The following is a 57,671-nucleotide window of genomic DNA, read 5'->3' as shown; positions in this document are numbered from 1 at the left end:
CGGCAATTGCTGCGGCACGATTGTGGCTGTGGCGGCGCGGTTAGAAAGCTTCTATAAGCCCGGAACTACTTGATGCAGCAACTCAACCTGCCCCTGCAAGCGACCCAGCCTGCTACGCTGACGGTGTTAAAATACCCTGCCGGGTATAACTAACAATTGGGATTTCCTACATGACCTCGCTCGACAGCTTCAAATGCAAAAAGACCCTCAAGGTCGGCGCCAAGACCTATGTCTATTACAGCCTGCCCACGGCCGAGAAGAATGGTCTGAAGGGAATCTCCAAGCTTCCCTATTCAATGAAGGTCCTGCTTGAGAACCTCCTGCGCAACGAGGACGGCCGCTCGGTCAAGAAGGAAGACATCGTCGCGGTGTCGAAGTGGCTGCGCAAGAAGTCGCTGGAGCATGAGATCGCCTTCCGCCCGGCCCGCGTGCTGATGCAGGACTTCACCGGCGTGCCGGCGGTGGTCGACCTCGCCGCGATGCGCAACGCGATGCAGAAGCTCGGCGGCGACGCCGAGAAGATCAATCCGCTGGTGCCGGTCGACCTCGTCATCGACCATTCCGTGATCGTGAACTTCTTCGGCGACAACAAGGCCTTCGGCAAGAACGTCACTGAAGAATACAAGCAGAACCAGGAGCGCTACGAGTTCCTGAAGTGGGGCCAGAAGGCGTTCTCGAACTTCTCCGTCGTGCCGCCCGGCACCGGCATCTGCCACCAGGTCAATCTCGAATATCTCTCCCAGACGGTCTGGACCAAGAAGGAGAAGATGACGGTCGGCAAGAAGACCGGCACCTTCGAGGTCGCATACCCTGACTCGCTGGTCGGCACCGACTCGCACACCACCATGGTCAACGGTCTCGCCGTGCTCGGCTGGGGCGTCGGCGGCATCGAGGCGGAAGCCTGCATGCTTGGCCAGCCGCTGTCGATGCTGCTGCCCAACGTCGTCGGCTTCAAGCTGAAGGGCGCAATGAAGGAAGGCGTCACCGCGACCGACCTCGTTCTGACCGTAACGCAGATGCTGCGCAAGCTCGGCGTCGTCGGCAAGTTCGTCGAGTTCTTCGGCCCCGGCCTCGACAACCTGTCCGTCGCCGACAAGGCGACCATCGCCAACATGGCGCCGGAATACGGCGCGACCTGCGGCTTCTTCCCGGTCGACGCCGCCGCGATCGACTACCTCAAGACCTCCGGCCGCGCCGCGCCGCGCGTCGCGCTGGTGCAGGCCTATGCCAAGGCGCAGGGCCTGTTCCGCACCGCCAAGTCGGCCGATCCGGTGTTCACGGAAACGCTGACGCTCGACCTCGCCGACGTCGTGCCCTCGATGGCCGGCCCGAAGCGTCCCGAGGGTCGCATCGCGCTGCCGTCGGTCGCCGAAGGTTTCTCGGTTGCGCTCAGCAGCGAGTACAAGAAGGCCGAGGAGCCGACCAAGCGCTTCGCCGTCGAAGGCAAGAATTTCGAGATCGGCCATGGCGACGTCGTGATCGCGGCGATCACCTCCTGCACCAACACCTCGAACCCGAGCGTGCTGATCGGTGCCGGCCTGCTGGCGCGCAATGCCGCTGCGAAGGGCCTGAAGGCAAAACCGTGGGTGAAGACCTCGCTCGCCCCGGGCAGCCAGGTGGTCGCGGGCTATCTCGCCGATTCCGGTCTGCAGAAAGATCTCGACAAGGTCGGCTTCAACCTGGTCGGCTTCGGCTGCACCACCTGCATCGGCAATTCCGGTCCGCTGCCGGAGGAGATCTCGAAGTCGATCAACGACAACGGCATCGTCGCCGCCGCCGTGCTCTCCGGTAACCGCAACTTCGAAGGCCGCGTCTCGCCGGACGTGCAGGCGAACTATCTGGCGTCGCCGCCGCTCGTCGTCGCCCACGCGCTCGCGGGCAGCGTGACGAAGAACCTCGCCGTCGAGCCGCTCGGCGAGGGCAAGGACGGCAAGCCGGTGTACCTCAAGGACATCTGGCCGACCACCAAGGAGATCAACGCCTTCATGAAGAAGTTCGTGACCGCGTCGATCTTCAAGAAGAAGTATGCCGACGTGTTCAAGGGCGACACCAACTGGCGCAAGATCAAGACCACCGAAAGCGAGACCTATCGCTGGAACATGTCTTCGACCTATGTGCAGAACCCGCCCTACTTCGAAGGCATGAAGAAGGAACCGGAGCCGGTCACCGACATCGTCGAGGCGCGCATCCTCGCCATGTTCGGCGACAAGATCACCACCGACCACATCTCGCCGGCCGGTTCGATCAAGCTCACCTCGCCCGCCGGAAAATATCTCAGCGAGCATCAGGTGCGCCCCGCCGACTTCAACCAGTACGGCACGCGTCGCGGCAACCACGAAGTGATGATGCGCGGCACCTTCGCCAACATCCGCATCAAGAACTTCATGCTCAAGGGCGCGGATGGAAACATCCCCGAGGGCGGTCTTACCAAGCACTGGCCCGACGGCGAGCAGATGTCGATCTACGACGCCGCGATGAAGTACCAGCAGGAGCAGGTGCCGCTGGTGGTGTTCGCCGGCGCCGAATACGGCAACGGCTCCTCGCGCGACTGGGCCGCGAAGGGCACGCGTCTGCTCGGCGTGCGCGCCGTGATCTGCCAGAGCTTCGAGCGCATCCATCGCTCCAACCTGGTCGGTATGGGCGTGCTGCCGCTGACCTTCGAGGAAGGCACCTCCTGGTCCTCGCTCGGCCTGAAGGGCGACGAGAAGGTCACGCTGCGCGGCCTCGTCGGCGACCTCAAGCCGCGCCAGAAGCTGACCGCGGAGATCGTCTCCGGCGACGGTTCGTTGCAGCGCGTTTCGCTGCTCTGCCGCATCGATACGCTGGACGAGCTCGACTACTACCGTAACGGCGGCATTCTGCACTACGTGCTGCGCAAGCTCGCGGCCTAAGCGCGAATTTGTGAACGGTGGCTCACCGCGACGTGAGTAGAAGGTTAAACGAAGGCGGCCTATCAAAAGGCCGCCTTCGCGCGTTTGCGGCATGCTTTGGGTGGGCCCATCCGGCGGAAAATCGGCTTGGCACGGTTTCCTGGATGGTTGAGCGTGCTGCGCCCCGTAAGACTACGGTGACCATCAATCGATAAGATTCCCTCTTCCACGAGCTTTGGTGTGCGGCGTTCGACATGACAACAATGACGGCTTCTCATCTGATTTCACGTTGGTCCGGTGCCCTCTGGTCGGGAGCCCTCGGCATCTGTGCGATCGTCGCCGTCATCCGTCCCGCCCATGCCGATCCTCGCGCCGTTGTCGAATTGTTTACCTCACAGGGCTGCTCGTCCTGCCCGCCCGCCGACAAGGTCATCGGCGATCTCTCCAGCGATCCCTCGATCATCGCGCTGAGCATGCCGATCGATTATTGGGACTACCTCGGCTGGAAGGATACGCTGGCGGATTCGCGTTTCTCGGCACGGCAGCGTGCCTACTCACGCATGCGCGGTGACCGCGAGGTCTACACGCCACAGGTTGTCGTCAACGGCTCCACGCATGTCATCGGCAGCGATCGCGCCGGCATCGAAAGCGCGATCGGCAAGTCCGACAAGGGCACCGGCGTGATGAGCGTGCCGGTGACGATGTCGCTCTCGGGCAAGCAGATCAACGTGTCGGTCGCCGCGAGCAACGAGCCGGCGGTCTCGCATGGCGAGGTCTGGATCTGTTCGATCGCCAAGTCGGTGCCGATCGCGATCGCCAAGGGCGAAAATCGCGGGCAGCAGATCACCTATCACAACGTGGTGCGCAATTTGCTCAAGGTCGGTGACTGGACCGGCCGTCCGGAAAGCTGGACCGTGCCGATCGAGAACCTCACGCGCGACGGCGTCGACGGCGCGGTGGTCTACGTCCAGGACGGCAGCCGCGAGAAGCCGGGCCCGATGCTGGGCGCGGCGTACACGTCACTGCACTGAGCGCGCTTAGATCGTCTCCGCAAAATCGTCTTCGTCATTCCGGGGCGCGCCTCTTGGCGCGAACCCGGAATCCATCGATCCACTATCCGAACTGAGAAATGGATTCCGGGCTCGCGCTTCGCGCGCCCCGGAATGACAGCGAATTCGGAAACATCCCGACACAAACAAAAAAGGACCAACTCGCGTTGGCCCTCCTTGTCGCGCGTACAGACCCGATCCTGTTCGACCCCGGGGGGCTGGGGGCTGAGGAATCCGGAACCGAAAGGACCGGGTCAACGCACATAACTCTTTTCGCAGTGCAGGGCGGCAGGCGCTGGGCGGAAAAGCGGCGAGACTAAGATTCTTGAGCACGATCCCGTGACGGTTCGTCGCGACAGAGTTCCACCCCTGCGTGTATTCCGATTCGCACCGGATTCCATCGGTTGAGTCCCTGGGGGCTCTGGGCTTCTTCCCCCGGGTTCCATCGAGGGCCCTTGCGAAGGACAGCGGTTGGCGCAATCATGCAATTGTCATGATCCGCGGTTCCGGGGACGTTTTCGCGGACGCGGTCATGTTGTGCGACGAGGAGGCGCTTCCCATGAGCCTGATGCCGGAGGATGCCGATCCGAGCGGGCAGCGCGCGGCGGCGCGCCCCGCCGCTGCGAACGCGCAGTCGAACCGGGTGACCTTCAGCCGGCTCGAGCTGCACCGTATTCTCAATCTTTATGGCCGCATGGTTGCCGACGGCGAATGGCGCGACTACGCCATCGACTTCCTGAAGGAGCGTGCGGTGTTCTCGGTCTATCGCCGCGCCTCGGAAGTGCCGATCTATCGCATCGAGAAGGATCCGCGCCTCGCACGCAAGCAGGGCATGTACAGCGTGATCTCGGCGACGGGTTTGATCCTGCGCCGCGGCCATGAGCTCGAGCGCGTGCTGCTGGTGATCGATCGCAAGCTGGCGGCGGTGTGACGACCTTCGGTCGTCATTCCGGGGCGCGACGAAGTCGCGAGCCCGGAATCCATTCGTCCACCGTCTGTGCCGTTCAATGGATTCCGGGCTCGCGCTGCGCGCGCCCCGGAATGACGAGTGAGCCCTACTTCGCCGGCACGCTCCGCGCGCCCTCGCCGAGGTCGCGCTGCATCATCACCGTATCGAGCCAGCGGCCGAATTTCAGCCCGACACTGGGATGCGTGCCGATCATCTTGAAGCCGCCTCTGGTGTGCACGCCGATCGAGCCGGCATTGGCGGAATCGCCGATCACAGCGATCATCTGGCGGAAGCCGCGCGCCTCGCACTCGGTGATCAGCCGCGCCAGCAGCTTTGAGCCGACACCGCGGCGGTGGAAGGACGGATCGAGATAGATCGAGTTCTCCACCGTGAAGCGGTAGGCCGGCCGCGGCCGGTAGGCGCCGGCATAGGCGTATCCGGCCACGCGCCCGTCGAGGATGGCGACGAAATAGGGATAGCCGCCGTCGACCAGCGCGCGGTAGCGGCGCTTCATCTCGGCAAGGTCGGGCGGGTCCAGCTCGAACGTCGCCGTGCCCTCGCGGACGGCCTGCTGGTAGATGGCGGTGATGGCGGGAAGGTCGGCCTCGGTTGCGGGCCTGATTTCAGGTGCGGACATGAGGGCGAGACTAGAGCGTTCCCGCGAGCGCTGGAAGGGGCCTGGGCGCATCCCACATCCTCCGTCATTGCGAGGAGGGTCGCCTCCATTTTCCTCCGCTGTCATGCCCCGCCACCGGGTCTCGCCTCCGGCGAGCCCGATGACAGGCTCCGGCGGGGCATCCAGTACGCCGCGGCTTCTCGATAAATCACTGACGTCTCCGGCGTACTGGATCGCCCGGTCAAGCCGGGCGATGACAAGCGGTGGGTGTTGCAACACCCACCCCCAAACAAAAACCCCGGCCGAGAGGCCGGGGTTCGTGTCCGGTTCTCTCGGGTCTATCGCCTAGTCGCGCTGGCCGAGGAGCTGCAGGAGCAGCGTGAACAGGTTGATGAAGTTCAGGTACAGCGACAGCGCGCCGGTGATGGCCGCACGCTCTGCGATGTCACCGCCGGCCGAAGCGTAGCCGTAGATGTAGTCGTTCTTCAGCCGCTGCGTATCCCAGGCGGTGAGACCTGCGAACACCAGCACGCCGACCACCGACACGATGAACTGCAGCATCGAGCTCGCCAGGAACAGGTTCACCAGGCTTGCGATGATGATGCCGATCAGGCCCATGAACAGGAACGAGCCCATGCCGGTCATGTCACGCTTGGTGGTGTAGCCGTAGAGGCTCAGCGCGCCGAAGGTCGCTGCGGTGATGAAGAACACCCGCACGATCGAGGTGTGGGTGAACACCAGGAAGATCGACGACAGCGAGATGCCCATCAGCGCCGAGAACACCCAGAACAGGATCTGGGCGGTCGAGGGGGCGAGGCGGTTGATGCCCGCCGAGATCACGAACACCATCGCGAGCGGCGCGAGCATGAACAGCCACTTCAGGGGGCTGACGAACATCGCGTAGCCGAACGGCGTCAGGAACAGCTTGCCGACGCGGACGGCGTCCGCCGTCGGAACGTCGGTCACGGCGGCCATGTAGACGCCGAGCGCGGCCAAGCCCGTGATGGCGAGGCCAATGCTCATGTAGTTGTAGATGCGCAGCATGTATGCGCGCAGGCCGGCATCGACCGTCGCGGCGTCAACACGCCCGGCGGCCCTGCCGAAAGGAGAAGCGTAGTTACGGTCTAGGTCCGACATGGTCGAATTCCCGTTGGTTGGCCGGTCCGGCATGAGGGTCGCCATGCCGCCGGTTCGTCAAATTCTATCTCGGATACCGCTGCCTGCCGACTAAATTTTGGCTAACAATCGGGGCTCCGAACCCATTCGATATGTGGGAAACTAACACATTCGCTGCAACCGTCCACGCGCGGCTGAATGTCGCCCTCACCCACAATCCAGACGGGCGGACGTGGTTAATCGCAGGAATCGTGCGATTTCGCTCCCGCGCGGCCGGCCGCTACCATTTGTCACAAATTCCGCAACACCGTGGCGGGCTTTTTGTTCAACGCCAGCAGCGTGCCGGCGAGCCCGAGCCCGACCGTGACGATCAGGGCGGCCACCACCACGCCGGCCGCGCTGCCGGCCTGCCAGACGAAGCTGAGCGTCATCAGCCGCGTCACGATCATCCAGGCCGCGATGCTGCCGGCGATCACGCCGAACACGGCAGTGGCAAGCCCGATCAGGAGGTATTCGAGCGCATAGGCGCCGAGCAGCCGCAGCCGCGTCGCGCCCAGGGTCTTCAGGATCACCGCATCGTAGACCCGGTGACGGTGGCCGGCGGCGAGCGCCCCGCCCAGCACCAGGATCGCCGAAATCAGGGTCACGGCGCTGGCGCCGCGGATCGCCAGTGCCAGATTGGTCACGACCGAGCCGACCGTCTCCATCACCTCGCGCACGCGCACGCTCGTCACCATGGGGTAGGCGTCGGCCACCTGCTTGATGATCCTGCCGTCACCCGCGGCATCGCCGCCCGCTTCCGTCAGGGTCGCGATATGGGTGTGGGGTGCGCCCTTGAAGGCGTTGGGCGAGAACACCAGGACGAAGTTGATGCCCATCCCCTGCCAGTCGATGTTGCGCAGATTGCTGATCTTCGCCGGGATGTCGCGGCCGAGCACGTTGACCACCACCTCGTCGCCGAGCTTGAGGCCGAGCCCGTCGGCGATCTTCTTCTCCATCGAGACCAGCGGCGGGCCGGAATAGTCCGCGCTCCACCACTCGCCCTCGACCACCTTCGAGCCCTTCGGCAGCTCGGCCGTATAGGTCAGGCCGCGGTCGCTCTGCAGCACCCATTCGGAATCCGTGCTGGGCTTGAGCTCCTCGGCGCGCACCCCGCGTGCGGCGACGATACGGCCGCGCAGCATCGGCACGTCCTCGACTTTCGCGCCCGGTGCGATCTGCCGCAGATAGAAGTCGAACTGCTCGGCCTGCGTGCTCGGGATGTCGATGAAGAAGAACGACGGTGCGCGGTCGGGCAGGGCCGCGAGGAACTGCCGGCGCAGATTGCCGTCGATCTGGGTGATGGTGACGAGCACGGCGAGCCCGAGGCCCAGCGACAGCACCACCGACGGCGTCAGCGCGCCCGGCCGGTGGATGTTGGCGATCGCAAGCCGCAGCATCGGCAGCCGCGTCCGCGGCAGCCGCCGCGCGATGGTCATCAACAGGGCGGCGATGCCGCGGAGCAGGGCGAACACGACGACGGAGGAGGCCACGAACACCGCGGCGATGCGCTTGTCGAACGAGAGACCGATCACGACCGCGACGAGCAGGGCGATCACGACGCCCATGAGGACGAGATAGCTCAGGCGCGGCCGGTGCCATTCGGAGCTGATGGTGTCGCGGAATAGCGCCGCCACCGGCACGTCATGCACGCGCCCGAGCGGCCACAGGCCGAAGGCGAGCGCGGTCAGCAGGCCGTAGACGAAGGACAGCGCGAGCTCGTCGGCATGCACGGCCGGCACCACCGGCAGCGGCAGCAGCTTGCCGAACAGCCCGACGATGGCGAACGGCATCGCGGCGCCGAGCGCTAGGCCAATCACGGACCCGATCGCGGCCAGCAGGATCACTTGCGCCAGATAAATCCCGAACACGTCGCGTCCGGTAGCGCCGACGGCCTTGAAGGCTGCGATCACCTCGAGCTTGCGGTCGATATGGCTCTTGACGGCGTTGGCGACGCCGACGCCGCCGACCAGCAGCGCGGCGAGGCCGACCAGCGTCAGGAACTGCGTGAAGCGGCTGATGTTGCGCTCCAGCTGCGGCGAGGCATTGGACCGGCTGCGGATCTCCCAGCCGGCCTGCGGCGCGGCGCTCCGCGCATCCGCGATGAAGGCCTCGGTGGCGCGCTCGTTGTTGGCGGTGTCGGGCAGCTTCACCCGGTAGACCCAGCGCACCAGGCTGCCGGGTTGGATCAGGCCGGTGGCGCGCAAGGCCTCCTCGCTGATCAGGAAGCGCGGGCCGAAGCCGATGCCGCCGGCGAGCTTGTCGGGCTCGGCCTCGACGGTCGAGCGGATCTGGAAGGTCGCAGATCCGATGGTGACGCGGTCGCCGGTCTTCAGTGACAGTCGTGCCAGCAGCGTCGGATCGGCGGCGGCGCCGAACGCGCCGTCACGCTCGGCGAGCAGATCGGTCATCGGCAGTGGCGGTGCCAGCGTCAGCTGTCCCAGCATCGGATAGGTGTCGTCGACCGCCTTCATCTCGACCAGCGCGAGCTTGCCCTCGGTCGAGCGCGCCATGCCGCGCAGGGTCGCAGCGGTCGAGACGGTGCCGCGCGAACGCAGGAACGCGACCTCCTCCGGCTTGGCCTCGCGCTGGAACAGCACGAAGGAGACGTCGCCGCCGAGCAGTGTGCGGCCCTCGCGGGCGAGTCCGTCGGAAAGACTGGCCGAGACTGAGCCGACACCGGCGATCGCCATCACGCCGAGCGCGATGCAGGCGATGAAGACATAGAAGCCGCGCAGGCCGCCGCGCAGTTCGCGCAGCGCATAGCGCAGCGACAGCGCGACGGCGTTGGGCTTCGCGAACGGTTCGGCCACGGCGCTCATGCCGGCGCAGTCTGGGTATCGATGCGGCCCGAGCGCAAGCGGATGACACGATCGCAGCGATGCGCCAGCGAGGAATCGTGCGTGACCAGCACCAGCGTCATGCCGCGCTCGGCATGCTTGGTGAAGAGCAGGTCGACGATCTGCTTTCCGGTGGCTTCGTCGAGATTGCCGGTCGGCTCGTCCGCGACGAGGATGGCGGGATCGGGCGCCAGCGCACGGGCCAGCGCAACGCGTTGCTGCTCGCCGCCGGAGAGCTGCGTCGGGTAGTGATGCAGGCGGTCGCCGAGGCCGACCGATTGCAGCTCCTCTGCCGCGCGCTTGGCGGCGTCGGGATTGCCGGCAAGCTCGAGCGGCACGGCGACGTTCTCCAGCGCCGTCATGGTCGGGATCAGATGGAAGGACTGGAAGACGATGCCGACCTGGCGGCCGCGGAAGCGCGCCAACGCGTCCTCGTCGAGGGCATTGAAAGCCGTGCCTGATACCACCACCTCTCCGCTATCAGGACGCTCCAGCCCCGCCATCACCATCAGCAGCGTGGATTTGCCCGAGCCTGACGGGCCGATCAGGCCGATCGTCTCGCCCGAGGCGACGCGCAGGCTGATGTCCTTGAGGATGTGAACGCGTGCCGCGCCCGTGCCCAATGAGAGATTGACGTTGGAGATGGCGATGGTGTCCATCGCGGTCGTGGCGAGCGAAGAGGGATAAATGCGAGTGTCCATGGTCCGGTCATATGGCAACTCCGATAGCGCGGTCGAGAGGCGTTACGGATTGTTCATGCACATAGCCGTGTTGATGCTCGCCTTCATGACAATTGCGAACCCGGCTTGGGCGGACGCGACAAAGACGGTCAAGCTTGTGGTCCTCGGCGATTCCTTGAGCGCCGGCCTCGGTCTCCCGGCCCAGGAGGCGTTCCCCCAGAAGCTTCAAAAAGCCTTGCATGCCAAAGGCATAGCGGTCGACATGACCAATGCCGGCGTGTCCGGCGATACCACCTCCGGCGGCCGCGACCGGCTCGACTGGTCCGTGCCTGACGGAACCGATGGCGTCATCGTCGAGCTCGGCGCCAACGACGCGCTGCGCGGCATCGACCCTGCCCTGACGCGCGCGGCGCTGACCGACATCGTGCAGCGGCTCAAGGCGCGCAAGATTTCAGTCATGCTCTGCGGTATGCTGGCGCCGCCGAATTACGGCGCCGAATACGCGGCGCGCTTCAATTCGATTTATCCGGATCTGGCGAAACAATCGGGCGTGCTGCTCTATCCGTTCTTCCTCGAGGGCGTTGCGGCCGACGCCAAGCTCAACCAGGCCGACGGCATCCATCCGACCGCGGCGGGCGTCGACATCATCGTCGGCAACATCATGCCCACGGTGGAGGCATTCCTCGGCACGATAACCGAGCAACGGCGTTGAAAAGCAGGCAGCGCTAACCCTAATTCCCAGGGTTTTCACGGGGTGGCCCGCACGATGCTTCGCAGAGTCACACAACTGCGATAGGAATCAGGGTACCGGTGATTCGTCGCCGGCTCTAATTTGGATATGGTTCTCGCCTCGAGGGCTGTACCGAAGCATCGGGAGTGCGAAACGATGCCGCGTTTGTTCACTGGTCTGGAAATTCCGGCCGACATCGGCCAGTCGCTTTCCAACTTGCGGGGCGGCCTTCCCGGCGCCCGATGGATCGATCCCGAAAATTATCACGTCACCCTGCGCTTCATCGGCGACATCGACGGCGTCTCCGCCAACGAGATCGCCTCGATGCTGTTTCGCGTCGACCGCAAGCCGTTCGAGGTCAAGGTGCAGGGGCTCACCAGCTTCGGCGGCCGCAAGCCGCGCGCGGTGGTCGCAACGATCGCGCCGAGCAAGCCGCTGATGGAATTGCAGGCCGAGCTCGAACGCATGATGCAGCGGATTGGCCTCGATCCGGAGGGCCGCAAGTTCATCCCGCATGTGACGCTGGCGCGGCTGCACGACGCCTCCGACCGCGACGTCGCCGACTACCTGTCGCTGCGCGGCTACTTCCCGAGCAAGGCGTTCATGGCCGAACGCTTCGTGCTGTTCTCCTCGCGCGCCTCCACCGGCGGCGGGCCTTACATCGTCGAGGACGCCTACGAGCTGTGTGCGTAGGTCTTCACCTCTCCCCGCTTGCGGGGAGAGGTCGAATTCGATCGCAGATCGAATTCGGGTGAGGGGGTACAGGTCTCTCGATGGATCTCATACGCGGATAGACCCCTCACCCCAACCCTCTCAGGGCGAACGAAGTTCGTCCCGCCCCCGTAAGAACGGGGCGAGGGAGAAGAAACGCGCATACCTCCGACCTCAATTCACGGCTTGCAATTTCCCTCCGTCTCTGGCGGTAAGGGACCATGCTCTCCACTCCCAGTTCCCCATTCCGCGAGGCATACCAGGCCGAGATCGCGGCCGGCGCGATCGAGCCGGATGCTGCGCAGGCCGAGGTCGCCGAGGCCTATGCGGCGCTCGACCAGCGGCTCGCAAGTTACAAGCCCGCGCGCAAGCAGGGCCTGCTCAGCCGCCTGTTCAGCAGCAATGACAAGGACGATGCCCCGCGCGGGCTCTACATCCATGGCGAGGTCGGCCGCGGCAAGACCATGCTGATGGATCTGTTCTTTCAGAACTCCTCGGTCGAGCACAAGCGCCGCGCGCATTTCCACGAATTCATGGCGGATGTGCATGAGCGCATCTACGACTATCGCCAGAGCATCGCACGCGGCGAGATCTCCGACGGCGACGTGATCGCGCTGACCGCGAATGCGATCTTCGAGGAGAGCTGGCTGCTCTGCTTCGACGAATTCCATGTCACCGACATCGCCGACGCGATGATCCTGGGACGCCTGTTCGCGAAATTGTTCGAGCTCGGCACCGTCGTGGTCGCGACCTCGAACGTCGCGCCCGACGATCTCTACAAGGGCGGCCTCAACCGCTCGCTGTTCCTGCCCTTCATCAAGCAGATCACCGATCACATGGACGTCGCGCGGCTCGATGCGCGCACCGACTTCCGCCTGGAGAAGCTGCAGGGCGTGCCGATGTGGCTGACGCCGGCCGACGGCGATGCGGATGCCGCGCTCGACCGCGCCTGGTTGCGAATGTCGGGCGGCGCTAAATGCAGGTCGCGCGACATTTCGATCAAGGGCCGCATCCTGCACGTGCCGTGCTCGGCCCACGGCGTGGCGCGGTTCTCGTTCGCCGATCTCTGCGAGAAGCCGTTAGGTGCATCCGACTACCTCAGGCTGGCGCACGACTATCACACCATCCTGGTCGACCATATTCCAGTGATGGACTTCTCCCGGCGCAACGCCGCCAAGCGCTTCATCACGCTGATCGATACGCTCTATGACAATGCCGTGAAGCTGATGGCCTCGGCGGACGCCAACCCGATCTCACTGTACCTCGCCAGCGAGGGCACCGAGGCCATGGAGTTCAAGCGAACGGCGTCGCGCCTGATCGAGATGAGCTCGGAATCCTATCTGGCGCTGCCTCACGGCCGCAAGGATTCCACCGCCAGCGGCTCCACCAAGGGCCTGGTGGAGACTTAAGTCCTATTTGCCAGCGCTGTCATTCCGGGGCGCGACGAAAGTCGCGAGCCCGGAATCCATCGCGCCACGAACTCTGCCGCCCGATGGATTCCGGGCCTGTACCTGTCGGCGCATCCCGGAATGACGGACCGGTATGCTGGCTGCTCTCTCGGCAAGCCCGACAAATGGGCATCCGCCGACTTGAACGCGGGAAGCGAAAGGGATAACCACCCATCAGTTTTCCCTCCTCACGTGTCTAAAGGACAGGTTCACATGGCGCGCGACAAGATTGCTTTGATTGGCTCCGGTCAGATCGGCGGAACGCTGGCTCACCTCATCGGCCTGAAAGAACTGGGCGACGTCGTGATGTTCGACATCGCCGAGGGCGTGCCGCAGGGCAAGGCGCTCGACATCGCACAATCTTCGCCGGTCGACGGGTTTGACGCGCATTATACCGGCGCCAACTCCTACGAAGCGCTCGACAACGCCAAGGTCTGCATCGTCACCGCCGGCGTGCCGCGCAAGCCCGGCATGAGCCGCGACGACCTCCTCTCCATCAATCTCAAGGTCATGGAGCAGGTCGGTGCCGGCATCAAGAAGTACGCCCCCGACGCCTTCGTCATCTGCATCACCAACCCGCTCGACGCGATGGTCTGGGCGCTGCAGAAGGCTAGCGGCCTGCCGCACAAGAAGGTCGTCGGCATGGCCGGTGTGCTCGACTCGGCCCGCTTCCGCTACTTCCTGGCCGACGAGTTCAACGTCTCCGTTGAAGACGTCACCGCCTTCGTGCTCGGCGGCCATGGCGACACCATGGTGCCGCTGGTGAAGTACTCCACCGTCGCCGGCATCCCGCTGCCCGACCTCGTCAAGATGGGCTGGACCTCGCAGGCGCGCCTCGACGAGATCGTCGATCGCACCCGCAACGGCGGCGCCGAGATCGTCAATTTGCTCAAGACCGGCTCGGCCTTCTACGCCCCGGCGGCGTCGGCGATCGCGATGGCCGAGAGCTATCTGCGTGACAAGAAGCGCGTGCTGCCCAGCGCCGCCTACCTGAACGGCGAATACGGCGTGAAGGACATGTATGTCGGCGTGCCCGTCGTGATCGGCTCCAAGGGCGTCGAGCGCGTCGTCGAGATCGAGCTCGCCGGCAAGGACCGCGAAGCCTTCGACAAGTCGGTCGGTGCCGTGCAGGGCCTGGTCGACGCCTGCAAGAAGATCGCGCCCGATCTTCTGGGCCGCTAAGGCGCAGAGAATACCCCGCCGAAGATCGAACACCGGTCTTCGGCGGTTTCACTTCCGGGACCCGGCTGCCGGGGAGGGTTTCGGTTCGACAGTCCAGAGATCTCGTAGTCAAAGAATCCGGGTTGCAGTTCCTGTGGTATATGGTATGCCAGCCACAAGACTGAGGTGGGCCCAAGAGGTCACCGCCCGCGGGTTCAGGGAGCGACCATATGAATATCCATGAATATCAGGCCAAAGCGCTGCTGGGTGAGTTCGGCGTGCCGATCTCCAAGGGCGTGCCGGTCCTCAAAGCCACTGATGCGGAAGCCGCTGCCAAGGCGCTGCCGGGTCCGGTCTATGTGGTGAAGAGCCAGATCCATGCCGGTGGCCGCGGCAAGGGCAAGTTCAAGGAAGCCAGTGCCGGCGACAAGGGCGGTGTCCGCATCGCCAAGTCGGCCGCGGAAGTCTCCGAATTCGCCAAGCAGATGCTGGGCGCGACGCTGGTGACCGTGCAGACCGGTCCTGCTGGCAAGCAGGTCAACCGCCTCTACATCGAGGACGGCTCCGACATCGACAAGGAATTCTACCTGTCGATCCTGGTCGACCGCGAAACCTCGCGCGTCTCCTTCGTCGTCTCGACCGAAGGCGGCGTCAACATCGAGGACGTCGCGCACAACACCCCCGAGAAGATCGTGACCTTCTCGGTCGATCCCGCCACCGGAATCATGGGCCATCACGGCCGCACGGTCGCGAACGCGCTGAAGCTCTCCGGTGATCTCGCCAAGCAGGCCGAGAAGCTCACCGCGCAGCTCTATGCGGCCTTCGTCGCCAAGGACATGTCGATGCTGGAGATCAACCCGCTGGTCGTGACCAAGCAGGGCCAGCTCCGCGTGCTCGACGCCAAGGTGTCGTTCGACGACAACGCGCTGTTCCGTCACCCCGAGGTGCTCGCGCTGCGCGACGAGACCGAGGAAGACGCCAAGGAAATCGAGGCGTCCAAGTACGACCTCAACTACGTCACGCTCGACGGCAACATCGGCTGCATGGTCAACGGCGCCGGTCTCGCCATGGCGACGATGGACATCATCAAGCTCTACGGCATGGCGCCGGCGAACTTCCTCGACGTCGGCGGCAGCGCCAGCAAGGAGAAGGTCGCGGCCGCGTTCAAGATCATCACCGCCGATCCCAACGTGAAGGGCATCCTGGTCAACATTTTCGGCGGCATCATGAAGTGCGACGTGATCGCCGAGGGCGTCACGGCTGCGGTTCGTGAAGTCGGCCTCAGCGTGCCGCTGGTGGTCCGCCTCGAAGGCACCAATGTCGAACTCGGCAAGAAGATCATCCTTGAATCCGGACTGAACGTGGTGCCGGCCGACAATCTCGACGACGCCGCGCAGAAGATCGTGAAGGCCGTCAAGGGAGGCTGAGGCCATGACCCAGGACCATCTCGCCGCATCATCTCCGCTCACCGAGCACACGCGCCTCGCCGTGTTCGCCGGCGAATGGGATGGTGAGGAGATGGTCTTCCCGTCGCGCTGGACGGCGGGCGGGCCGGCCACCTCTCACGTCGTCGCGCGCATGGACCTGAATGGATTTTATCTGATCCAGGACGCGGTGCAGATGCGCGACGGCAAGCAGAGCTTTGCCACCCACGGCATCTTCACCTTCGACCGCGACGACCGGACCTACAAATTGTTCTGGTACGACTCGCTCGGTTACACGCCGCCCTCGCCCGCCTCAGGCGGGTGGGTCGGCAAGACCCTGACGCTGGTGCGCGGCTCGCTCCGCGGCAATGCGCGCCATGTCTACGAAATCATCAATGAGGATTCCTACTCGTTGAAGATCCAGTTCTCGCCGGACGCGGAAGGCTGGGCTGACGTCCTCACCGGCGTCTACCGCCGCATCCACTGACCCTCTCACTCTGTTAGTTTCGCGAAAGCAGACCTCATGTCCATCCTGATCGACAAGAACACCAAGGTCATCTGCCAGGGCTTCACCGGCAAGAACGGCACCTTCCATTCCGAGGCCGCGATCGCCTACGGCACCAAGATGGTCGGCGGCACCTCGCCGGGCAAGGGCGGCTCGACGCATCTGGGCCTGCCGGTGTTCGACACCGTGCGCGACGCGCGTGAGAAGACCGGCGCCGATGCGTCGGTGATCTACGTGCCGCCGCCGGGCGCGGCCGATGCGATCTGCGAAGCCATCGACGCCGAGATCCCGCTGATCGTCTGCATCACCGAGGGCATTCCGGTCATCGACATGGTGCGCGTGAAGCGCTCGCTGATCGGCTCCAAGTCGCGCCTGATTGGGCCGAACTGCCCGGGCGTCATGACCGCCGGCGAGTGCAAGATCGGCATCATGCCCGCCAACATCTTCAAGACCGGTTCGGTCGGCATCGTCTCCCGCTCGGGCACGCTGACCTATGAAGCCGTGTTCCAGACCTCCCAGGAGGGTCTCGGCCAGACCACCGCGGTCGGCATCGGCGGCGACCCGGTCAAGGGCACCGAGTTCATCGACGTGCTGGAGATGCTGCTCGCCGACCCCAAGACCGAGTCGATCATCATGATCGGCGAGATCGGCGGTTCCGCCGAGGAGGACGCCGCCCAGTTCCTCAAGGACGAGGCCAAGCGCGGCCGCAAGAAGCCGATGGTCGGCTTCATCGCCGGCGTCACCGCCCCTCCCGGCCGCCGCATGGGCCATGCCGGCGCGATCATCTCCGGCGGCAAGGGCGACGCCGGTTCCAAGACCGAGGCGATGAAATCGGCAGGGATTACAGTGTCCCCGTCGCCCGCCCGCCTCGGCCATACGCTTGCCGAAAAGTTGAAAGGCTAATTCACTTCTTCGTGCTTTTCCGGGCGAAGTTTCGCAGCAAATAGGGTAAAGGGTGCCTGTCGCGCCGAGCCTCTGCCGGGGAGCTCGGCGCCAGCGCCGTTTGTTATGCGCGAACCGAAATCGCCAGGAACTCAAGTATGTCTCGCCAGGACGCGAACGCAGCCTTTGCCCTGTCATCGTTTTTGCAGGGCACCAACGCCACCTACATCGACGAAATCTATGCCCGCTACGAGAAGGACCCGTCCTCGGTCGACGCCGAGTGGCAGGAGTTCTTCAAGAGCCTCAACGACCAGCCCGCCGACGTCCGGAAGAACGCGGAAGGCCCGTCCTGGGAGCGGGACAACTGGCCGCTGACGCCCAAGGATGATCTGACCTCCGCGCTCGACGGCAACTGGGCCGAAGTCGAGAAGGCGGTCGGTGCCAAGATCGCCGCCAGGGCGCAGGCCAAGGGTGCGGACATCTCCTCCGCCGACGTGCTTCAGGCCACGCGCGATTCTGTCCGCGCCTTGATGCTGATCCGCTCCTACCGCATGCGCGGCCACTTCCACGCCAAGCTCGATCCGCTCGGCATCGAAGCCCAGCGCAACCGCGAAGAGCTCGACCCGCGCACCTACGGCTTCAGCGAAGCCGATTTCGACCGCAAGATCTTCCTCGATCACGTGCTCGGCCTCGAATACGGCAGCTTGCGCGAGATCACCGCGATCTGCGAGCGCACCTACTGCCAGACGCTCGGCGTCGAGTTCATGCATATCAGCAATGCCGCGCAGAAGGCCTGGATCCAGGAGCGCATCGAGGGACCCGATAAGGAGATCTCGTTCACGCGCGAAGGCCGCAGAGCCATCCTGACGAAGCTGGTCGAAGCCGAGGGTTTCGAAAAGTTCTGCGACACCAAGTTCACCGGCACCAAGCGCTTCGGCCTCGATGGCGGTGAAGCGTTGATCCCCGCGCTCGAGCAGATCATCAAGCGCGGCGGCAATCTCGGCGTGAAGGAAATCGTGCTCGGCATGCCGCATCGCGGCCGCCTCAACGTGCTGACCCAGGTGTTGGGCAAGGCCCATCGCGCACTGTTCCACGAGTTCAAGGGCGGCTCGGCCAACCCCGACGCGGTCGAAGGCTCGGGCGACGTCAAGTACCACCTTGGCGCCTCCTCGGACCGCGAGTTCGACGGCAACCGCATCCATCTGTCGCTCACCGCCAACCCCTCGCATCTCGAGATCGTCGATCCCGTCGTGCTCGGCAAGGTCCGCGCCAAGCAGGACCAGCATGGCGATCCGCCGGACATGCGTATCTCCGTGATGCCGCTGCTCATGCACGGCGATGCTGCGTTCGCCGGCCAGGGCGTGGTCGCCGAATGCTTCGGCTTGTCGGACCTGAAGGGCTACCGCACCGGCGGCTCCGTGCACTTCATCGTCAACAACCAGATCGGCTTCACCACCTATCCGCGTTACTCGCGCTCTTCGCCTTACCCGTCGGATGTGGCGAAGATGATCGACGCGCCGATCTTCCACGTGAACGGCGACGATCCGGAAGCCGTCGTGTTCGCCGCGAAGGTCGCGACCGAATTCCGGCAGAAGTTCCACAAGCCCGTCGTCATCGACATGTGGTGCTATCGCCGCTACGGCCACAACGAGGGCGACGAGCCGGCATTCACTCAGCCCGTGATGTACAAGCGGATCGCGGCCCATCCCTCGACCCTCACTCTCTACTCCAAGCGCCTGATTGCCGAAGGCGTGGTCACTGAGGGTGAAGTCGACAAGCTGAAGGCCGACTGGCGCTCGCGGCTCGATGCCGAGTTCGAGGCCGGCACCTCCTACAAGCCGAACAAGGCCGACTGGCTCGACGGCAAGTGGTCCGGCTTCAAGATCGCCGACCAGGAAGAGGATGCGCGGCGCGGCGTCACCGGCGTCGACATCGCCACGCTGAAGGACATCGGCCGCAAGATCACCAAGGTACCGGACGGCTTCCGCGTTCACCGCACCATCCAGCGTTTCCTCGATAACCGCTCGAAGGCGATCGACACCGGTACCGGCATCGACTGGGCGACCGGCGAGGCGCTGGCGTTCTGCTCGTTGCTCAACGAAAACCATCACGTCCGCCTGTCCGGACAGGATTCGGAGCGCGGCACCTTCTCGCAGCGCCACTCGGTCCTGATCGACCAGGAAGACGAGAGCCGCTACACGCCGTTCAACCATCTCGGCCACGAGCAGGGCCACTACGAGGTCATCAACTCGCTGCTGTCGGAAGAGGCCGTGCTCGGCTTCGAGTACGGTTATTCGCTCGCCGAGCCGAACACGCTGACCCTCTGGGAAGCCCAGTTCGGCGACTTCGCCAATGGCGCGCAGGTCGTGTTCGACCAGTTCATCTCCTCGGGCGAACGCAAATGGCTGCGCATGTCCGGCCTCGTCTGCCTGCTGCCGCACGGCTATGAGGGCCAAGGTCCGGAACACTCCTCGGCGCGCCTCGAGCGTTACCTGCAGATGTGCGCGGAAGACAACATGCAGGTGGTCTACCCGACCACGCCGGCGAACTACTTCCACGTGCTGCGCCGGCAGCTGCATCGCGAGATCCGCAAGCCGCTGATCATGATGACGCCGAAATCGCTGCTGCGTCACAAGCGGGCGGTGTCGCGTCTCGAGGAGCTCGCGAAGGGCACGACCTTCCACCGCATCCTCTATGATGACGCCCAGATGCTGCCGAACGAGGCGATCAAGCTCGTTCCGGACGAGAAGATCCGCCGCATCGTGCTGTGCTCCGGCAAGGTCTATTACGACCTCTACGAGGAGCGCGAGAAGCGCGGCATCGACGACATCTATCTGATGCGCGTCGAGCAGCTCTATCCGGTGCCGCTGAAGGCGCTGGTGGCCGAGCTGTCGCGCTTCAAGAAGGCCGAGATGGTGTGGTGCCAGGAAGAGCCCCGCAACATGGGTGCCTGGCACTTCATCGAGCCCTATCTGGAATGGGTGCTGAACCAGGTGAACGGCGTGAGCCGGCGTCCGCGTTATGTCGGCCGCGCCGCTTCCGCCGCGACCGCCACGGGTCTGATGTCCAAGCATCAGGCTCAGCTGAAGGCATTCCTGGACGAAGCACTGAGCTGAACTTTTTGAACTGCGTCATGCCCCGCCTTGTGCGCAATCGCGCACCGGGGCGGGGCATCCACTAGCCGTGACGTGAATGCGAGCGTCCCGGCTTGCTGGATGGCCTGCTTTTCGCAGGCCGATGACACCTGAATTCATGACCGCACTGGCGATCCCTTAAGGAAGAGACCATGACTGAAATTCGTGTGCCGACGCTCGGCGAATCCGTCACCGAGGCCACCATCGGCCGCTGGTTCAAGAAGGCCGGCGATCCCGTCGCTGTCGACGAGCCCTTGGTGGAGCTCGAAACCGACAAGGTCACCATCGAAGTCCCCGCGCCCTCCGCGGGCACGCTGAGCGAGATCATCGCCGCCGATGGCGCGACCGTCGCGGTCGGCGCGCTGCTCGGCCAGATCACCGACGGTGCCGGCGCTGCCAAGCCCGCCGCCGCGCCGGCCAAGGCTGCTGCTCCCGCCGCTGCCGCCGCTTCTGCTCCCGCGCCTGCTCCCGCCAAGGCGCCGCCGGCCGATGCCCCGCTCGCTCCGTCCGTGCGAAAACTGTCGGCCGAGACCGGCATCGACGCCTCGACCGTTCCGGGCTCCGGCAAGGATGGCCGCGTCACCAAGGGCGACATGCTCGCTGCGATCGAGCGCGCCGCGTCCGCGCCGACCCCGGTCAACCAGCCCGCTGCCGCCGTTCAGGTCCGGGCGCCGTCGCCGGCCGATGACGCCGCCCGCGAAGAGCGCGTCAAGATGACCCGCCTGCGCCAGACCATCGCGCGGCGCCTGAAGGACGTGCAGAACACCGCGGCCATGCTGACAACCTTCAACGAGGTCGACATGACCAACGTCATGGCGCTGCGCGCGCACTACAAGGATGCGTTCGAGAAGAAGCACGGCGCCAAGCTCGGCTTCATGGGCTTCTTCACCAAGGCCGTCGTGCAGGCGCTGAAGGACATCCCGGCCGTCAACGCCGAGATCGACGGCAGCGACCTGATCTACAAGAACTATTATCACATCGGCGTCGCCGTCGGCACCGATAAGGGCCTGGTCGTGCCCGTGGTACGCGACTGCGACCACAAGTCGATCTCCGACATCGAGAAGGGCATCGCCGATTTCGGCCGCCGCGCCCGTGACGGCCAGCTCAAGATCGACGAGATGCAGGGCGGCACCTTCACCATCACAAATGGCGGCATCTACGGCTCGCTGATGTCGACCCCGATCCTGAACGCGCCGCAGTCCGGCATCCTCGGCATGCACAAGATCCAGGAGCGGCCGATGGTCGTCGGCGGCAAGATCGAGGTCCGCCCGATGATGTATCTGGCGCTGTCCTACGATCACCGCGTGATCGACGGCAAGGAAGCCGTGACCTTCCTGGTCCGCGTCAAGGAGAGCCTGGAAGATCCGGCGCGCCTGGTGCTGGACCTCTGATCCCTGATGCTCTGCGAGCGCCGTCGCTCTTTCGCGACGGCGCATGTTGAACCATGGAGGCGCGCGTGACGGATAAAGTCGTTGTCATCACCGGCGGCAGCCGCGGCATCGGGCGGGCGACCGCGATTGCGGCGGCCGCGCGCGGCTTTCGTGTCGTCGTCGGCTATGCCAGCAACAAGGCCGCGGCCGACGAGGTCGTCGCCGAGATCGAGGCCAGCAACGGCAAGGCCATTGCGGTGAAATGCGATGTCGCCGAGGAAAGCGACATCCTCAACCTGTTCAAGGAGGCCGACAAGTTCGGCACGCTCGGAGCGCTCGTCAACAATGGCGGCATCGTCGGCAAGAGCGGCGTGCGCGTCGACGAGATGTCGGCCGAGCGCATCCAGCGCGTGATGGCAGTCAACGTCACCGGCTCCATCCTCTGCGCGCGCGAAGCCGTGAAGCGGATGTCGACCAAGCATGGCGGCAAGGGTGGCGTCATCGTCAACCTGTCGTCGGTTGCTGCCCGTCTCGGCGCACCCAACACCTATGTCGACTACGCCGCGTCCAAGGGCGCGGTCGATTCCTTCACCGTCGGCCTCGGTTATGAGGTCGCGAACGAAGGCATCCGCGTCGCCGCGATCCGTCCCGGCCTGATCGACACCGAGATCCACGCTGCCGGCGGCGAGCCCGACCGCGCCCATCGTCTGGCCCATATGGTGCCGATGAAGCGCGTCGGCACCGCCGACGAAATCGCCAATGCCATCGTCTGGCTGCTCTCGGATGAGGCATCCTACGTCACCTCAGCCATTCTCGATGTGTCCGGCGGACGCTGACGCGCCGCGCGGACGCTGACACATCCTCCTCACGCTAAACCTACGGGACTTTCTCTCATGGCTACCTACGATCTCGTCGTCATCGGCACCGGACCGGGCGGTTATGTCTGCGCGGTGCGCGCAGCCCAGCTCGGCATGAAAGTCGCCGTGGTCGAAAAGAACGCAACGCTCGGCGGCACCTGCCTCAATGTCGGCTGTATGCCGTCGAAGGCGCTGCTGCACGCCTCCGAGATGTTCGAGGAAGCCGCGCACTCCTTCGCCAAGATGGGCGTGTCGGTCTCCTCGCCGAAGCTCGATCTTCCGGCGATGATGAACTTCAAGCAGCAGGGCATCGACGGCAACGTCAAGGGCGTCGAGTTCCTGATGAAGAAGAACAAGATCGACGTGCTCAAGGGCACCGGCAAGATCCTGGGGACCGGCAAGGTCGAAGTCTCCGCCGACGGCAAGTCGCAGGTGGTCGAGACCAAGAACATCGTGATCGCCACCGGCTCCGACATCGCGCGCCTGAAGGGCATCGAGATCGACGAGAAGCGCATCGTGTCCTCGACCGGCGCGCTGTCGCTGGAGAAGGTGCCAGGCAGATTGCTGGTCATTGGCGCCGGCGTGATCGGGCTCGAACTTGGCTCTGTGTGGCGCCGGCTCGGATCCGAAGTCATGGTGGTCGAATTCCTCGATCGCATTCTGCCCGGCATGGACGGCGAGATCGCCAAGCAATTCCAGCGCATCCTTGAAAAGCAGGGATTTGCATTCAAGCTGGGTTCGAAGGTCACCGGCGTCGAAGCGACCAGCAAGACATTGCTCGCGAAAATCGAACCGGCTTCCGGCGGTGCCGCCGAGACCATCGAGGCCGATGTCGTTCTGGTCTGCATTGGCCGCACGCCCTACACGGACGGGCTCGGCCTGAAGGAGGCGGGTGTCGCGCTCGACCCGCGCGGCCGCGTCCAGATCGATCCGCATTTCGCCACCAGCCTGAAGGGCGTCTATGCCATCGGCGACGTCGTCGCCGGCCCGATGCTCGCGCACAAGGCCGAGGACGAGGGCGTTGCGGTCGCGGAGATCATCGCCGGCCAGGCCGGCCACGTGAACTACGATGTGATCCCGGGCGTCGTGTATACCACGCCGGAAGTGTCCTCCGTCGGCAAGACCGAGGAGGAGCTGAAGCAGGCGGGCACAGCCTATACCGTCGGGAAGTTTCCCTTTACCGCCAACGGCCGCTCCAAGGTCAACCAGACCACTGACGGCTTTGTGAAAATTCTCGCAGATGCGAAGACCGATCGCGTGCTCGGCGTGCACATTATCGGCATTGAGGCCGGCGAAATGATCCATGAAGCCTGCGTTCTCATGGAATTTGGCGGCAGTGCGGAAGATCTCGCCCGCACCTGCCACGCCCATCCGACCCGCTCGGAGGCCGTCAAGGAAGCCGCGCTTGCAGTCGGCAAGCGGGCCATCCATATGTAGGCTCGCGCCCAGCGACGAATCGGGCGGGAAACACATGCTGCGCCGCCTTCTGCAACCGGTCTGGGTCCTGCTTGCGATCGTCTTCCTGATCGAAGCCTGGCTGTGGGACCACCTTGAGCCGATCGTCGCGCGGGTTGTCGCAGCCATCCCGCTCGCACGTTTCAAGCAATGGCTGACGGAGCGCGTCGACGCGCTCTCGCCGGCCATGACGCTGATCGTGTTCGCGGTGCCCATCATCCCGCTGTTTCCGCTCAAGCTGGTCGGCCTGTGGCTGCTTGCGCACGAATACTGGACCAGCGCAGTGTTCACGATCGTTTTCGCGAAGATGGTTGGCGTCGGCGTCACCGCCTTCGTGTTCGACGTCACGCGCGACAAGCTCCTGGAGATGCACTGGTTCGAGCGGATCTACGATCTCGTGATGAAGGTGCGCGCCAAGGCGCACCTGCTGGTCGACCCGATCAAGCAGCGCATCCGCGAGCTGATCACCGGCAACGGCGAAGGCTGGTCCGCCCGCACGCTCCGCCTGATCCAGCGCTTCCGCAAGAGCGTGCACCAGGCGCGCTGAGCTGCCGGCCACAAATTCGGTGTTCGCCACATACTCGCTGTCATCGCCCGGCTTGACCGGGCGATCCAGTATTCCAGAGACAGAGAGATTAGAACCGAGAAGCCGCGGCGTACTGGATGCCCCGGTCAAGCCGGGGCATGACACTGTCTGTGTAGCTTCAAGCGCGCGTAGCAACGCCCCTAATGCAAATGCACCAGATGCGGCCACCACAGGCCGAGCGCGGTCATGATCAGGCCAGCGAGCGTCAGCACGCCTCCGACGTAGGCCAGCACGATCATGCCGGTGATGATGGTGGCAGACGCCAGCACGATGCCGATCTGGAAGGCCGCGGAGGCCAGCTCGAAATGGTGGTATTTCGCGGTCGCCTCGTCGCGCTCGTGCTCGGCATGCTTGGCCTTCTCGGCGAGCTGCTCGGTGCCTTCGCCGGTCTCGGGCTCGGAGCGGTAGCGCGCCGCGGTCTTGGTCCAGTCGTCGACCTGCTTCTGCACGCTCGCCTTCATGGCATCGTCGGTCGCGCCGGCCAGCGTCAGCTTGCCTTGTTCGGCCGCGGTCACGACCACGGTGCGGCGGATGCTCTTGGCCTGGAAGAACGCCCAGAGATTGGCGGCCTCGACGTTCTTGCTGATCGATTCGGTCTGGGCGCCCTTGCCGAGCGTCTCCGAGATCGCAAGGAACAGCGCCAGCACGGCGATCAGAAGGGCGATCTTCTTGTTCGAGCCGGACGCGTGCTCGGCGTGCTCGGCATGCTCCATGCTTTCATGTGCGCTCATATGACCTCCTGTCTGGTTCCCCACGATTGACCGAACCGCACGCGCCGCGCAAGAGGCACGCGCGGGATGACAGCTTGATGTCAGGATTTAGCGCCGCGGATGCGCGCTGGCATAGACTTCGAGCAGGCGCTCGGAATCGATGCCGGTGTAGACCTGCGTGGTCGAGAGCGAGGAATGGCCGAGCAGTTCCTGGATCGCGCGTAAGTCCCCGCCGCGCGACAGAAGATGTGTGGCGAAGGAGTGGCGGAGCGCGTGCGGCGTGGCGCTGTCGGGCAGGCCGAGCGCGCCGCGCAGCCGCTCCATCGCGAGCTGGATGATGCGCGGGCTCAAGGGGCCGCCGCGCGCGCCGACGAAGATCGGCCCTTCCGCCGGCAGCGGATACGGGCACATCGCAACGTATTCCTGCACGAGCTCGAGCACGTTCTGCAGCACCGGCACCATGCGGGTCTTGTTGCCTTTGCCGGTTACGACCAGCACGTCGCCTTCGCCGGGCCTTGGCACCTCGCGGCGTTTCAGGCCGAGCGCTTCGGAGATGCGCAGGCCGGAGCCATACAGCAGCGCCATCACCGCGGCATCGCGTGCGAGGATCCAGGTCTCGCGTTCCTCGCCGGCGCGCTCGTCGGCATCGGCAAGACGTTTTGCCGATGCCATCGGCAACGGTTTTGGCAGGCTCTTTGCGACTTTTGGCGCGCGGATCGCGGACAGGGCGCCGACCTTGCCCTTGCCCTCGCGCTCGAGGAAGCGTCCGAACGAGCGCAGGCCCGCAAGCGCGCGCATGAGGCTGCGACCGGCGATGTCGTCGGCGCGGCGCATCGCCATGAAGGCACGGACGTCGGTCGCTTCCAGCGACGCGAAACGCTTGAGCGTCACCCGCTCGCCCCAATGGGCACAGAGGAAATCCAGGCACTGCCTTAAGTCGCGGCCATAGGCCTCCAGCGTCTTCGGCGACAGCCGCCGCTCGGCGCCGAGATGCGACAGCCAGCGCGTCATCTCCTGCGCGATCGAGGGATCGGCGCTGGCGAGCTCGATCAATGGGGCGGCCGCTTTGCTCATGCGCTCTGGACGTGGTGATTCCGCACAGTATATCGCATCACACTCGTTTATCGTTCGCTAAGGCCGCCTCGCGGGGCTAGCCTTGAGGCCCCCGGGTTCCGATTCTCCATCCATGGATCACACCTCGCGCAGCAACACCGCCCCCGCCAACGCGACCCGCATGGTCGACGTGCTGGTGCCGGTCGCGCTCGACCAGACCTATTCCTACAAGGTGCCGCGCGGCATGGAGCTGAAGGCGGGCGATCTCGTCGGCGTGCCGCTCGGGCCCCGCGAGGTGCTGGCCGTGGTCTGGGGGGAGAACGCCAATCCCGATCCGCGGCTGCACAACCGCCTCAAGGAGGTCAGCGAGAAGCTCGACATCCCGCCGCTCAAGCCCGAGCTGCGCCAGGTCGTCGACTGGGTCGCCAATTACACGCTGAGCCCGCGCGGCATGGTGCTGCGCATGTGCCTGCGGATGGGCGACAAACTCGGCCCCGAGCGGGTGCGTCCCGGCGTGCGCCTGACCGGCGATCCGCCGCGGCGGCTGACGCCGGCGCGGCAGCGCGTGATCGAGGTGCTGTCGGACCGGCTGCTGTACGGCAAGTCCGAGGCGGCCAAGGAAGCCGGCGTCTCGGCCGGCGTGATCGACGGGCTCGTCGACGAAGGCACGCTCACGGTCGAGCCGATGCCGCCGCCTGCACCGCCGCCCGCGCCCGACCCGGATTTCGGCCGGCCGGATTTTTCGCCGCTCCAGCGCAGTGCTGCCGACACCATGCGCGCGCTTGCGGCCAATGGCACCTTCCACGTCGCGCTGCTCGACGGCGTCACCGGCTCGGGCAAGACCGAGGTCTATTTCGAGGCGGTCGCGGAAGCGATCCGCCGCGGCAGGCAGTCGCTGATCCTGATGCCGGAGATCGCGCTCACCGGCCAGTTCCTCGACCGCTTCGCGCAGCGCTTCGGCGTGCGGCCGATCGAGTGGCATTCCGAGCTCACGCCGCGCACCCGCGCGCGCAATTGGGCGGCGATCTCCGAAGGCTCTGCGCCGGTCGTGGTCGGCGCGCGCTCGGCGCTGTTCCTGCCCTATGCCAATCTCGGCCTGATCGTCGTCGATGAAGAGCACGACCAAGCCTACAAGCAGGACGATGGCGTGCACTATCACGCCCGCGACATGGCGGTGGTGCGCGCGCATGTCGCAAAAATCCCGGTCGTGCTGGCCTCCGCGACGCCGTCGGTCGAATCCGAGGTCAATGCGCGCAAGAACCGCTATCAGCGCATCGCACTGCCCTCGCGCTTCGGCGGCCAGCACATGCCGCATATCGAGGCGATCGACCTGCGCCGCGAGCCGCCCGCGCGCGGCCGCTATATCTCGCCGCGGCTCGCCGGCGAGATCAGGATTGCGATCGAAAAGCGCGAGCAGGCGCTGCTGTTCCTCAACCGGCGCGGCTATGCGCCGCTGACGCTGTGCCGTGCTTGCGGCCATCGCTTCGCCTGCACCATCTGCGATGCCTGGCTGGTCGATCACCGCTTTCGCCAGCGCCTCGTCTGTCACCATTGCGGCTTCTCGATGCCGCGCCCGCATATCTGCCCGAACTGTTCGGCCGAGGAATCGCTGGTCGCCGTCGGTCCCGGCGTGGAGCGCCTGCAGGAGGAGGCGGCCGCGCTGTTCCCGGAAGCGCGCACCATGGTGCTGTCGAGCGATCTCATCACCTCGATCGAGACCATGCGCAGCGAGCTTGCCGAGATCGCGGAGGGCCGCGTCGACATCATCATCGGCACGCAACTCGTCGCCAAGGGCCACAATTTTCCGCGGCTCAATCTGGTCGGCGTGGTCGATGCGGATCTTGGCCTCTCCAACGGCGATCCGCGCGCGGCGGAGCGGACCTGGCAATTGCTCAACCAGGTGATCGGCCGCGCCGGTCGCGAGCAGGGCCGCGGCGTCGGCTATCTGCAGACCCATCAGCCCGATCATCCCGTGATGAGGGCGCTCATCGCCTGCGACCGCGAGGCCTTCTACGACAGCGAGATCGATCTGCGCGAGAAGACGCTTTATCCGCCGTTCGGCCGGCTCGCGAGCCTGATCATTTCCGCAGGCGACCGCCCGAGCGCGGAAGGTCTCGGCCGCCGTCTCGTCGCACTCGCGCCGCGCGACGAGCGCGTGGTGGTGCTGGGGCCGGCCGAGGCGCCGCTCGCCGTCATCAAGGGCCGCTACCGCTTCCGCATCCTGGTCAAATCGGCGCGCGGCTTCGATCTCTCGGACTATTTGCGCAACTGGCTCGCCGTCTGCCCGAAGCCCACAGGCAATCAAAAGCTCGAAGTGGACGTTGATCCGCAGAGCTTTTTGTAGGGGCTCCAGCGCGGCCACATCCTCCGCCGTCATTCCGGGGCGCGCGCAGCGCGAACCCGGAATCCATCGGGCGGCAGAGTTGGTGGAAGAATGGATTCCGGGCTCGCGACTTCGTCGCGCCCCGGAATGACAGGACGTAAAAAAGCCCGCGGTCCCCCAAGACCACGGGCTTGTTTCACACGCGCATCAAACTGATGAAAACTGCGCGTGAGGCGCCTCGAACGCCTTAGGAGACGACTTCCGCCGTGACGCGGCCGACGCCGGCGCCGGTGAGGCCGATGGCGCGGGCAGCGCCGGTGGAGAGGTCGAGGACGCGGCCGCGGATGAACGGTCCACGGTCATTGACGGTGACGACCACGCTCTGGCCGCGGTGCGTGACGCGCAGCTTGGTGCCGAACGGCAGCGAGCGGTGCGCCGCGGTCAAGGCGTTCTGGTTGAAGCGCTGGCCCGATGCGGTCCGGCTGCCGGACTCGTTGCCGTAGTAGGATGCCATGCCGGAGAAGCTGTGGCCCGTGCCCGAGGACGGCGTCATCGCCGCATTGGCGTTGCGCCAATCGGGGGTCGCGTTGCTATCGGCTTGGGCGAGGTGGCGGTGATGGTGCCGGTGATGCCTGGATTTTGCGGAAGCCTCGGTGGCAGTTCCACCGACGATGAGAGTTGCAGCGACGAAAGCGATCGCCGTTCGCGGCCGGGTCACAAAGCCCAGCGTCTTCAAAGACAGCATTTAGTGGTCCCTAAGCTAGTATTGCCACATATGTGGCTAGTGGAGCCCCCATCAGTTTGTGAGCGGATTGGCGTTTCGATTCCTAATGAGGCATGAATTAGGCAGTAAATTCGATATGTGTCGTCATGAAATATCTTGTTACCGCCCATGATATTCAGCCGATGTTCCGTAATCTTCGGCTTTAACGATTTGTTAAGATAACTATTACTTACGAATACTGTAAAGCGAAGTCATCGCCTCCAGCGTTTAGAGTTGGGTAAGTATTCGGCGAGTGGAACGGACGAGGCGGGAATCACGCCTCAGTGATCCGTGTTCATGGCGGCTATGCGCTGGGGGCAGGAACCAAAGGGCGGGATGCCGCTGTCAGGCTCACGGCAATTCCGCGGCGTGGCAGGTCGGGTCGCCTCTCGGACCGGCGAGCGCTCGCGGCGTGCGACGAACTGGCGATAGAACCCCGTGCCTTTAATTTGGCGTCATGTTGCACGTGCGCGCCTGCTATGTTAGCAAAGCCGCGATTTTAACGGACCCGGCACTTCCCGTGTCGGCCGAAAATCGAAGTCCCGCTTGAATTCCAAGGGCTTGGATCGCTAGGCGCCGCTTTGTGGCGACGGTTTTTCCCTTGCGAGTTTGACAGCAAAAAGAGCGCGTCTGTGGCTGCAGAAGATACGTCCGTTTCAGGTGTGTCCGGCCGTTATGCAACGGCCTTGTTTGAACTGGCCCGCGACCAGAAAGTGGTCGACGAGGTCAAAGCCGATCTCGACAAATTCGAGGCCTTGCTGAACGAGAGCGCCGATCTGAAGCGCCTCGTCCGCAGCCCGGTGTTCGCGGCCGACGCCCAGTCCAGGGCCTTGTCGGCCGTGCTGGAGAAGGCCGGCATCGCCGGGATCTCCGCCAATTTCCTCAAAGTGCTGACCGCCAACCGCCGCCTGTTCGCGGTGGCCGACGTCATTCGCGCCTATCGCGTCCTCGTCGCCAAGTTCAAGGGCGAGACGACGGCCGACGTGACCGTGGCGGAAGCGCTCTCTGACAAGAATCTCGACGCCCTCAAGGTTGCCCTGAAGTCGGTGACCGGCAAGGACGTCGCGCTGAACGTGAAAGTCGATCCCGCGATCATCGGTGGCCTCGTCGTCAAGCTGGGCAGCCGCATGGTCGATGGTTCGCTTCGCACCAAACTCAATTCGATCAAGCACGCGATGAAAGAGGCAGGCTGATGGACATCCGCGCCGCGGAAATTTCCGCGATCCTCAAGGACCAGATCAAGAATTTCGGCCAGGAAGCTGAAGTCTCCGAAGTCGGACAGGTGCTGTCCGTCGGCGACGGTATCGCCCGCGTCTACGGTCTGGACAACGTCCAGGCCGGTGAAATGGTCGAGTTCGAGAACGGCACCCGCGGCATGGCGCTGAACCTCGAAACCGACAACGTCGGTGTCGTTATTTTCGGTGCCGACCGTGAGATCAAGGAAGGCCAGACCGTCAAGCGCACCCGCGCCATCGTGGACGCGCCGGTCGGCAAGGGCCTGCTCGGCCGCGTCGTCGACGCGCTCGGTAACCCGATCGACGGCAAGGGTCCGATCCAGGCCGACAAGCGCATGCGCGTCGACGTCAAGGCGCCCGGCATCATTCCGCGCAAGTCGGTGAGCGAGCCGATGGCGACCGGCCTCAAGGCGATCGACGCCCTGATCCCGATCGGCCGCGGCCAGCGCGAGCTAATCATCGGCGACCGTCAGACCGGCAAGACCGCGATCGCGCTCGACACCATCCTGAACCAGAAGCCGCTGAACGCGCAGCCCGACGAGAACATCAAGCTGTACTGCGTCTACGTCGCGGTCGGCCAGAAGCGTTCGACCGTCGCGCAGTTCGTGAAGGTGCTGGAAGAGCAGGGCGCGCTCGAATATTCGATCGTCGTCGCCGCCACCGCCTCCGATCCGGCGCCGATGCAGTACATCGCGCCCTTCACCGGCTGCACCATGGGCGAGTACTTCCGCGACAACGGCATGCACGCGGTCATCATCTATGACGATCTGTCCAAGCAGGCCGTCGCCTACCGCCAGATGTCGCTGCTGTTGCGCCGCCCGCCGGGCCGCGAAGCCTATCCGGGCGACGTGTTCTATCTGCACTCCCGCCTGCTCGAGCGCGCGGCGAAGCTGAACAAGGACCAGGGCTCGGGCTCGCTCACGGCGCTGCCGGTCATCGAAACCCAGGCCAACGACGTGTCAGCCTACATTCCGACCAACGTCATCTCGATCACCGACGGCCAGATCTTCCTGGAAACCGACCTGTTCTTCCAGGGCATCCGTCCCGCGGTGAACGTCGGTCTGTCGGTGTCGCGCGTCGGCTCCTCGGCGCAGACCAAGGCCACCAAGAAGGTCGCCGGCAAGATCAAGGGCGAGCTCGCGCAGTACCGCGAAATGGCGGCGTTCGCGCAGTTCGGCTCCGACCTAGACGCCTCGACCCAGCGCCTGCTCAACCGCGGTTCGCGCCTCACCGAGCTCCTGAAGCAGCCGCAGTTCTCGCCGCTGAAGATGGAAGAGCAGGTCTGCGTGATCTGGGCCGGCACCAACGGCTATCTCGATCCGCTGCCGCTCAACAAGGTGCGTGCGTTCGAGGACGGCCTGCTCTCGCTGCTGCGCGGCAAGCACGTCGACATCCTCAACTCGATCCGCGACAGCCGCGATCTTTCCGACGACGCCGCTGGCAAGCTGAAGTCGGTGGTCGAAGGTTTCGCCAAGAGCTTCGCCTAAGAAAGAGCTTTCATGGCCGGGTCTTCCGGCCATGACCGCTTCGCGAGAAGCAAATCAATATGAAGCGTGCCCGGCGCCCGGCCGGGCATTGCGATAGGGACAGGCTAGCGGTCCGACGCTTCAGTCGAACCGCCGGGGTGAACGAAGAATGGCGTCACTTAAAGACATGCGCGTCCGCATCGCCTCCACCAAGGCGACGCAAAAGATCACCAAGGCCATGCAGATGGTCGCGGCCTCGAAGCTGCGCCGCGCGCAGACCGCCGCGGAAGCTGCGCGTCCCTATGCCGACAAGATGAGCGCGGTGATCTCCAACATCGCCAGCGCCGCGGCGGGCTCGCCCGGCGCGCCGGCGCTGCTGGCCGGCACCGGCCGCGATCAGGTTCACCTGCTGCTGGTCTGCACCGGCGAGCGCGGCCTGTCCGGCGCCTTCAACTCCTCGATCGTCCGTCTTGCCCGCGAGCGCGCTCTGGCGCTGATCGCGCAGGGCAAGGAAGTGAAATTCTTCTGCGTCGGCCGCAAGGGTTACGAGCAGCTCCGCCGCCAGTTCGACAAGCAGATCGTCGAGCATCTCGATTTGCGCAGCGTGCGCCAGCTCGGCTTCGTCAACGCCGAGGACATCGCCAAGAAGGTTCTGGCGCGTTTCGAGGCCGGCGAGTTCGACGTCTGCACGCTGTTCTACTCGCGCTTCCGTTCGGTGATCGCGCAGATCCCGACCGCCCAGCAGATCATTCCGCTGGTGGTCGAGGAGGGCACGGCCGCCAGCACGACCTCCTACGAATACGAGCCGGAAGAGGACGAGATCCTCGCCCGCCTCTTGCCGCGCAACCTCGCGGTCCAGATCTTCCGCGCGCTGCTCGAGAACAACGCTTCGTTCTACGGCGCCCAGATGAGCGCGATGGACAACGCGACGCGCAACGCCGGTGAAATGATCCGCAAGCAGACGCTGGTCTACAACCGCACCCGTCAGGCGCAGATCACCAAGGAACTGATCGAAATCATCTCGGGCGCCGAGGCCGTCTGACCAAGACGCTTCAGCACCCATCATACGCAACATCCCGGTCGAGCTGACCGTGGTCTAAAAATTCGGATCGAAGGAGACATTCAATGGCAGCCCAGGTCGGTCGCGTCACCCAGGTCATCGGCGCCGTCGTCGACGTGCAGTTCGAAGGCCACCTCCCGGCCATTCTCAACTCGCTCGAGACCAAGAACGGCGGCAACCGCCTGGTGCTCGAAGTCGCCCAGCATCTCGGTGAGTCCACCGTCCGCGCCATCGCGATGGACACCACCGAGGGTCTGGTTCGCGGCCAGGAAGTCACCGACACCGGTTCGCCGATCCGCGTTCCCGTCGGCGAGGGCACGCTCGGCCGCATCATCAACGTCATCGGCGAGCCGATCGACGAAGCCGGTCCCGTCAAATCGGAAGGCCTGCGCGCCATCCACCAGGAAGCGCCGACCTACACCGACCAGTCGACCGAAGCTGAGATTCTCGTCACCGGCATCAAGGTCGTCGACCTCCTCGCTCCCTATGCGAAGGGTGGCAAGATCGGCCTGTTCGGCGGCGCCGGCGTCGGCAAGACCGTGCTGATTCAGGAACTGATCAACAACGTCGCGAAGGCGCACGGCGGTTACTCCGTGTTCGCCGGCGTCGGCGAGCGTACCCGCGAGGGCAACGACCTCTATCACGAGTTCATCGAGTCCAAGGTCAACGCCGATCCGAAGAATCCGGATCCGAGCGTGAAGTCGAAGTGTGCGCTGGTGTTCGGCCAGATGAACGAACCGCCGGGCGCCCGCGCCCGCGTCGCGCTCACCGGTCTCACCATCGCGGAAGACTTCCGCGACAAGGGCCAGGACGTGCTGTTCTTCGTCGACAACATCTTCCGCTTCACCCAGGCCGGCTCGGAAGTGTCGGCGCTGCTCGGCCGTATTCCTTCGGCGGTGGGTTATCAGCCGACGCTGGCCACCGACATGGGCGCGCTGCAGGAGCGCATCACCACCACGCAGAAGGGCTCGATCACCTCGGTGCAGGCCATCTACGTTCCGGCCGACGACTTGACCGACCCGGCACCCGCGACCTCGTTCGCGCATCTTGACGCGACCACGACGCTGTCGCGCTCGATCGCCGAAAAGGGCATCTATCCGGCGGTGGACCCGCTCGACTCGACCTCGCGCATGCTCTCCCCGCTGGTTGTCGGCGAGGAGCACTACGCGGTCGCCCGTCAGGTGCAGCAGGTGCTGCAGCGCTACAAGGCGCTGCAGGACATCATCGCCATTCTCGGCATGGACGAGCTTTCGGAAGAGGACAAGCTGACCGTGGCCCGCGCCCGCAAGGTCGAGCGCTTCATGTCGCAGCCGTTCCACGTCGCCGAAATCTTCACGGGTTCGCCGGGCAAGTTCGTCGACCTCGCCGACACCATCAAGGGCTTCAAGGGCCTGGTGGAAGGCAAGTACGACCACCTGCCGGAAGCTGCCTTCTACATGGTCGGCACCATCGAAGAGGCGGTCGAGAAGGGCAAGAAGCTGGCGGCGGAAGCCGCCTAAGCTGGCGAATAGGGAGTGGCGAGTAGCTGCTCCCTCTTTTGCCACTCGCCATTCGCTACTCACCATTCGCAGGTTTCTCATGGCCACCTTCCACTTCGATCTCGTCTCGCCGGAAAAGCTCGCCTTCACGGGCGAGGTCGATCAGGTCGACATCCCCGGCGTCGAGGGTGACTTCGGCGTGCTGGCGGGACATGCGCCGGTCGTGGCTGCGATCCGGCCCGGCATCCTCACCATCACCACCGGCGGCCGGCACGAGAAGGTCATCGTGCTCGGCGGCCTCGCCGAGGTCTCCGAGAGGGGCCTGACCGTGCTCGCCGACGTCGCGACCTCGCTGGAGGAGCTCGATCGTGCCCAGTTCGCCGAGACCATCGCGGAGATGGAAGAGGGACTGAAGGAGCACGAAGGCGGCGAGCTCGATCAGGCGCTCGAACGGCTTGATCACTTCAAGAGCATCCAGCAGCAGCTCAACTCCACGGCTATGCACTAAGCCCCGGCGCAACCGCTCCGGGGCTCAAGCTTCAAATTTCCTGAACAAGTTCAGCGCTCGTCACCGACCGTGGCGGGCGCTGAAACTTTGTTGCACCGCATCGCCGATAGCGGCATTCTGCGCCCGCGAATTTGTTCCGGGGCGGGTCACAGATGAAACGCAAGATCGCGGCGATTTTCGCAGCCGATATTGCCGGGTATTCGAGGCTGGTCGCGGAAGACGAAGAGGAGACGCTGCGGCGTCTCGCCTCCTATCGCGAGGTCGTCGACGATTTCATCGCCAAGGCGGGCGGGCGCATCTTCAACACGGCGGGCGATGCCGTGCTCGCGGAATTTCCGAGCGCGGTCGATGCGGTGCGCTGCGCGATCGACATCCAGGAATCGCTGCGGACCCGCAACATGGCCTACCCGCCGAGCCGGCAGATGTCGTTCCGCATCGGCATCACCATCGGCGATGTCGTCGAGCGCGACGGCGATCTGCTAGGGGACGGCGTCAACATTGCCGCGCGGCTGGAGGGGCTCGCCGAGGTCGGCGGCATCTGCGTCTCCCGCGCCGTGCACGAGCAGGTCGCCAACAAGCTGTCGGTACAGTTCGCCGATATCGGCGCGCAGGAGGTGAAGAACATCCCGACGCCGGTGCACGCCTACATGGTGGCGATGCGGCGCGAGGACGGCAGCTATTCCAAGCCGCAACTGAAGAAGGCGGCCTCCAAGGTGGCCGCCGCACCGGTGTGGATGTGGCCGCTGGTGGTCGCCGTGGTCTCGATTGCCGGCATCGTCGTCACCGGCTTCCTCTACAACACCAAGCTCAAGCAGACGGCGAGCGTCGCAGCCCCACCGACCCCGACCCCGAGCACGGCTGCGAGCCCGACGTCGACGGCGAATGCCGCGGCGCCGAACCCGATGCCGACCCAAATGGCAAAGGCGCCGATGGCGCCGCCGAACGCCGGCGCTGCGATGGCGCCGCTGCCCGCGCCATCAACCTCCGCCGCGCCGACAGCGGGCAAGTTTTCGGCCGATACCGTGCCCTTCATCAACGAGCGCGTCCGCAACTATCTGGCCGGCGACTATGCCGCGGCCGGCGACTACAAGGCCTTCGCGCTCAATGTCGGCGGCTTCACCGGCTCGGCGCTGAACCAGCCGAACGAGGAGGCCGCGCGCAACTCCGCGGTCGAGCAGTGCCAGAAGCGCGCCGATGCCGCGCAATCGCCGCGGCGCTGCGAGCTCTATGCGGTCGGCAACAACGTCGTCTACACCCACGGCAAGCCGCCGATGCCGCCGGCTCCCTATTTCCGGCACGACGCCATGACCGAGCGGGCGTTCGTCTCGAAGGACTTTCCGATCGTGCGCGATCCGCAAAAGGTCCGGCTCGAGAACATGTTCGTTCCGGCGGCGAAATCCCGCTCGGTCGCACTCGGCCCTGGCGGACAATATTTCATGGTGCTGGGCGCATCGTCGCCCGAGGATGCGGCGCGTCGTTCCCTTGAATCGTGCGGCGCGATCGCCGGCGTGCCCTGCCTGGTCGTTGCGATCGACGACAATTTCGTCGTGCCGATCCCGACCCTGCTCAGGATCACCGGCTTCTTCCATGCCGCGAGCAATCCCTCGATCGTGGCAGATGCCCGCGACGAGGTCGTGCGCAAGCTCGGCGACGCCATGGGCTGGAACGCCGTCGCCGTCGGCACCTCAGGCCGCCCCGGCCTCGGCCTGAAGGCCGCCGACGAGCAGACCGCCGTCAATTCCGCACTCGCCGACTGCGCCAAGCGCGATCGCGACTGCCACGTCATCGCGATCGGCCCGTTCACGGTGGGGCCGATCAATTAGGCCTGGTGGGTCGAAAGGTGCGCCCCCTCGCCCCGCTTGCGGGGCGAGGGTTGCGGCGAGGGGGAGCCTCCGCAGGGGCGTTGAGAGTTGGACTCGTGGAGAGTCCCCCTCACCCGGAATCCGCGCTACGCGCGAATTCCGACCTCTCCCCGCAACAAGCGGGGCGAGGTGAAGCGACCATTGCGCTCCGCCGCCGGTTCTGTCCGACGTCTCAAGAACTTCGCAGCAACCACAGCTCTTCGCGCCGGAGGTGGCCGGCTACTGTGCATGGGGTTGTTTTCGCGGTTTTAATTTCCGAAGGCTGCAAACTGCTGCGCCACCGCCTGATAAACCTCGCGGCGGAACGGCACCACGAGGTCGGCGACGCGGTCGAGCCGCTCCCAGCGCCAGGCATCGAACTCGGCGGGCTGGCCGTTGCGCGGCGTCAGTGGATCGATCTCGTCGTCCTTGCCGGTGAAGCGCAGCGCGAACCATTTTTGCCGCTGCCCGCGAAATTTTGCGAGCCGATGCGTCTGCGGTCCGTCATAGGGCGGAAACTCGTAGGTGAGCCAGTCGGTCTCGCCGAGGAATTCGGCGCTGGTCACGCTGGTCTCCTCCCAGAGCTCGCGCACCGCCGCGTCGCGCAAATTCTCGCCCTCGTCGACGCCGCCCTGCGGCATCTGCCAGTCGAGGCCCGGCAGAATGATCTCGGGCCCGTCGCCCTTGAAGCGGTGCCCGATCAGGACATGGCCGTCTGCGTTGAACAGGGCGATGCCGACATTGGGGCGGTAGGGCTTTTCATTCGTCACGCGTAAATCTCTCATCGTCATTCCGGGTCGCGCAAGGCGCGAGCCCGGAATCCATAACCACAGGCCGTCGTTGGTTGAAAGGTCGTGGTTGCCATCTCCCGCCCAACGTCGCCCTGGGGTTATGGATCCCCGCCTTCGCGGGGATGACGACCGAGAGCGTGGCCACGGGGTACCTGAATCATTCATCCGCCAGCGACGAAAATTCCTTCACCACGCGCTCATAGACCGGGCGCTTGAACGGGATGATCAGCCCGGGGAGGTTCTTCATCGGCTCCCAGCGCCAGCTCACGAATTCGGCCTTGTGGCCACCGCCGCCGGGCTTCTCGACGTTGATCTCACTGTCCTTGCCGGTGAAGCGGACCGCGAACCATTTCTGGCGCTGGCCGCGATAGCGGCCCTTCCAGGCGCGGCCTGCGACCGTGCGCGGGATGTCGTAGATCAGCCAGTCCGGGACCTCGCCGAGCCGCTCGACCGAGCGCACGCTGGTCTCCTCATAGAGCTCCCGTTTGGCCGCGTCCCAGGTGTCCTCGCCGGGATCGACGCCGCCCTGCGGCATCTGCCAGACATGGGCGTCGTCGACGTGCTCGATGCCGCCGGCACGGCGGCCGATGAACACCAGTCCCTTCGTATTGATCAGCATCACACCAACACAGGTCCGGTAGGGCAGATCCTCGTAACGCGCCATTCCGCCAGACCTCTTGCCTGCACTTGGTGGGCATGCCGGTCCCGCGGGGACCCGTGCCGTACCAATTCGTTGATTTAGCTGGATTTTGATTTCAGCATCGCGGTTGTCAATGGCACCAAAAGGATACCTCGGTCGCCCAATGTCTTGGTCCAGGCACTGACGCGCTCGATCGAGACCGGCAGGGCCGAGGCGGTCCCGACGGCGACGCCGCGCTCGCGGGCGGTCGATTCGAGCTTGGTCAGGGCGCGGTCGATTTCGGTCGGGGTCGGCACCACGTCGATCGCGATGTCGCCCTTGCCGAACGGCATCGACGCGCTGCTTGCTGCCTGGGGCGCGATGCTGCGGGGCGAGGAGCCGTCGTCGAAGAAGCCGAGGCCGCGCTTGGCCGCCTCGCGGATGATTGGCTGCATCGCCGGCTCCGTCGCGATGAAGCGGGCACCCATGAAATTGGCGAGGCCGGCATAGCCCTGCATCCGGCTGAGGTGCCAGTACAGGCGGTCCATGTTCTGGTCGGGGCTGAGCGAGGTCAGCAGCGTCTGCGGCCCCGGATCGTTGTCCGGGAAGTCGTAGGGCTCCATCGGGATCTGCAGGAAGATCTCGTGGCGCTGGACGCGCGCCCGCTCGGCGAGCTTGCCGGGGTCGGCCCCGTAAGGCGTGAAGGCCAGAGTCACCGCCGGCGGCAGCTTCATGATCGCGTCGGTTGTCTTGGCGGCACCGACGCCGAGGCCGCCGATCACGATCGCGACCACCGGCATCCTGGCGGCCTTGGCGCGGTCGGCATCCCCGGCATAGACGTTGAACGGCTTCAGGTCGCCGGCGGCCACGGGAATCATGCCGTAGCGCGACTTCTCCAGCAGCTTTGGATCGATCCCGGCCATGACCGGCGGCGGGGCGGACGCCGCCTCGCCCTTGTCGGCGGCATCGCCAGCGCCGATGACCACGTCATGCCGCGTGCCGGTCGAGCCGTCGATCATGGTGACGGTCTTCTGCTCGCCGGGGGCGGCCTGCTTCGGCGCTTCCTTGGTGTCCTGCTTGCTCTCGTGCCTGGTTTCGGAAGCCGCCGGCTTCTCGTCCGTGACCTTGGGCTCGCGGATCGCGATCCGCGTCATCGGCTCGCCGCCGAGCGGGTCCCTGTTGAAGATGGCGAAGCCGGCAAAGGTAACCAGGAACAGGCCGAGCAGCACGGCCAGCAGCTGCATGGCGGTGAACGGCAGCCGCAGCCGGCGCTTGCGGCGCGGCTTGTCCTGTCCGAGCGGGGCGCTCAGATCATCGGCCGTCTCAGTCATGCGCGATCCCGAATCACTGATCCCGACGATACCACGGCGAGGTCAAGCGGCGGCAGGCCGGGATAGGCCGGGGACGACAGGAGTTCCAAGCAAAAAGGGCGGCTTCCGAGAGCCGCCCTTTTCGTGAGATCGCGCGTCGCGTCGACTTAGTTCGCCGACTTAGTTAGCAGCCTTGGGCTTGTCGGTCGCCGCCTTGTCGGCGCCCGGGGTGGGCGCGGCAGAGGCGCTGTTCTTGATGCCGTGGAGCAGGTCGTCGGCGAGCTTGAGCGCCTTGTCGTCCTTGGCGTCCGGCGGCACGTAGGACTGCGAGCCGGTCTTCTCGTCGCCGTCGTTCTTGAGATGGCCGCGCAGCGAAGCCTCGCCCTTGGTGTCGGTGCGCGACTTCAGCTCGTCCGGCACGTCCTGCAGCACCTCGATGTCGGGCACGATGCCCTTGGCCTGGATCGACTTGCCAGACGGCGTGTAGTAGCGCGCCGTGGTCAGGCGCAGTGCGCCGTTGCCCGAGCCGAGCGGGATGATGGTCTGCACCGAGCCCTTGCCGAACGAACGCGTGCCGACGATGGTCGCGCGCTTGTGGTCCTGCAGCGCGCCGGCGACGATCTCGGAGGCCGAGGCCGAGCCGCCGTTGACCAGCACGATGACCGGCTTGCCCTTGGTGAGGTCGCCGGCATGCGCAGTGCGGCGCTGCGTCTCCTCGGCGTTGCGGCCGCGGGTCGACACGATCTCGCCCTTCTCCAGGAACGAGTCGGACACGGTGACCGCTTCCTCGAGCAGGCCGCCCGGATTGTTGCGGAGGTCGATGATGTAGCCCTTCAGCTTGTCGCCGATCTGATTCGAGAGGTTGGTGACCTCGCGCTTCAGACCTTCGGTGGTTTGCTCGTTGAAGGTGGTGATGCGGATATAGGCGATGTCGTCGGCCTCGATGCGGGCGCGCACCGAGCGGACGCGGATGTTGTCGCGCACCAGCGTCACGTCGAGCGGATTGTCCTGACCCTTGCGGATGATCTTGAGCTTGATCTTGGTGTTGACCGGACCGCGCATCTTCTCGACCGCCTGGTTCAGGGTCAGGCCCTGCACCGCCTCGTCGTCGAGATTGGTGATGATGTCGTTGGCCATGATGCCGGCGCGCGAGGCGGGCGTGTCGTCGATCGGCGACACCACCTTGATCAGGCCGTCTTCCATGGTGACCTCGATGCCGAGGCCGCCGAACTCACCGCGGGTCTGCACCTGCATGTCGCGGAAGCTCTTCGCGTCCATGTAGCTCGAATGCGGATCGAGGCCGGTGAGCATGCCGCTGATGGCGGATTCGATCAGCTTGGTGTCGTCGGGCTTCTCGACATAGTCGGAGCGCACGCGCTCGAACACGTCGCCGAACAGATTGAGCTGGCGATAGGTGTCCGCGGTGGCGGCTCGCGCGCTGGAGCCCATGAACACCGCGCGCGGCTGGGTCACGAACAGCGTCAGCGCCGCACCGGTGGCCGCGCTGAGGAGGATTACTGAAGTCTTGCGCATCATCCGCGAACCTTCTCGCCTTCATTTGCGGCCCACCATGGGCCTGGATCGATTGGAGTGCCGTCTTTACGGAACTCGACATACAGCACAGGTTGACTCGCGTTCGTGGCGAGAATGGAGGCGACTTGAGATGTCGACCCCATGGTCGCGACTGGCTCCCCCGTGAGCACAAACTGTCCGATGTTGACCGAAATGCGCTCCATCCCGGCGATCAGGACATGATACCCGCCCCCGGCGTTGAGGATCAAGAGTTGTCCATAGCTGCGGAACGGGCCGGCATAGACCACCCAGCCATCGCACGGCGTCGTGACCTGGGAGCCGGGCTTGCTTGCCAGCGAAATGCCCTTCTGCACGCCGCCGACCCCATCGGAACCGCCAAAGTCCCTGATCTTGTTACCGTTAACCGGAAGCGGCAGGAGGCCCTTGGCCGAGGCGAAGGCGATCGCGGGGGTGGTCCGGGACCGGTCCTTGAAAGCGGCGGGGCCTGATTTGGCGCTGGCGGCCGCGTTTGCCGCTGCCAGTTTGGCCTCCTTGGCCTCGGCCTGCCTTGCGGCCTCGGCGGCTTTCTCGGCCGCCTTGGCGGCGCTTTGCAGGTCCTGCTCCATCTTGGTGATCAGTCCCTGGAGATCGCCGACCTGCCTTGAAAGCGCGATCGCGCGCGAGCTTTCGGCGTCGAGGTCTTTTTCGCGCGCGGACTGCTGGCGCTGCCGCTCGTCGATCAGGGCGGTGAGGCGGGTCTGGTCGCTCCGGACCTTGTCGCGGTCGGCGGCGAGCTGGTCGCGCTCGCTCGCGATGCTCTTGCGCAGGGCCACGAGCTCGCCGAGCTCGCCCACGATCTTCTCCGCGCGGCCGCGCAATTCCGGCACGACGGCACCGAGCAGCATCGCGGTGCGCAGCGATTGCAGCGCATCCTCGGGGCGCACCAGCAACGCCGGCGGCGTGCGCCGGCCGGCGCGCTGCAGCGCCGCCAGCACCTCGACGATGTCGGCGCGGCGCGAATCAAGCGAAGAGCGCATCTGCTGCTCGCGGCCGTTCAGCGTCTTCAGCCGCGCTTCGGCTTCGTCGATCTTGGTCTCGACGGCACGCACATTGGCGGCGGTGTCGATCAGCTGCTGATTGAGCTGGGTGCGATCCTGGCCGAGCGCGGTGATCTCGGCCTTCAGCTTGGCTTGCGCTTCCTCCGCGCTCTTCTGCCTCGCGCGCGCAGCTTCCAGCTCCTGCTCGCGCTGCTTGATGGCGTCGGGCGAGACGGCTGCGGTCTGGGGCGCCGGCGCTGCCGTCTGAGCTTGCGCGAGGCTTGTGCCTGCGAGGTTTGCGCCTGCGAGGCTTGCGATCAGCAGGTTGAGGACGGGCGCTCGCATCGCTTTAGGCAAAGGTGCTCGTTGTGGCGCGGGTCACGCGCGGTGATAGGGATGGCCGGCCAGGATGGTGGCGGCCCGATACAGCTGTTCCAGAAGCATGACGCGGACCATTTGGTGCGGCCAGGTCGCAGAGCCGAACGCGATCGCGAGCTTGGCCTTACGGCGCAATTCGGGCGAAAGTCCGTCCGCCCCTCCGATCATGAAGATAGTATGTCCGGCCCCCTCGTCGCGCCAGCGCCCGAGATGCCGTGCGAATACGGTGGAGTCGAGATTCTGGCCGCGCTCGTCCAGTGCCACCAGGATGGATTTGTCGGGGATATGCGCTGAGATCGCCGCGGCCTCCTCGGCCATCCGCGTCGCGGTGTCGCGTGCGCGGCTCTCGGGAATTTCGTGGATGCTGAGCTCGCGGAATCCAAGCTTGCGGCCGGCCTCGTCGAACCGCTGGAAATAACGGTCGGCAAGCTCCCGTTCGGGGCCCTGCTTCAGCCGGCCCACCGCAATGACAGCAACACGCATGATGGTTTCAGCGTCGTGTTTTCGAGGTCGCGCGCATAAGGCGCGCGCACGACGCTAGCATGCGCGTCAGCCGATTCGAAATCGGCTTCGTCAGCCTCTAGATCGCCTTCGCCGCCCCTGGGCCCTGCGTGTACAATCTCTCGAGATTGTAGAACTCACGGACCTCGGGTCTGAACACGTGCACGATCACATCGCCGGAATCGATCAGCACCCAGTCGCAATTGGGCAGGCCCTCGACATGGATGTTCTTGATGCCGGTTTCCTTGAGGCCCTTCGTCACGTTCTCCGCGATCGCACCGACGTGCCGGTTCACCCGGCCGGTCGTGACGATCATGTAGTCGGAGTATGCCGATTTGCCGCGAAGGTCGATGGTGACCGTCTCTTCCGCCTTCATATCCTCGAGGCGGGAGAGGATCAGGCTCAGCGTCTTGTCGGCGTCGGGTTGCGCCTTCAAGGCCGCAGCTTTGGTCGATGTTTTACGCGTAGGCTTAGCAACCTTGGGTAAAACAGACTTGGACAATACAGATGTGGCCAGGGACCATTCCTTTCACTGTATCGCGAGGACCGAATCCGGCGCTCACGGGTGACACTACATCATGTGGGGTTAAGGGTTTCAATATGCCAGAGAGCCCGATGTCCCCACGACGCCGGCACACTCCGTCTCACTTCGTACCTTTCCAGCTCCCGTCCGGGTTCCGCAGGCCGGTCGAGGACAGATTCAGCTTCAATCCGGTCAGGAACACCCAGGCCGGTGCCGGCTGGTCCGCAAGCAGCGCTGCCTTGCTCTCCGGCAGACGGTAACGAGATAGCGCTTGGGCGGCGGGCGAGGCGAGGGCGCGAAAACTCTGTGGTGGACGATCGATGACCGCCATCGGCACCTGGCCGGCGATGCGCCGCCAGTCCTGCCAACGGTGGAATTGAGCGAGGTTGTCGGCGCCCATGATCCAGACAAAGCGCAGGCCGGAGAAGCGGCGGCGCAAGGTGTTGATCGTGTCGATAGTGTAGCGGGTGCGAATGACGGATTCGAGACAGCTCACCTCGATGCGCGGATCATCGGCGACATCGCGCGCGGCCTGCATGCGCGCGCCGAGTTCATGCAGATTGCCGTTCTCCTTGAGCGGATTGCCGGGAGTAACCAGCCACCAGACGCGATCGAGCTGCAATCGCTTGAGCGCGAACTGGCTGATCGCGCGATGCGCCTGATGCGGCGGGTTGAACGAGCCGCCGAGCAGGCCGATGCGCATGCCCTCGGTGTGGGGCGGGACCGCTTGCGCCACAAAACGCGGCACGACGAATTTGTTGCTCAATGGCAGCGCCCCGCAACGTTGCTTACGGCCGCGTCTGCCCGGTGCCGTGAACGCGATATTTGAAGCTCGTGAGTTGCTCGGCGCCGACAGGGCCGCGGGCATGGAAACGACCGGTGGCGATGCCGATCTCGGCGCCGAAGCCGAACTCGCCGCCATCGGCAAACTGCGTCGAGGCGTTGTGCAGCACGATCGCGGAATCGACCTCGCTGAGGAATTTCTTCGCCGCACGCTCGTCCGCGCTCACGATCGCATCGGTGTGGTGCGAGCCATGATTCTGGATATGCGCGATCGCGCCGTCGACGCCGTCCACCACCTTCGCCGCGATGATCGCGTCGAGATATTCGGTGTCCCAATCCTCGTCACTTGCAGGCTTGACGCGTACATCGGTCCTCTGCACGGCATCGTCACCGCGCACTTCGCAGCCGGCCTCGATCAGCATCTCGACCAGCGGCTTCAGGTTCTTCGCAACAGCCGCGCGATCGACCAGCAGCGTCTCGGCGGCACCGCAGACGCCGGTGCGGCGCATCTTGGCGTTGAGCACGATCGACTTCGCCATGGCGAGGTCGGCGCTGGCATCGACATAGACGTGGTTGACGCCTTCGAGATGCGCGAACACAGGCACGCGCGCCTCCTGCTCGACGCGGGCGACGAGGCTCTTGCCCCCGCGCGGCACGATCACGTCGATGGCGCCGTTCAATCCCGACAGCATCATGCCGACCGCCGCGCGGTCGCGCGTCGGCACCAGCGTGATCGCAGCTTCAGGCAGGCCGGCTTCGCGCAGGCCCTGTACCAGGCAATCATGGATGGCGCGGCACGAGCGAAAACTGTCCGAGCCGCCGCGCAGGATCACGGCATTGCCCGACTTCAGGCACAGCACGCCGGCATCCGCCGCAACGTTCGGCCGACTCTCGAAGATCACGCCGACGACGCCGAGCGGCACGCGCACGCGCTCGATGGTCATGCCGTTCGGCCGCTGCCAGCTCTCGGTGACGACACCAACGGGATCGGCGATGCCGCGCACGATGCCGATGCCTTCGGCCATCGCTTCGACCCGCGCCGGCGTTAGCGTCAGGCGGTCGATGAAGGAGGAGGTCATGTTGCCGGAGGCGCGGGCCTCCGCGACGTCCTCGGCATTGGCGGCAAGAATCGCGGCCGCGTTGGCGCGGATCGCCCGCTCCATGGCCTCGAGCGCCCGGTTCTTCTGCTCCGGCGGCGCCAGCGCCAGCACGCGCGCGGCGGCGCGGGCACGGGTGGCGAGATCGGACATCAGGGCCAAGAGATCGCTAGTCCGATCGGCATTGCCATCAACGGCTTTGAGGGGGGCGGCCATGGGGGTCAACCTTCTGCTAAGGCGGTGTCCTAGCACGGAAATCCCGCTTTTGCGAAGGGCAGTGAGGGTATGGCAGGGGCCCGGCGGGCACCGGCCGGCTAGGTCAGTCCCCCGTCATTCCGGGGCGGTGCGCGAGCACCGAACCCGGAATCTCGAGATTCCGGGTCTGGTCCTTCGGACCATCCCGGAATGACGGAGCAAAGGGGTTACCCGCCCACCACCAGATCGTCGCGGTGGATCATCTCGGAGCGGCCGCTGATGCCGAGAATGGTCATTACGTCCGGGGAGGAGCGGCCCTTGATCCGTTCGGCGACCTCGGCGTCATAGGCGATCAGGCCGCGGCCGACCTCGCTAAAGTCGGGGCCGCGCACGATCACGGCATCGCCGCGGGCGAACTGGCCCTCGACCTTGATCACGCCGGCCGGCAGCAGGCTGGCGCCGGCGCGCAGCGCGGTCACGGCGCCGGCGTCGATCGTCAGCGTGCCCTTCGGCTCCAGCGTGCCCGCAATCCAGCGCTTGCGCGAGGTGATGGGATTGGCGGGCGTCAGGAACCAGGTGCAGCGGCCGCCATCGGCGATCGCTTGCAGGGGATGCTCGATCTTGCCGGAGGCGATCAGCATGTGGGTGCCGCCGGTGGTGGCGATCTTGGCCGCCTCGACCTTGGTGCGCATGCCGCCGCGCGACAGCTCGGACTCGGCATCGCCAGCCACAGCCTCGATCTCCGAGGAGATGCTGTCGACGACGGGAATGAGCTTTGCGTTCGGGTTGTTCTTCGGCGGGGCGTCGTAGAGACCGTCGATGTCGGACAGCAGCACCAGCAGATCGGCGCTCGCCATGGTGGCGACGCGCGCGGCGAGGCGATCATTGTCGCCGTAGCGGATCTCGTTGGTGGCGACCGTGTCGTTCTCGTTGATCACGGGGATCGCGCGCCACTCCAAAAGCTTGCCGATGGTGGAGCGGGCATTGAGATAGCGGCGGCGCTCCTCGGTGTCCTGGAGCGTCACCAGAATCTGGCCGGCATCGATGCCATGGGCGCCGAGCACCTCCGACCAGATCCGCGCCAGTGCGATCTGGCCGACCGCGGCCGCGGCCTGGCTCTCTTCCAGCTTCAACGGACCGCGCGGCAATTTGAGCCGGCTGCGGCCGAGCGCGATCGAGCCGGAGGAAACGACGAGGACGTCGCGCCCTTCCTTGTGCAGCTTGGCCATGTCGTCGGCGAGCGCGGCGAGCCAGGACGCCCGCACCTCGCCCTTGTCGGAATCGACCAGCAGCGCTGAGCCGACCTTGACGACGATGCGGCGGAATTGACTGAGTTCGGGGCTGGCCATGGCGCGCTTGGACGATCTGCTCTGCATTGGAGACGGCGGAGCGAGAGGCGGCGCCGGTGAGGCCAGCTTTTGCAGCAGGACGATGGCCAGCGCAAGGCGGCCTGAATGGTAAACGGCACTTGTCCGGGACGCCTGTCTGGCTCTAATTGCCGGCAACGATAAAGGGCTGAAAGAGGAAACGTATGGATCGCCGCAATTTCATGGCTGGATGTCTCGGCCTGCCGCTGCTGGCGCAGGCGGACGGGGCGCACGCGCAGGCCGGGCTGACGAAAATCATCTTCCCGTTCGCAGCCGGAGCCGGTGGCGACACGCTGTGCCGGCTGATCGCGCAGGAGATCGCGCCGGTGCTGCAACGGACCATGGTGGTCGAAAACCGCACCGGCGCCGACGGCCTGATCGGCATCAAGGCGGTGAAGGGCGGCAGCACCGACGGCAGCATGGTGCTGGTAACGACAGGTCCCACCATGTACCTGCTGCCGATGGTGGAGACGACACCGAGCTTCGACACGGCCAAGGACTTCGTGCCGGTGTCGCTGCTGGCGCGGTTCGAATTCGCGGTCGTGATCGGCCCGGCGATCGATGCCGCCGATTTCAAGGGATTTGTCGCCTGGCTGAAGGCGCATCCCGACAAGACCTCGTTCGGCGTGCCGAGCAACGGGACGATCCCCCATTTCATGGGCTCCAGGCTCGAGAAGGACCTCGGCATTCCCTTGAGCCGCGTGCCCTATCGCGGCAGCAGACCCATTCTCAACGACCTCATTGGCGGCCATGTCTCGTTCGGGATCGTGACGCTGGCGGACGCGCTGCCGCAGCATCGCGCCAAGGGCGTGAAGATCATTGCGGTGTCGAGCGCGGAGCGTTCGCCCTTCGCGCCGGAGGTTCCCACGCTGAAGGAGAGCGGCATCGATCTCGTTGCCGACGCCTGGTACGGCATGTGGCTTCCCGCCGGCAGCCCGCCGGAATTCGCCGGCAAGCTCGGCGCGGCTGCAAGCGCGGTACTCGCCAAGCCGGAGGTGAAGGAGAAGCTCACGGCGATCGGATTGATCCCGGTCGGGAGCGATGCGGAAGGACTGTCGAAAGAACTCGCCGCGAATACGGCGTTCTGGCAGCCGATCGTGAAGGCGACGGGCTACAAGATCGAGAATTGAGGCAAGCTGCCTCTTCTCCCTCTCCCCGTTCTTACGGGGCCGGGACGAACTTCGTTCGCTCTGAGAGGGTTGGGGTGAGGGGCTGCCTCCGCAAAAGCGCTGGCAGTTGGACTCGCGGAGAGTCCCCCTCACCCGGATCGCATCTGGCGATGCGATCCGGCCTCTCCCCGCAGGCGGGGAGAGGCGAAGACAAGCTCACATCTTCGCCCGTTGCGCGATGCCGTCCTTGATCGCGGTGAACTCTTTCTCGTCCCAGATGCCGATCAAGACCCCGCCCTTCACCTGCAGTTGGTTGTCGGCATAGGCCGCGATCTTCTCGCGCGGCGTCGTGATGTGGTCGTTGGGATGCAGCGCCCAGTCGAACAGCTCGGCCTGCAACCGCGCGATGACGCCGGCGCAATCAGGGTCGTCGCCGCGATCGACATATTCCTGCGGATCGGTTTCGAGATCGTACAGCATCGGACGGAAGCCGGAGGCGTGAATATATTTCCAGCGGCCGTCGAACACCATGAACAGGCGGCAGCGCTCGATCGGCTGGTTCAGCTTCAGCCGCACGTCCTGCATGGCGTAGTCGTATTCGGAGAATGCGACCTTGCGCCAATCGGGCGGGGTCGGGCCGCGCAGCAGCGGCAGCAGCGAGCGTCCTTCGAGGATATGGCCCGGCACCTTGCCGCCGAAATAGTCGACGAAGGTCGGTGCGAGATCGATGCCTTCCACCAGCGCGTCGCTGCGCGTGCCACGCGAGGCGTCGGCCTCCTTCGAGGGATCGATGATGATCAGCGGGATCTTTGCCGACTGTTCGTGGAACAGATCCTTCTCGCCCATCCAATGATCGCCGAGATAATCGCCGTGATCGGAGGTGAACACGATCATGGTGGTCTCCGGGAGATCGCGCTCCTCCAGGAATTTCATCAGCACGCCCATCTGATCGTCGATCTGGGTGATCAGGCCCATATAGGTCGGGATCACCTTCTCGCGGGCATCGTCGCGCGCCATGTTTTTGGAATAGCGCATGTCCATGTAAGCGCCAAACACCGGATGCGGGCTCGAGCGCTCGCGCTCGGAGCGGATCGCCGGGATCATGTCATCCGTCGAATACATGCTGGCGTAGGGCTCCGGCGCGATATAGGGCCAGTGCGGCTTGATGTAGGACAGATGCAGGCACCACGGCCGGCCGTCGGTCTCGGCCTCGCTGATGAAGTCCATCGCGCGCCGCGTCATGTAGGGCGTCTCGGAATGCTCCTCCGGCACGCGCGCGGCCTTGTCGGCGTGCACTAGCAGCCAGCCGTTCTGCAGCGAACCATCCTCGGCCGCGCCGGAATTGGCCCAGTGCTCCCAGGGATTGGTGGCTTCAAAGCCCTTCTGGCGCAGATACTCGTCGTATTTCGGGCGCGGCCGTCCGGTCGGATGCAGGCCGTCATCGCGCTCGTAAGGCTCGAAGCCGCATTCGGCGACATGCACGCCGATGATCGATTCCGGCGGGATGCCGAGCGCCTTCATGCCTTCGAGATCGGGCGCCATGTGGGTCTTGCCGACCAGCACGTTGCGCACGCCGATCTTGTTCAGGTGATCGCCGAGCGTGGGCTCGCCGACACGCAACGGCCAGCCGTTCCAGTGCGAGCCGTGCGAGCGCATGTAGCGCCCGGTGTAGAACGACATACGCGACGGGCCGCAGATCGGTGACTGTACATACGCCTTGGTAAAGAGCACGCCGCGCTTCGCCAAGGCGTCGATGTTGGGCGTCTTCAGCGTGGGGTGGCCGGTGCAGCCGAGATAATCATAGCGAAGCTGGTCGCACATGATCCAGAGAACGTTTTTCGCACACGCCATGGGTTTATCTCTGCCGTTTCTTGAGCGTTTGATGCTGCGATATTCGTACTACGATGACAACCTCTCCCATGGTGATGCGCGAGCCGTTGCCGCACATTCGGTGTCGTCCCGGCGAAGGCCGGGACCCATAGCCCCAGGGAGCAGTTTGGCGAAGATTGGTCGTGCGCGGTACTCCTACCTACGCGTCACCGATGGATCACGCGGTATGGGTCCCGGCCTTCGCCGGGACGACCATGAGGAGACAGTTTAGGCCGACCATGGCTCCGCTTCCGCCGCGCTCTTCGCTTTCGCAGAGACCGGGCTCTCGCCGATGACATCGGCCAATGCGCGCAACGCTTCCTTCACGCCCTGGCCGGTCGCGCCGGAGAGCAGCAGCGGCGTCTTCTTGGCAGCGCGCTTCAGGCGGTCCTTCTGCTTCTTGAGCTCGTCCGGCTCGACCGCGTCGATCTTGTTCAACGCGACGATCTCGATCTTGTCGGTGAGCTGCCCGCCATAGGCATCGAGCTCCTTGCGCACCGTCTTGTAGGCCTTGCCGGCATGCTCGCTTGTTGCGTCGACGAGATGCAGCAGCACGCGGCAGCGCTCGACATGGCCGAGGAAGCGATCGCCGAGACCGGTGCCTTCATGCGCGCCCTCGATCAGGCCGGGAATGTCCGCCAGCACGAATTCGCGGCCGTCGGCGTTCACGACGCCGAGCTGCGGATGCAGCGTGGTGAAGGGATAGTCGGCGATCTTGGGCCGCGCCGCGCTGACCTTGGACAGGAACGTCGACTTGCCGGCATTGGGCATGCCGACGAGCCCAGCATCCGCGATCAGTTTCAGCCGTAGCCAGATCCAGCGCTCCTCGCCGGGCTGGCCGGGATTGGCGTTGCGCGGCGCGCGGTTGGTCGACGACTTGAAATGCGCATTGCCGAAGCCGCCATTGCCGCCCTCGGCCAGCACGAATTTTTCGCCGAGCTTGGTGAAGTCGTGGATCAGCGTCTCGCGGTCCTCGTCGAAGATCTGCGTGCCCACGGGGACCTTCAGCACGATGTTCTTGCCGTTGGCGCCGTGGCGGTCCGAGCCCATGCCGTTCTCGCCCTTCTGGGCCTTGAAATGCTGCTGGTAGCGGTAGTCGATCAGCGTGTTCAGCCCGTCGGCGACCTCGATGATGACATTGCCGCCGCGGCCGCCATTGCCGCCGGAGGGACCGCCGAATTCGATGAACTTCTCGCGGCGGAACGCCACGCAGCCGTTCCCGCCGTCACCGGAGCGGATATAGACCTTTGCTTCGTCGAGGAATTTCATGGGCCATAGGTAGGCCAGCCGGCCCCCTCCGGCAACCCGAATTGGCCCGTGAATCGGCCGAATTTTAAGCGATTTCCGTCCTTGCTTAACCTGTCGGCCGGCGCCGGATCAGGAATTTCTGCGTGCCCTCCAGCACCAGCTCCTTGCGCTGGTTGAAGACGGTACTCCGAAGCGTCACCACGCCGGTGGTGCGTCCCGGCACCAGCTCGGTGACCTCGAGCGCCGGATAGATCGTGTCGTCGGCGAACACCGGCTTGAGGAACCGGCTCGATTGCTCGAGGAAGCCGACCAGGGAGTCCTCGACCATGAACGGAAACAGGCCGGCGCCGGGCGCGGTGTGGATCAGGGTCTGGAAGCCGTGGGCGAGAAGATGCGGCATGCCGCGGCTGCGGCAATATTCCACGTCGTAGTGCACGGGATGGGTGTCGCCGCTCGCGGTCTGGAATGCGGCGAACACCGCCGAGGTCTGGGTGCGGCTTGGCAGCACGAAACGCTCGCCGACGACGAAATCCTCAAACCAGCGTTGCGTGGGGATCATGCGATGCTGGGTCGGATCGAAATCGGTCATGTCACAGCTCTTTTCTCGGTGCGGCCTCTATCGCTACCGCGATGCGAAGAGTGCGACAATCCGTTCAATTCGGCGTGCCGGGCTTGTCCCGCGCGTCCGCGCCATTAAAACGGCCGCAAGCGACTCTTTGGTCGCTGTTCTTGGCGCTCTCTCCCCGTCATCGCGAGCGCAGCGAAGCAATCCAGACTGTTGCCGCGGAAAGACTCTGGATTGCTTCGCTGCGCTCGCAATGACGAGCTCTCACAGTCCGATCAATGCCCTTCTTCAAGAATCTCTCCGCCTATGACGATCGCTCCGCGCGCCTTGCCGGCATCGCGCTGATGGTGCTGTCGATCTTCATGTTCTCGTTCGGCGACGCCATGGGCAAATTCCTGGTCGGGACCTATTCGGTGGGGCAGCTGCTGTTCCTGCGCGCCTGCGCGGCGCTGCTCTTGCTGTCGCCGCTGATCTGGAAGCAGCGCCATCAGTTCGTGCATCTGGAGCGGCCGGGCCTGCAGCTGTTTCGCGTCGTGCTCTCGACGCTCGAGGTCGCCGCCTTCTTTCTCGCCACGGTCTATCTGCCGCTCGCCGACGTCATCACCTATTATCTCGCCGGTCCCATCTTCGTCACCGCGATGTCGGCGATCTTTCTGGGCGAGAAGGTCGGCTGGCGGCGCTGGACCGCGATCCTGATCGGCTTCTGCGGCGTCTTGATCGCACTACGGCCGTCGGCCCAGACCGTCAGCCTGCCGGCGCTGATCGCGCTCGGCGGCAGTCTCTCCTTCGCAACCCTGATGCTGATCACGCGCAGCCTGCGCAAGACGCCCGACATCGTGATGGCGTCCTCGCAGTTCATCGGCACGTTCTCGCTGGGGGCGGTGCTGTCGGCATTCCACTGGGTGCCGCCGACCGCGGGCAGCCTCGTGATCTTCGCGATGGCCGGGCTCATCTCGGTGACCGCGCTGTTCTGTGTCAACCGCTCGCTCAAACTGGCGCCGGCCAGCGTCGTGGTGCCGTATCAATATTCGATGATCGTCTGGGCCGTGATCTTCGGCTTCGTCGTGTTCGGCGATGTCCCCTCGATCGCGACCATCGTCGGCGCTGCGATCATCATCGGCGCCGGGTTCTACATCTATCTGCGTGAGCGCGATCTGGGGCGACAGAGCGCGGAAGTGAATCCGCCGGCTTGAACTCTTCTGCCGTCGTCCCGGACAGGCGTAGCTCCCGACAACGCGGAGCGTTGTCGGGAGCGGAGCGCAGATCCGGGACCCATACCCCCAGGGAGAAGTTTTACGAAGACTCGGAGTGGGAGTCTTCGCGCCACGCGCATTCGTGGTTATGCGTCCCGGCCCCCGTGCGCAATTGCGCACTAGGCCGGGACGACAGCTGTGTATGTGGCTCTCGCCTACCTCACCCGTCGCGCACTGCTCCAGCTCTTCAGCGACGCCCACACGCCGCGGGAGAGGCGGAAGCAGTCGACCGGCGTCGAGGAGCCCAGCGCCAGGAAGCGGTGCAGCTGGACGCCGCTCCACTGGAAGCCGCACTTTTCCAGCACCTTGCGCGAGGCCGGGTTGGTGACGCGCGCGCCGGCATGGAGATGGTTGTCCTCGTACTCCTCGAAGAAGAAGTCGATCGCGCCGCGCGCAGCTTCCGTGGCGAAGCCCTGGCCCCAATGCTCGACACCAAGCCAGTAGCCGAGCTCGGCATTGCCGGGCTTGGAGCAGTCGATCCCGACCATGCCGACGGGACCGCTGTCGTGCTCGATCAGGAACACGGTCTCGCTGCCGAGCTCGGCGGTGGCGCGGATGAACTCGACAGCGTGGTCCTGCGAATAGGGATGCGGCAGGCGGCGCGTGTTCTCGGCGATGCGGCGGTCGTTGGCGAGCCGGGCGATGGTCCTGACGTCTGCAAGGGTCGGCCGCCGCAACGTCAGCCGCTCGGTGGCGACGACACCGGGTCTCGCCTCCTGCAAGGTCACGCTCGAGAAATCCTGCAACATGTCCGGCTCCGTGAAAGTCACTAAGTCAAAGTGAGCAAGTCAAACAAAAGGGGAGGCCGGTTTCCCGCCTCCCCTGGAGCCTTCGATCTCTTGATCTCTAGGACTCCGCCGGTTTGGTAGGACCCGGCGGACTCCAATTTGATCCACCGTCTATTCAGCCGCCTCTGCGATCGGGAGTACCGATACGAAGGTGCGGCCGTTGGCTTTGGCCTGGAACGCAACACGACCTTCGACCTTGGCAAACAAAGTGTGGTCCGTGCCCATGCCGACATTAAGGCCGGGGTGCCAGGTGGTGCCGCGCTGACGCGCAATGATGTTGCCGGGAGTGACGATCTCCCCGCCGAACGCCTTGATGCCGAGGCGCTTGCCCTTCGAATCGCGTCCGTTACGCGATGAACCGCCTGCTTTTTTGTGAGCCATGGCTCGTCTCCGAAATCCTGCGTATTTCTAGATCAATTCCTTGACGGAATCATTTCACGATTTCTCACGCATCAATTCGTGAATTGGCGTGATCACATCTCGTTATTCGGCGGCTTCCTTTGCGGACTCCTTGGCCACCTTCTCCTTCTTCGGACGCGGGCCCTTGGTGGGCTTGGCGCCGTCAGTCAGGATCTCGGTGACGCGCAGCACCGTGATCTCGTCGCGGTAGCCGCGCTTGCGGCGCGAGTTCTTGCGGCGGCGCTTCTTGAAGGCGATGACCTTCGGGCCGCGCTTGTGGTCGAGCACCTCGACCGCAACGGACGCGCCTGCGACCGTCGGAACGCCCAGCACCGGCGTGTCGCCGCCGACCACCAGGACTTCATTCAACTGCACGATCGTGCCGACTTCGCCGGCGATCTTGCCTACTTCGAGAACATCATCCGGCACGACGCGGTATTGCTTGCCGCCGGTTTTGATGACTGCGAACATCGTTCTTTCTCCGTGTTCAATCCCGGCCTCGGGACGAGCATTGTCCGGGTCGGCTTTTTGTCAGTCGCTATGGGTTTATGTGCGTTTTGCGTGGGTGGGAGTTATCCCTTTGAAAACCCACACAAAAACATGCGGCGCGAGAAACGCCCCGCGCCGGGTGTGGGACTTATAGCGGCCATCCGCCGCAAGTCAAGGAAAACCACCGAAAACGGCCCGGATTTGAAGGATTTGGCTGCGCTGGCGGCCGTCAGCCGAATCTCGGCCGGCCTTGCAACAAACCGGTTCCCCCGCCGTTAGTCCGCCGGAACAGGTAGGCGGGCAAGGGCTCCCATGGCAACAGACGAGTTGGTCAAGACGACGGGCATCGCCCAGCACGGGGCGAGCCGCCTGCCGTCGGTCGATGTCGACAGCTTCAACATCGAGATCAAGGACGACGATGGCTTCCTCGGCGACCGCGCCAGCAAGGGTGCGTTTCGCGAGATTCTCGAAGAGTGGCGCAAGCCGCTGCGCAAGAGCGGCGAGGATCCGTTCGGCGACGAGCCATCCGACAAGATCAGCAAGAAGGCCCTTGATGCGGTTCTGGTCGGCGACAATACGGAGGCTACGGCCGTCGTGCACAGCGCGATCGAGGATTTCGCCCAGGAGCTCGCCTACGTCACGCGGCGGTTCCTCAAGACCAAGGCCTGGGCCAAGACCGAGTGCATCGTGGTCGGTGGCGGCTTTCGCGCCAGCCGGCTCGGCGAAGTCGCCATTGCCCGGGCCGAGATTATTCTGAAATCCGAAGGCTTCAAGGTCGACCTGGTGCCGATCCGCTTCGATCCGGATGATGCCGGCTTGATCGGAGCCCTGCATCTCGCGCCGTCCTGGATTTTCGAGGCCTATGACAGCATCCTCGCGGTCGATATCGGCGGGACCAACATCCGCTGCGGTATCGTCGAGACGCGTTGGAAGAAGGCGCCCGACCTGTCCAAGGCCGTCGTGTTCAAATCCGATTTGTGGCGCCATGCCGATGATGAGCCGAGCCGCGAAGCCGCGGTAAAGCGACTGGTCAAGATGCTGGAAGGCCTGATCGAGGACGCCGAAGCCGAGGGCTTCAAGCTCGCGCCCTTCATCGGCATCGCCTGTCCCGGCGTGATCAACGCGGACGGCTCGATCGAGAAGGGCGCGCAGAACCTGCCGGGCAATTGGGAGAGCAGCAAGTTCAACCTGCCGGCGAGCTTGATCGAGGGCATCCCCGAGATCGGCGGGCACGACACCGCGATCGTGATGCACAATGACGGCGTGGTTCAGGGCCTCTCCGAGGTGCCGTTCATGCAGGATGTCGAGCGCTGGGGCGTGCTCACCATCGGCACCGGGCTCGGCAATGCGCGCTTCACCAACCGCCGCAACGGCAAGGTCCGGGACTCTACGGAGAACGGGAAGAAAAAAGGCAAAGACAACAACAAGAACGACTAGCTGGGCGTTTTCAAGCGAAGTGGACACCGGTTCGCGTCAAGAAAACGCGCAAAACAAGAATCTGGAGCCCCGTTCCGGTTTCACCGGAACGGAAGCGGCTCCAGAGTAACCTTGACTGGTTAGGTTAAGGACCGGATTGCGTTGCGGGGCGTGGGCTGCACGCTAGGGTCGAATCGTCGCTTCACCTGGCCGGCGAAGCCGCCCTTCACGGCCAGCATTTCAATGAGCGGCACGGGACCGCCAGTGTTTACCGCGTCTGGCGGTCCCACCCCGTTTTTCCAAAGCGTTTTCGAGCGAAGTGGACACCGGTTCGCGTAAAGAAAACGCGTCAAAATAAGAATCTCATTCTCAGCTCCAGCCGACGCGCTGAAAGAACGCCGCGATCTCCGCCGCCGCGCGATCCGGATCCTCCCGATGCGGGAAGTGGCCGACGCCGGGAAACATCGCAAGATCGAGCGCGCTGAAGGTCTCGCCGAGCCGATCGGTCCACGGATAGGGAAACAGCGGATCGTGCTCGGCCCAGCGCACGCAGGTCGGCACATCGATCGGCGGAAGCGGCAGCGCTTCGCCCTTCATCATCGCGACCCGCCCGGCATGCGATGCCCGGTAATGCGCAAACCCGCCGGCGAGATTGCCTTTCTTGAAGAAATTGTCGGCGAAGGCGTCGAGGACGTCGTCGAACGCGTTCTTGCGATGCGCCCAGCCCTTGAGGAAGTGGCCGATATAGAGCCGGCAGCTCTCGCGGCTCGCCCCGACCAGGCTAGGTGCCATCTCCATCTGGTGGAAGGACTGGTACCAGATGTGGTTGAGCCGATCAGGCGCTGCCATGCGCGCCCCGATCCCGGGATAGACGAAATCGAAGAAGAACAGGCCCGCGAGCCGCTCCGCCGCCTGCCGCGCCAGCGGCTGCATCACGGCACCGCCGACATCGTGCCCGACCAGGCCGAATCGGTCGATGCCGAGCCCGTCCATCAGCGCCAGCATGTCGGCCGCATGGCCGTCCGGCCCAAAAGGCCCGTCCGGCTTGTCGCTGTCGCCGAAACCGCGCAGGTCAGGCGCGATCAGGGTGAAGCGGTCGGCCAGGCGGGCCATCACCGGCTCCCAGGTCAGCCAGAATTCCGGCCATCCATGCAGCAAAAGCAGCGGTTTGCCCCGTCCGGTGCGGACCAGGTGGAAATCGGCGCCGTTGGCCGTGACCGTGAGATGCTCCATGGCAGTTCCTTCCCAAAGGGCGGGGCGAGGGGTGAAAGAGGCAGCGGATTTTCCCCTTTCGCGCCTTGTCTGGCCCGCCATCCTCGCCTATTAACGCCCCCAACCACAGGGGCCGCTGCTCCTATATGGCGCCTTCAGGAGAGGTGGCAGAGTGGTTGAATGCACCGCACTCGAAATGCGGCATAGGTGCAAGCCTATCGGGGGTTCGAATCCCTCCCTCTCCGCCAATTAACTCCTGTCCGGCCCGGAGACATGGGTAACGAAACGTACCTAAGAGATGGGTGACAACCTCGTGCCGATCGGGTTGTCGCGGGGTTTCAAAGTCGTCTG

49 protein-coding genes and 1 tRNA gene are annotated in these 57,671 nt (G+C 64.9%); 26 read left to right on the top strand and 24 right to left on the bottom strand.

Annotation, left to right across the window (positions count from 1 at the left end):
• The first annotated feature begins 170 nt into the window (after nt 1–170).
• The 3 genes from acnA (at nt 171) to GGD63_RS35925 (ending at nt 4,850) form a co-directional block, all read left to right on the top strand.
• Nucleotides 171–2,891, top strand: a complete 2,721-nt coding sequence (gene acnA / locus GGD63_RS35935; protein WP_183249424.1) for an aconitate hydratase AcnA — start codon at nt 171–173, stop codon at nt 2,889–2,891.
• A gap of 233 nt (nt 2,892–3,124) precedes the next feature.
• The gene (locus tag GGD63_RS35930) at nt 3,125–3,901 is read left to right on the top strand and encodes a thioredoxin family protein (protein ID WP_183249422.1); all 777 of its coding nucleotides are present in this window, start codon (nt 3,125–3,127) and stop codon (nt 3,899–3,901) included.
• Nucleotides 3,902–4,478: 577 nt separating this feature from the next.
• A complete protein-coding gene (locus GGD63_RS35925) occupies nt 4,479–4,850 on the top strand; it encodes a DUF2794 domain-containing protein (protein WP_183249420.1) in 372 nt (123 codons plus the stop codon).
• A gap of 124 nt (nt 4,851–4,974) precedes the next feature.
• On the opposite strand, the gene GGD63_RS35920 is transcribed toward GGD63_RS35925, so the two are convergent.
• The 4 genes from GGD63_RS35920 to GGD63_RS35905 form a co-directional block, all read right to left on the bottom strand.
• Nucleotides 4,975–5,505, bottom strand: a complete 531-nt coding sequence (locus tag GGD63_RS35920; protein WP_246785799.1) for a GNAT family N-acetyltransferase — start codon at nt 5,503–5,505, stop codon at nt 4,975–4,977.
• A gap of 324 nt (nt 5,506–5,829) precedes the next feature.
• Entirely contained in the window at nt 5,830–6,621 is a 792-nt protein-coding gene (locus tag GGD63_RS35915; RefSeq protein WP_183249416.1) for a Bax inhibitor-1/YccA family protein, read from the bottom strand.
• A 269-nt stretch (nt 6,622–6,890) separates the two neighbouring features.
• Entirely contained in the window at nt 6,891–9,461 is a 2,571-nt protein-coding gene (locus GGD63_RS35910) for an ABC transporter permease (protein WP_183249414.1), read from the bottom strand.
• Entirely contained in the window at nt 9,458–10,180 is a 723-nt protein-coding gene (locus tag GGD63_RS35905; protein WP_183249413.1) for an ABC transporter ATP-binding protein, read from the bottom strand. The genes GGD63_RS35910 and GGD63_RS35905 overlap by 4 nt, the downstream gene beginning before the upstream one ends.
• Nucleotides 10,181–10,235: 55 nt before the next feature.
• On the opposite strand from GGD63_RS35905, the gene GGD63_RS35900 reads away from it, so the two are divergent.
• The 12 genes from GGD63_RS35900 to GGD63_RS35845 all read left to right on the top strand — a co-directional run bounded on the left by GGD63_RS35900 (nt 10,236) and on the right by GGD63_RS35845 (nt 24,383).
• A complete protein-coding gene (locus GGD63_RS35900) occupies nt 10,236–10,871 on the top strand; it encodes an arylesterase (protein WP_183249411.1) in 636 nt (211 codons plus the stop codon).
• 174 nt (nt 10,872–11,045) lie between these two features.
• Nucleotides 11,046–11,582, top strand: coding sequence for an RNA 2',3'-cyclic phosphodiesterase (gene thpR, locus GGD63_RS35895; protein ID WP_183249410.1), 537 nt, complete (start codon nt 11,046–11,048; stop codon nt 11,580–11,582).
• A gap of 239 nt (nt 11,583–11,821) precedes the next feature.
• Nucleotides 11,822–13,009, top strand: a complete 1,188-nt coding sequence (zapE, locus tag GGD63_RS35890; RefSeq protein ID WP_183249408.1) for a cell division protein ZapE — start codon at nt 11,822–11,824, stop codon at nt 13,007–13,009.
• 252 nt (nt 13,010–13,261) lie between these two features.
• Entirely contained in the window at nt 13,262–14,230 is a 969-nt protein-coding gene (gene mdh, locus GGD63_RS35885) for a malate dehydrogenase (protein WP_008145224.1), read from the top strand.
• 209 nt (nt 14,231–14,439) lie between these two features.
• Nucleotides 14,440–15,636, top strand: coding sequence for an ADP-forming succinate--CoA ligase subunit beta (gene sucC, locus GGD63_RS35880; RefSeq protein ID WP_183249406.1), 1,197 nt, complete (start codon nt 14,440–14,442; stop codon nt 15,634–15,636).
• A 4-nt stretch (nt 15,637–15,640) separates the two neighbouring features.
• Nucleotides 15,641–16,120, top strand: a complete 480-nt coding sequence (locus tag GGD63_RS35875; RefSeq protein ID WP_183249404.1) for a DUF1579 family protein — start codon at nt 15,641–15,643, stop codon at nt 16,118–16,120.
• Nucleotides 16,121–16,156: 36 nt separating this feature from the next.
• Nucleotides 16,157–17,041, top strand: a complete 885-nt coding sequence (gene sucD, locus GGD63_RS35870) for a succinate--CoA ligase subunit alpha (protein ID WP_183249402.1) — start codon at nt 16,157–16,159, stop codon at nt 17,039–17,041.
• 137 nt (nt 17,042–17,178) lie between these two features.
• The gene (locus GGD63_RS35865) at nt 17,179–20,136 is read left to right on the top strand and encodes a 2-oxoglutarate dehydrogenase E1 component (RefSeq protein WP_183249400.1); all 2,958 of its coding nucleotides are present in this window, start codon (nt 17,179–17,181) and stop codon (nt 20,134–20,136) included.
• A gap of 170 nt (nt 20,137–20,306) precedes the next feature.
• A complete protein-coding gene (odhB, locus tag GGD63_RS35860; RefSeq protein WP_183249398.1) occupies nt 20,307–21,545 on the top strand; it encodes a 2-oxoglutarate dehydrogenase complex dihydrolipoyllysine-residue succinyltransferase in 1,239 nt (412 codons plus the stop codon).
• 53 nt (nt 21,546–21,598) lie between these two features.
• A complete protein-coding gene (locus GGD63_RS35855; protein ID WP_183249396.1) occupies nt 21,599–22,360 on the top strand; it encodes an SDR family oxidoreductase in 762 nt (253 codons plus the stop codon).
• Between the two features lie 57 nt (nt 22,361–22,417).
• A complete protein-coding gene (gene lpdA, locus GGD63_RS35850; protein ID WP_183249395.1) occupies nt 22,418–23,818 on the top strand; it encodes a dihydrolipoyl dehydrogenase in 1,401 nt (466 codons plus the stop codon).
• Nucleotides 23,819–23,852: 34 nt separating this feature from the next.
• On the top strand, nt 23,853–24,383 hold the full coding sequence (locus GGD63_RS35845; protein WP_183249393.1) for a hypothetical protein: 531 nt from the start codon (nt 23,853–23,855) through the stop codon (nt 24,381–24,383).
• Between the two features lie 179 nt (nt 24,384–24,562).
• On the opposite strand, the gene GGD63_RS35840 is transcribed toward GGD63_RS35845, so the two are convergent.
• Together GGD63_RS35840 and GGD63_RS35835 are read right to left on the bottom strand one after the other, a co-directional pair.
• Nucleotides 24,563–25,153: a DUF4337 domain-containing protein gene (locus GGD63_RS35840; RefSeq protein WP_183249391.1), complete on the bottom strand. Its 591-nt coding sequence runs from the start codon at nt 25,151–25,153 to the stop codon at nt 24,563–24,565.
• A gap of 87 nt (nt 25,154–25,240) precedes the next feature.
• On the bottom strand, nt 25,241–26,206 hold the full coding sequence (locus GGD63_RS35835) for a tyrosine recombinase XerC (RefSeq protein WP_183249390.1): 966 nt from the start codon (nt 26,204–26,206) through the stop codon (nt 25,241–25,243).
• Nucleotides 26,207–26,318: 112 nt separating this feature from the next.
• Here GGD63_RS35835 and GGD63_RS35830 point away from each other — a divergent pair, with 112 nt between their 5' ends.
• Entirely contained in the window at nt 26,319–28,529 is a 2,211-nt protein-coding gene (locus GGD63_RS35830) for a primosomal protein N' (protein WP_183249388.1), read from the top strand.
• Nucleotides 28,530–28,755: 226 nt separating this feature from the next.
• On the opposite strand, the gene GGD63_RS35825 is transcribed toward GGD63_RS35830, so the two are convergent.
• On the bottom strand, nt 28,756–29,253 hold the full coding sequence (locus GGD63_RS35825) for a septal ring lytic transglycosylase RlpA family protein (RefSeq protein ID WP_183249386.1): 498 nt from the start codon (nt 29,251–29,253) through the stop codon (nt 28,756–28,758).
• A gap of 650 nt (nt 29,254–29,903) precedes the next feature.
• Between GGD63_RS35825 and GGD63_RS35820 the strand changes: the two genes are divergently transcribed.
• The 6 genes from GGD63_RS35820 to GGD63_RS35795 all read left to right on the top strand — a co-directional run bounded on the left by GGD63_RS35820 (nt 29,904) and on the right by GGD63_RS35795 (nt 36,841).
• A complete protein-coding gene (locus tag GGD63_RS35820) occupies nt 29,904–30,464 on the top strand; it encodes a F0F1 ATP synthase subunit delta (protein WP_183249385.1) in 561 nt (186 codons plus the stop codon).
• Nucleotides 30,464–31,993 (top strand): F0F1 ATP synthase subunit alpha, encoded by a 1,530-nt coding sequence (gene atpA, locus GGD63_RS35815; protein ID WP_183249383.1) that lies wholly within the window; start codon nt 30,464–30,466, stop codon nt 31,991–31,993. The genes GGD63_RS35820 and atpA overlap by 1 nt, the downstream gene beginning before the upstream one ends.
• Before the next feature lie 148 nt (nt 31,994–32,141).
• Nucleotides 32,142–33,014, top strand: coding sequence for a F0F1 ATP synthase subunit gamma (locus GGD63_RS35810; protein WP_183249381.1), 873 nt, complete (start codon nt 32,142–32,144; stop codon nt 33,012–33,014).
• 83 nt (nt 33,015–33,097) lie between these two features.
• Nucleotides 33,098–34,531, top strand: a complete 1,434-nt coding sequence (atpD, locus tag GGD63_RS35805; RefSeq protein WP_183249379.1) for a F0F1 ATP synthase subunit beta — start codon at nt 33,098–33,100, stop codon at nt 34,529–34,531.
• 79 nt (nt 34,532–34,610) lie between these two features.
• A complete protein-coding gene (locus tag GGD63_RS35800) occupies nt 34,611–35,018 on the top strand; it encodes a F0F1 ATP synthase subunit epsilon (RefSeq protein ID WP_183249377.1) in 408 nt (135 codons plus the stop codon).
• Between the two features lie 152 nt (nt 35,019–35,170).
• Nucleotides 35,171–36,841, top strand: coding sequence for an adenylate/guanylate cyclase domain-containing protein (locus GGD63_RS35795; protein WP_183249375.1), 1,671 nt, complete (start codon nt 35,171–35,173; stop codon nt 36,839–36,841).
• Nucleotides 36,842–37,128: 287 nt separating this feature from the next.
• Here the strand turns inward: GGD63_RS35795 and GGD63_RS35790 are convergent, their stop codons facing one another.
• The 10 genes from GGD63_RS35790 to proB form a co-directional block, all read right to left on the bottom strand.
• On the bottom strand, nt 37,129–37,629 hold the full coding sequence (locus GGD63_RS35790; RefSeq protein WP_183249373.1) for an RNA pyrophosphohydrolase: 501 nt from the start codon (nt 37,627–37,629) through the stop codon (nt 37,129–37,131).
• A 178-nt stretch (nt 37,630–37,807) separates the two neighbouring features.
• The gene (locus GGD63_RS35785) at nt 37,808–38,314 is read right to left on the bottom strand and encodes an RNA pyrophosphohydrolase (protein WP_183249371.1); all 507 of its coding nucleotides are present in this window, start codon (nt 38,312–38,314) and stop codon (nt 37,808–37,810) included.
• 74 nt (nt 38,315–38,388) lie between these two features.
• Nucleotides 38,389–39,600 carry a divergent polysaccharide deacetylase family protein gene (locus tag GGD63_RS35780; protein WP_183249369.1) on the bottom strand — a complete coding sequence of 404 codons (1,212 nt, stop codon included), beginning with the start codon at nt 39,598–39,600 and terminating at the stop codon, nt 38,389–38,391.
• Between the two features lie 159 nt (nt 39,601–39,759).
• Nucleotides 39,760–41,115 carry a S41 family peptidase gene (locus GGD63_RS35775; protein WP_183249367.1) on the bottom strand — a complete coding sequence of 452 codons (1,356 nt, stop codon included), beginning with the start codon at nt 41,113–41,115 and terminating at the stop codon, nt 39,760–39,762.
• Nucleotides 41,112–42,473 (bottom strand): murein hydrolase activator EnvC, encoded by a 1,362-nt coding sequence (locus tag GGD63_RS35770; RefSeq protein WP_183249365.1) that lies wholly within the window; start codon nt 42,471–42,473, stop codon nt 41,112–41,114. The genes GGD63_RS35775 and GGD63_RS35770 overlap by 4 nt, the downstream gene beginning before the upstream one ends.
• Before the next feature lie 33 nt (nt 42,474–42,506).
• Nucleotides 42,507–42,989, bottom strand: a complete 483-nt coding sequence (gene rlmH, locus GGD63_RS35765) for a 23S rRNA (pseudouridine(1915)-N(3))-methyltransferase RlmH (RefSeq protein WP_183249364.1) — start codon at nt 42,987–42,989, stop codon at nt 42,507–42,509.
• A 97-nt stretch (nt 42,990–43,086) separates the two neighbouring features.
• The gene (rsfS, locus tag GGD63_RS35760) at nt 43,087–43,443 is read right to left on the bottom strand and encodes a ribosome silencing factor (protein ID WP_018643875.1); all 357 of its coding nucleotides are present in this window, start codon (nt 43,441–43,443) and stop codon (nt 43,087–43,089) included.
• A gap of 208 nt (nt 43,444–43,651) precedes the next feature.
• Nucleotides 43,652–44,296, bottom strand: coding sequence for a nicotinate-nucleotide adenylyltransferase (locus GGD63_RS35755; protein ID WP_183249362.1), 645 nt, complete (start codon nt 44,294–44,296; stop codon nt 43,652–43,654).
• Between the two features lie 22 nt (nt 44,297–44,318).
• Nucleotides 44,319–45,626, bottom strand: coding sequence for a glutamate-5-semialdehyde dehydrogenase (locus GGD63_RS35750; protein ID WP_183249361.1), 1,308 nt, complete (start codon nt 45,624–45,626; stop codon nt 44,319–44,321).
• Nucleotides 45,627–45,832: 206 nt separating this feature from the next.
• Nucleotides 45,833–46,954: a glutamate 5-kinase gene (gene proB, locus GGD63_RS35745; protein WP_183249359.1), complete on the bottom strand. Its 1,122-nt coding sequence runs from the start codon at nt 46,952–46,954 to the stop codon at nt 45,833–45,835.
• 182 nt (nt 46,955–47,136) lie between these two features.
• Between proB and GGD63_RS35740 the strand changes: the two genes are divergently transcribed.
• Nucleotides 47,137–48,102 (top strand): Bug family tripartite tricarboxylate transporter substrate binding protein, encoded by a 966-nt coding sequence (locus GGD63_RS35740; RefSeq protein ID WP_183249357.1) that lies wholly within the window; start codon nt 47,137–47,139, stop codon nt 48,100–48,102.
• A gap of 195 nt (nt 48,103–48,297) precedes the next feature.
• Here GGD63_RS35740 and GGD63_RS35735 read toward each other — a convergent pair whose 3' ends face one another.
• The 3 genes from GGD63_RS35735 to GGD63_RS35725 form a co-directional block, all read right to left on the bottom strand.
• The gene (locus GGD63_RS35735; RefSeq protein ID WP_183249355.1) at nt 48,298–49,932 is read right to left on the bottom strand and encodes an alkaline phosphatase family protein; all 1,635 of its coding nucleotides are present in this window, start codon (nt 49,930–49,932) and stop codon (nt 48,298–48,300) included.
• Between the two features lie 246 nt (nt 49,933–50,178).
• Nucleotides 50,179–51,219, bottom strand: a complete 1,041-nt coding sequence (gene obgE / locus GGD63_RS35730) for a GTPase ObgE (RefSeq protein WP_183249354.1) — start codon at nt 51,217–51,219, stop codon at nt 50,179–50,181.
• Between the two features lie 85 nt (nt 51,220–51,304).
• Nucleotides 51,305–51,787 carry a MaoC family dehydratase gene (locus tag GGD63_RS35725; protein ID WP_183249352.1) on the bottom strand — a complete coding sequence of 161 codons (483 nt, stop codon included), beginning with the start codon at nt 51,785–51,787 and terminating at the stop codon, nt 51,305–51,307.
• A gap of 254 nt (nt 51,788–52,041) precedes the next feature.
• Here GGD63_RS35725 and GGD63_RS35720 point away from each other — a divergent pair, with 254 nt between their 5' ends.
• Nucleotides 52,042–52,956, top strand: coding sequence for a DMT family transporter (locus GGD63_RS35720; RefSeq protein WP_183249350.1), 915 nt, complete (start codon nt 52,042–52,044; stop codon nt 52,954–52,956).
• Between the two features lie 215 nt (nt 52,957–53,171).
• On the opposite strand, the gene GGD63_RS35715 is transcribed toward GGD63_RS35720, so the two are convergent.
• From GGD63_RS35715 to rplU, 3 genes are all read right to left on the bottom strand, one after another.
• Nucleotides 53,172–53,765, bottom strand: a complete 594-nt coding sequence (locus GGD63_RS35715; protein WP_183249348.1) for a GNAT family N-acetyltransferase — start codon at nt 53,763–53,765, stop codon at nt 53,172–53,174.
• Nucleotides 53,766–53,915: 150 nt separating this feature from the next.
• Nucleotides 53,916–54,185, bottom strand: a complete 270-nt coding sequence (rpmA, locus tag GGD63_RS35710; protein ID WP_018643862.1) for a 50S ribosomal protein L27 — start codon at nt 54,183–54,185, stop codon at nt 53,916–53,918.
• Between the two features lie 102 nt (nt 54,186–54,287).
• Nucleotides 54,288–54,674 (bottom strand): 50S ribosomal protein L21, encoded by a 387-nt coding sequence (gene rplU, locus GGD63_RS35705; RefSeq protein WP_080137431.1) that lies wholly within the window; start codon nt 54,672–54,674, stop codon nt 54,288–54,290.
• A 330-nt stretch (nt 54,675–55,004) separates the two neighbouring features.
• Between rplU and GGD63_RS35700 the strand changes: the two genes are divergently transcribed.
• Nucleotides 55,005–56,129 (top strand): ROK family protein, encoded by a 1,125-nt coding sequence (locus GGD63_RS35700; protein WP_183249345.1) that lies wholly within the window; start codon nt 55,005–55,007, stop codon nt 56,127–56,129.
• Between the two features lie 348 nt (nt 56,130–56,477).
• On the opposite strand, the gene GGD63_RS35695 is transcribed toward GGD63_RS35700, so the two are convergent.
• Complete coding sequence (locus GGD63_RS35695) at nt 56,478–57,341, bottom strand: alpha/beta fold hydrolase (protein WP_183249343.1); 864 nt, start codon at nt 57,339–57,341, stop codon at nt 56,478–56,480.
• Nucleotides 57,342–57,478: 137 nt separating this feature from the next.
• Between GGD63_RS35695 and GGD63_RS35690 the strand changes: the two genes are divergently transcribed.
• Nucleotides 57,479–57,568, top strand: a tRNA-Ser gene (locus tag GGD63_RS35690).
• Nucleotides 57,569–57,671 lie beyond the last annotated feature (103 nt).

Source organism: Bradyrhizobium sp. cir1, assembly GCF_014198245.1.
Lineage (GTDB): Bacteria > Pseudomonadota > Alphaproteobacteria > Rhizobiales > Xanthobacteraceae > Bradyrhizobium.
This window is presented reverse-complemented; position numbering and strand designations above follow the sequence as displayed.

Bases quoted from the DNA above. Each gene is read 5' to 3' on its own strand.
- sucD (WP_183249402.1), top strand. From the start codon at position 16,157: ATGTCCATCCTGATCGACAAGAACACCAAGGTCATCTGCCAGGGCTTC.
- GGD63_RS35825 (WP_183249386.1), bottom strand. From the start codon at position 29,253: ATGCTGTCTTTGAAGACGCTGGGCTTTGTGACCCGGCCGCGAACGGCG.
- lpdA (WP_183249395.1), top strand. From the start codon at position 22,418: ATGGCTACCTACGATCTCGTCGTCATCGGCACCGGACCGGGCGGTTAT.
- GGD63_RS35725 (WP_183249352.1), bottom strand. From the start codon at position 51,787: ATGACCGATTTCGATCCGACCCAGCATCGCATGATCCCCACGCAACGC.
- GGD63_RS35835 (WP_183249390.1), bottom strand. From the start codon at position 26,206: ATGAGCAAAGCGGCCGCCCCATTGATCGAGCTCGCCAGCGCCGATCCC.
- GGD63_RS35930 (WP_183249422.1), top strand. From the start codon at position 3,125: ATGACAACAATGACGGCTTCTCATCTGATTTCACGTTGGTCCGGTGCC.
- GGD63_RS35855 (WP_183249396.1), top strand. From the start codon at position 21,599: ATGGAGGCGCGCGTGACGGATAAAGTCGTTGTCATCACCGGCGGCAGC.
- GGD63_RS35865 (WP_183249400.1), top strand. From the start codon at position 17,179: ATGTCTCGCCAGGACGCGAACGCAGCCTTTGCCCTGTCATCGTTTTTG.
- rpmA (WP_018643862.1), bottom strand. From the start codon at position 54,185: ATGGCTCACAAAAAAGCAGGCGGTTCATCGCGTAACGGACGCGATTCG.
- GGD63_RS35875 (WP_183249404.1), top strand. From the start codon at position 15,641: ATGACCCAGGACCATCTCGCCGCATCATCTCCGCTCACCGAGCACACG.
- GGD63_RS35905 (WP_183249413.1), bottom strand. From the start codon at position 10,180: ATGGACACTCGCATTTATCCCTCTTCGCTCGCCACGACCGCGATGGAC.
- GGD63_RS35900 (WP_183249411.1), top strand. From the start codon at position 10,236: ATGCACATAGCCGTGTTGATGCTCGCCTTCATGACAATTGCGAACCCG.
- GGD63_RS35910 (WP_183249414.1), bottom strand. From the start codon at position 9,461: ATGAGCGCCGTGGCCGAACCGTTCGCGAAGCCCAACGCCGTCGCGCTG.
- proB (WP_183249359.1), bottom strand. From the start codon at position 46,954: ATGGCCAGCCCCGAACTCAGTCAATTCCGCCGCATCGTCGTCAAGGTC.
- acnA (WP_183249424.1), top strand. From the start codon at position 171: ATGACCTCGCTCGACAGCTTCAAATGCAAAAAGACCCTCAAGGTCGGC.
- GGD63_RS35775 (WP_183249367.1), bottom strand. From the start codon at position 41,115: ATGATGCGCAAGACTTCAGTAATCCTCCTCAGCGCGGCCACCGGTGCG.
- GGD63_RS35830 (WP_183249388.1), top strand. From the start codon at position 26,319: ATGGATCACACCTCGCGCAGCAACACCGCCCCCGCCAACGCGACCCGC.
- rlmH (WP_183249364.1), bottom strand. From the start codon at position 42,989: ATGCGTGTTGCTGTCATTGCGGTGGGCCGGCTGAAGCAGGGCCCCGAA.
- odhB (WP_183249398.1), top strand. From the start codon at position 20,307: ATGACTGAAATTCGTGTGCCGACGCTCGGCGAATCCGTCACCGAGGCC.
- GGD63_RS35810 (WP_183249381.1), top strand. From the start codon at position 32,142: ATGGCGTCACTTAAAGACATGCGCGTCCGCATCGCCTCCACCAAGGCG.
- sucC (WP_183249406.1), top strand. From the start codon at position 14,440: ATGAATATCCATGAATATCAGGCCAAAGCGCTGCTGGGTGAGTTCGGC.
- GGD63_RS35700 (WP_183249345.1), top strand. From the start codon at position 55,005: ATGGCAACAGACGAGTTGGTCAAGACGACGGGCATCGCCCAGCACGGG.
- GGD63_RS35920 (WP_246785799.1), bottom strand. From the start codon at position 5,505: ATGTCCGCACCTGAAATCAGGCCCGCAACCGAGGCCGACCTTCCCGCC.
- GGD63_RS35770 (WP_183249365.1), bottom strand. From the start codon at position 42,473: ATGCGAGCGCCCGTCCTCAACCTGCTGATCGCAAGCCTCGCAGGCGCA.
- rplU (WP_080137431.1), bottom strand. From the start codon at position 54,674: ATGTTCGCAGTCATCAAAACCGGCGGCAAGCAATACCGCGTCGTGCCG.
- GGD63_RS35840 (WP_183249391.1), bottom strand. From the start codon at position 25,153: ATGAGCGCACATGAAAGCATGGAGCATGCCGAGCACGCCGAGCACGCG.
- atpA (WP_183249383.1), top strand. From the start codon at position 30,464: ATGGACATCCGCGCCGCGGAAATTTCCGCGATCCTCAAGGACCAGATC.
- zapE (WP_183249408.1), top strand. From the start codon at position 11,822: ATGCTCTCCACTCCCAGTTCCCCATTCCGCGAGGCATACCAGGCCGAG.
- GGD63_RS35845 (WP_183249393.1), top strand. From the start codon at position 23,853: ATGCTGCGCCGCCTTCTGCAACCGGTCTGGGTCCTGCTTGCGATCGTC.
- GGD63_RS35740 (WP_183249357.1), top strand. From the start codon at position 47,137: ATGGATCGCCGCAATTTCATGGCTGGATGTCTCGGCCTGCCGCTGCTG.
- thpR (WP_183249410.1), top strand. From the start codon at position 11,046: ATGCCGCGTTTGTTCACTGGTCTGGAAATTCCGGCCGACATCGGCCAG.
- GGD63_RS35750 (WP_183249361.1), bottom strand. From the start codon at position 45,626: ATGGCCGCCCCCCTCAAAGCCGTTGATGGCAATGCCGATCGGACTAGC.
- mdh (WP_008145224.1), top strand. From the start codon at position 13,262: ATGGCGCGCGACAAGATTGCTTTGATTGGCTCCGGTCAGATCGGCGGA.
- GGD63_RS35695 (WP_183249343.1), bottom strand. From the start codon at position 57,341: ATGGAGCATCTCACGGTCACGGCCAACGGCGCCGATTTCCACCTGGTC.
- GGD63_RS35925 (WP_183249420.1), top strand. From the start codon at position 4,479: ATGAGCCTGATGCCGGAGGATGCCGATCCGAGCGGGCAGCGCGCGGCG.
- obgE (WP_183249354.1), bottom strand. From the start codon at position 51,219: ATGAAATTCCTCGACGAAGCAAAGGTCTATATCCGCTCCGGTGACGGC.
- GGD63_RS35720 (WP_183249350.1), top strand. From the start codon at position 52,042: ATGCCCTTCTTCAAGAATCTCTCCGCCTATGACGATCGCTCCGCGCGC.
- atpD (WP_183249379.1), top strand. From the start codon at position 33,098: ATGGCAGCCCAGGTCGGTCGCGTCACCCAGGTCATCGGCGCCGTCGTC.
- GGD63_RS35795 (WP_183249375.1), top strand. From the start codon at position 35,171: ATGAAACGCAAGATCGCGGCGATTTTCGCAGCCGATATTGCCGGGTAT.
- GGD63_RS35915 (WP_183249416.1), bottom strand. From the start codon at position 6,621: ATGTCGGACCTAGACCGTAACTACGCTTCTCCTTTCGGCAGGGCCGCC.
- GGD63_RS35780 (WP_183249369.1), bottom strand. From the start codon at position 39,600: ATGACTGAGACGGCCGATGATCTGAGCGCCCCGCTCGGACAGGACAAG.
- GGD63_RS35800 (WP_183249377.1), top strand. From the start codon at position 34,611: ATGGCCACCTTCCACTTCGATCTCGTCTCGCCGGAAAAGCTCGCCTTC.
- GGD63_RS35785 (WP_183249371.1), bottom strand. From the start codon at position 38,314: ATGGCGCGTTACGAGGATCTGCCCTACCGGACCTGTGTTGGTGTGATG.
- GGD63_RS35715 (WP_183249348.1), bottom strand. From the start codon at position 53,765: ATGTTGCAGGATTTCTCGAGCGTGACCTTGCAGGAGGCGAGACCCGGT.
- GGD63_RS35735 (WP_183249355.1), bottom strand. From the start codon at position 49,932: ATGGCGTGTGCGAAAAACGTTCTCTGGATCATGTGCGACCAGCTTCGC.